The following is a 56,331-nucleotide window of genomic DNA, read 5'->3' on the forward strand; positions in this document are numbered from 1 at the left end:
CCCTGAACCAGGTGGGCCGTCTGCGTGAGCGGTGACCACGGCGGAGCGGACGGGGGGAGTACGCGGTGCTCGACCGGACATGTACACCGGACACGATGACCGAGGAGGAGGCGGCGCGGGCCGCCGGACTCCCCGACCTGCCGCCGCTCGCGGTCGCCGAGATCGATCTCGACGGCCCCGACGGGGAGGTGCTGTCGCTGCGCCCTGCGCCCGGCGGCCCGCCCCTCGGCGAGGGCGGGGTGTACGCGCTCGTACGACTTCGGGGCCACCCGGCCGCGACCGTCCTCGCCCACGTGCGCGCCGGTGAGGACCCGGCGGAGGTGCTCGCGGAGGCGTTCCGCGCCGAGTGGGCCGTACGGAAGCGGCACCACGCGCAGGGCAGGTCCGCCGAACACCGGGCGCGCGCCCAGCCCGTGCCCCCGCCGTCCGCCGAGCGCCCCACCCCGCCGCTTCCCCGCGCCACCGTCGTCGTCGCCACCCGCGAGCGCGCCGGGCAGCTCGCCCGCGCGCTGGACTCCCTCCTCGCCCAGGACCACCCGGACTTCCAGGTCCTCGTCGTCGACAACGCGCCCGTCACCACCGCCACCCGCGACCTCGTCCAGGGCCGTTACGCGGGCCGCGTCGACTACGTCCTGGAACCGGTCCCCGGCCTGGCCACCGCCCACAACCGGGGCGTCGCCGCCGCGCGGGGGGAGGTGCTCGCCTTCACCGACGACGACGTCGTCGCCGATCCGCACTGGCTCACCGCCCTCGCCGAGCCGTTCGCCGCCGACCCCCGCCTCGGCTGCGTCACCGGCCTGATCCTCCCGGCCCGGCTCACCACCCCCGCCCAGATCCTGCTGGAGAGCCACGGCGGCTTCGCCAAGGGCTTCACACCCCGGCTGTACGACCCGGCCGCGCCGCCCGCCGACGAACCGCTCTTCCCGTTCACGGCGGGCAGCTTCGGCTCCGGCGCCAACATGGCCTTCCGCGCCCAAGTCCTCGCGTCCGTCGGCGGGTTCGACCCCGCCACCGGCACCGGGACACCCGCCAGGGGCGGCGACGACCTCTACGCCTTCGTCCGGGTCCTGAGCGCGGGACACCGCCTGCGCTACACGCCCGAGGCGCTCGTCTGGCACCACCACCGGGAAACGTGGCAGGACTTGAGAAACCAGGCGTACGGATACGGCGCCGGCCTCACCGCGTACCTCACCGCGATCCTGGTCCGCCGCCCGGCCCTCCTCCCGTCGCTCCTGCGGAAGTTGCCGCGCGGCCTCGCCCACGCCCGGGCGATCACGGCGCACCGGGACGGACCGGCCGGGGGAGCGGTGCCCGGCGCCGGTCCGGCCGGGAGAGCGACGCCCGGCGGCGCATCGGCGGGCAGCGCACGGGACGGCGCCGGAGCCCCCGGAGCCTTCGGAGTCCCCGGCGTCCACGGCGCCCAGTCCCACCCCTGGCCGCGCAGCCTCTCACGGCTGGAGCGCCGGGGGATGCTCCACGGCCCCCTCGGCTACCTCAAGGCGCGGCTGCGGCAGCGCGGGAGCAGCAGGCCATGAGCGGGCGCGGTGCACCCACGAGCCCCCCGATCCCCGTCCTCCTCTACCACGCCGTGACGGACCACCCACCCGCCTGGATCGCCGAATTCACCGTCGCGCCCCAGGACTTCGCGGCGCAGCTGGACGCCGTGGTGGCCAGCGGCCGTACGCCCGTGCCGATCAGCGTGCTCGTCCGCCACCTCGTGGATCGCCGCCCGCTGCCGCCCCGGCCCGTCGTCCTCACCTTCGACGACGGCTTCGCCGACCTGCCGGGCCCCACGGCCGAGGCGCTTGCCGCCCGCCACCTGCCCGCGACCGCCTACCTGACCACCGGAGCCATCACGCCGGGCCGCGTCAGCCTCCTCCCGCCGGCCCCGATGATGCGGCTGACGCAGGCGCCGCGACTGGAGTCGTACGGGATCGAGGTGGGGGCGCACACCGTCACCCACCCCCAGCTGGACACGCTCCCCGCGCGCGAGCTGCACCGCGAACTGCGCCAGTCCAAGGCGGAGTTGGAGGACGTCCTCGGCCACGAGGTGGCGCATCTGGCCTACCCGCACGGCTACAACAGTCCCGCTGTACGTCGCGCCTCCGCCGACGCCGGGTACGCGTCGGCCGTCGCCGTACGGCACGCGCTCTCCTCGTCCCGCGACGAGTCGTACCGCATCGCCCGGCTCATCCTGCGCCGCCGGCACACCGTGCGGGACGTCGAGCGCTGGATGGACGGCAGACCGGCGGAGGGGGAGAGGGCGCGGGTCGCGCCGTTCGGCGATGCGTTGCCCACGGTGGGGTGGCGGGTGTACCGCAGGGCGCGGGCCCGTCTGCGCGGACCCCGGTTCGCGGGGTAGTACGGGCCGCGCGCACCCCAACTCCCTTGTGCAACAGGGGCGTACGAGAACAACACAAACACGATGACCGTTCTTATACTTCGCTTCAGGGACAGCGGCGTGACGGCCGCGACCACATCTGTGGGGGGAGTCGCACTGTGCAGCACCGTGTGTCCACACCGGTCTCGGGGGGCGGCGCGCCTCCCTCCGTACAGGAGCCCGTTCCCGAGGCGGCGGACTCCCCGCGGATAGTGGACGAGCCACTTCCCGGGCGCACGGCACGCGCCCCCTTTCGCCCCCAACTCCTCTTCTCCTGGCTCCCGTTGGTCGTCGGCGGTGGGCTGTGGGCCTGGTCGTTACCCCGGATCGGGTTCCGCGACATCGGGGAGTTCGGGCTCCTCGACCGCTTCCCGGTCGTCTTCTACGTCTCGCTGGCCGTCCTCTCGGCCGGCTTCCTGGTCAGCCTGCGCCGGGCCGCTGCCGCGCCCTGGTGGCCGCCTGCCTACTGCGCCGCCATGCTGGTCGCGCTCAAGGCGCCGCCGGCCCTGCTGTACGACTCGGTGCGCTACGCCTGGGCGTCGAAGCACGACGCCGTGATCGCCCGGCTGCTGGCCGAGGGCACCTTCCATCCGTACACCGAACTGTCCGGCGGGATGTCGGCGTACGACCAGTGGCCCGGCTTCTTCTCCCTCAACGCGGCGCTGGTCAGGACCTTCGGGGTGGCGGGCGCCGCCGCGTACACCAACTGGGCGCCGGTCGCCTTCGGGTTGCTGATGATGCCGGTGCTGGTGCTCATCTACCGCACGTTCACCGACGACCGGCGTCTGGTGTGGACGGCGGTCTGGATCTTCCAGCTGGCGAACTGGGTGGGCCAGGACTACCTCGCTCCGCAGGCCTTCGCGTATCTGCTCTTCCTGACCGTGTTCGCCGTGGTCGTACGGCACTTCGTGCGGCCGGGCTCCGCCGGACGGCTGCGCGAACGCGCCCGCCTCGACCCGGCGGCGGCGCCCGTGCCGCCGTCCACCACGCGCCGCCAGCGGGCGATCGGGGTGGCGGTGCTCGTCCCGCTGATCGCCGCCGTCAACGCCTCGCACCAACTGACGCCCGTCATGCTGTGCATGACCCTGATGGCGCTCTGCCTCACCCGCCGCTACCGCAACCTCGGGCTGCTGGTGGTGTCCGGGGTGGTCATGCTCATCTGGGACCTGACGATGGGCCGCCCGCTGTTCCTGGACACGCTCGGCACGCTGCGGGACTCGGCGGGCCAGCTGCTCCAGAACTCCCGCCCCGGGTTCGCGGGTGAACCGACCGGTCCCGGGCCGGAGTTGGTGGGCACGGCCAACATCCTGATGGTCGCCGCGCTCGCCGTACTGGCCGGGGCGGCCGTCCTGCTGCGGCGCGGGCTGACGCGCGGCGCGCTGCCGCTGCTGCTGGCGGCGGCGGCGCCGGTGCCGCTGTTCGCGGTCAACGACTACGGCGGCGAAATGCTGTTCCGCGTCTACCTGTTCGGGCTGCCGGGCACGGCGTTCTTCGCGGCCGCCGCGCTGGTGCCGGCGGCCGCCGGGGCGGGGCGGGCGCGGCGCGTCGCGCGCCGGGCGGCGGGGGTGGCGCTGCCGGTGGCGCTGGTCGTCCTGCTGGCCGGGTTCCTGCCCTCGTACTACGGCAAGGAAGGAATGCAGTACGCGCCGCCGGCGGAGACCGCGCTGGTCGAACGCGCCTACGACCGGGCGCCGGAGGGGTCGCTGATCCTCGCGACGACCGGGTCCTTCCCGGGCGCGTACCACCGCTACGACCGGTACGAGCGCTGGTTCTTCACGGAGCAGGAGGTGCCGGAGAACCTGAAGATGCTCAAGGACCCGGCGGCGTACCTGGACGCGGGCATCCCGGCCGGCCGGACCGCGTACGTGATCCTCACCCCGACGCAGGAGGAGGCGACCATCGGCGAGGGCTATCTGCCGGCCGGCGGCTTCGCGCGCATGACCGAGGCGCTGAAGCGCTCACCGCACTTCCGCGTGGTGGAGGAGAGCCGGTACGGCCTGGTCCTGGAACACGTCGAGCCCACCGCACCCACCCCCTGACGTGGAGGCCGCCGAGATGCGACCAGAAAACCCCGAGAACGACGGCGCCCCGCCCGAAGGGACCCCGACCCCCGACCGGCCCAGCGTGGCCGAGGCCGCCACGGCCACCGCCCCCGAACCCGGACCGACCACGCCCACCACCCCCACAGACCCACGCCCGGAGCCCACCGCCCCCTCCGCCCCACGCCCGGAGCCCACCGACCCCGCCGCTCCGCGCCGCACCCCCCGCATCCTCCCGCCGCGCGACCACCTCGTTCTCCGGGGCGGTCTCGCTCTCTCCGGCTGGGTGGCCCTCGCCGTCACCGCGCTGCCCGGTGGGGCGGCGGGGCGGTGGGTGCCGGTGCTTCTCTTCGTCGGGCTCGGGCCCGGTCTCGCGCTGCTGCTTCCGCGGCGGCCACGTCCCGGTGCGCGGCTGGAGGTGCTGGCGCTTGCCGCGCCCCTGAGCCTGTCGCTCGCGGCGCTCGACGCCACGGCGCTGTTCCTGGTGTCCGGCTTCTCGGTGACGCTCTTCCTCGGCTCGCTCGCCACCGTCACCACCCTCGCGAGCCTCCTGCCCGCCCTGCCGCTCCCCGCAGCGGCACGCACCGCCTCCGGGAGCGCCGCACACCAACCGCCGGACTCCGACCCGGCACCCGCGCCCGACCCGGCACCCGCGCCGGACCCCGAGGCGTCTCGATGACCGAGCGGGCGCACCGGGACCCCCGTGGAGCCGCCCTCCTCGCCCTCGCCCTCACCGTCGTCGGCGCGCTGCTCACCGGTGCCGGCCTCTGGATCGACCGGCAGGAGAACGCACCCGCCCCACCGGCGAGTTGCGCCCCCACCGCCCTGCTGGAACCGCCGTGCGGAGCCTGGTGGGGCGCGTACGTCCCGTACGCGGAGAACGGGTCGCTCACCGACGCCGTCCACAGCCTGGAGAAGAAGATCGGCCGCAGGCTCGACCTCGTCTACAACTACCACGACATGTCCGGCACCGACCGCGACGGAACCCTCCTCACCCCCGACGAGAGGGAGTTGGGCGAGGACCGCATGCTGATGCTTGCCTGGGAGTCCACCGTGTGGACGGAGCCGCACCACCGCGACTGGACCGAGACGCAGCTCGGTTGGGACAGGGTCGCCGCCGGTGACCTCGACGAGGAGATCATCGATCCGCAGGCCCGCCGCCTCAAGGCGTACGGCAAGCGCGTCTTCTTCTCCTTCGACCAGGAGACCGACTTCCGCACCCCCGACGCCGGCACCCCCGAGGAGTTCGTCGCCGCCTATCGCCACCTCCACGACCGGTTCCGGCAGCTCGGCGTGGACAACGTGGTGTGGGTGTGGACGGTGTCCGGCTACCTCGGGAACGCCGAGCTGATGAAGCGGCTCTACCCGGGGGACGCGTACGTCGACTGGATCGGCATGGACCAGTACAACTACTTCCGGTGCCACGACTCCCCGGACTGGCTCGACTTCGACCGCAGCCAGCGCCCGTCGTACGACTGGCTCCGCGCGAACATCTCCGACTCCAAGCCGGTGATGCTCGCGGAGTTCAGTACGGCACCCGACCCGGCCAGGCCCGACCGGCAGCGCGAGTGGTACGAGGACATCCCGCACACCGCACCCACCCTGCCGAGGGTGAAGGCACTCGTGCACTGGAACCGGCCGGTGCCCGGCGCCAACTGCGATCTGACCGTCAACAAGGGCCCGGCGCTGGAGGGTTACCGCGAGGCGGGCCGTGACGGCTACTTCAACCAGCCGCTGCCCCGGGGGTAACGCCGTACGAGGGGAGCGGAACGTACGGTGAGCGCCGCGCCCGCCACCCCCGCCAGCCCCAGGAACACCGGCACGGGCGCGGCCGCGAACGGGTGCTGGGCCGCCCAGCCGGTGATCACCAGCACCCACAACACCCCGGCCGCGACCCGGCCGTCGGCCCGTACCGCCCACAGGGCCACCGCGGCCAGCCCGAGACCCAGCAGTTGCAGCGCCACCGGCAGCGCCCGCAGGACCTCGTCCCGGCCGAACCGCCCCCCGCCCGCCTCCACCAGGACCTCCACGACCGGCCCGTGCCACGGCCCCGACGCCCGGTCGGGCCGTACGCCCAGCAGCGGCGGCGCCGCGTGCAGCGACGCGAAACTGATCAGCAGCCCCGTCCCGAGCAGCACCGGACGCGGCCGGACCAGCGACGCGGCGGCGCACTGGACGACGATCAGCAGCACACCCCCGGCGAGGGTGAGCGGAGGCAGCGCGTCGAACAACTCCCGCCCGGTCAGCGGGTCCTGGCCGAGCGGCACCACGCGCGCCAGCGGCGACCAGAAGAGCCCGGCGGCCAGCCCGAGCAGCAGCCACAGCAGCGTGATCCAGCGCTCCTCACGCTCGCGAGCACGACTCGGCGACACCGGCGGTCGTCCTGCGGGGCGGTCCACGGGGCGGTCCACGGGATGGTGCGCGCGGTGGCGCACGTGGTGGTACGCGCCGCGCGGATACGCCTTCTCCCGCGCCCAGTTGGTGCCGTACCCGTCGTCCGCCCGCCCCGCCCCGCGCCCCGAGCCCTCCCGCCGCACCGGCCCCACCACCCGCGCCGGCGAGGCCGCACGCGCCGCCCGCCCGCCGAGCGCCCCCCGCAGCCCCGGCGCCGCCACCAGCGCGACCAGCGTCATCGACCCCAGCATCGCCAGGCCCGCCCCGGAGATCCCCGTCGGCCCGAGCAGGAAGAGCGCACTGCCCAGCACCAGCAGGCACATCGCGCCCTGGAGGACGGCGAGCATGCCCGTACGGCCCTGGACCCGCAGCACCCCGATGTACAGCTCCACGACCACGCGCGGCAGCGCGGCGGCCGCCAGCAGCCGCAGCACGGTCGTGCCGTGCTCGGCGTAGTCGGGCCCGAACGGCGCGAGCACCTGCGGGGCGAAGAGCACCAGCACCAGGACGACGGGCACCAGCAGGACCGCCATCCGCCGCAGCGCCCCCCGTACCCCCTCCGCCAGCCGCTCCGGGCTGTGCGAGGCGTGCGCGGTGAGCGAGGAGGCCATGTTGATGGCCATGAACTCCATCGTGCCGCCGACCGTGTACGCCGTGTAGAAGAAGGCGTTGTGCGCCGCGTCGAAGCGCACCGCGACCATCACCGGCAGCAGATTGATCATCGCGAGGCTGAACAGCGCCCCCACCGAGTCCCCGGCGAGGAACCGCCCGATGTCCCGGAGGCTCAGCGGCTCGCGGTCGTGGTCGGCCTCGGCCTGCCGGGGGATGAGCCTGCGGAAGATCAGCCAGCCGAGCGGCAGGACGGACAGGGCGATGGCGGCGGCCCACGAGACGAAAACCCCGAGGACGGGCATCGCGGTGGCGAACGCGACGAGCAGCAGCAGCTTCCCGATCGAGAAGACGGCGTTGCCGACCGGCACCCAGACGGCCTTCCGCAGGCCGGTCAGGACCCCGTCCTGGAGGGTGAGCAGCGCCCAGGTCACGCAGGACGCGGTGAAGACGAGCCCGGCGGTGGGCCCGTCGAGGGGCGCGTACGACGGACCCCAGAGGTCGAGGGTCAGCAGGAACACCACACAGGCGACGCACACGACCAGCGAACTGACGGCGTACGCGCGCAGGACCAGCGAGCCGGTGGCGCGCCCGGCCCGGGGCACGTACCGCACCACCGCGCCGATCATCGTGGTGGCGGTGAGCGAGGCGAGCAGCCGCATCGCGGCGATGGCGGCGGAGCCCTGCCCGACGGCCTCCTCCGTGTAGTAGCGGGCGGCGACGAGCCAGAAGCCCAGGCCCAGGGCGGCGGAGACGCCGGTGGAGAGCATGAGCGCGTAGGCGTTACGGAACATCGAGTCGTGCCCGGCCGGCGCGGCGGCCTCCGGCTTCCCCCCGGCCGGGCCGGCGGGACCGCGCAGCCGGGTGGTCTCGGCCACCTCAGCCGCGCCCGTCCCACACGGCCGGCCGGGCGCCGGACGCGGTGAGCACCCGGATGATCTCGTCGGCGCGGCGCGGATCGGCGGGCAGGGCGTGCCGGGCGAACCAGGCGGCCGGCGCGGGGTGCGGGGAGGGATCGGTGAAGAGTTCGCCCGCGTAGGTGTCGAGCGGGGGGTCGTAGAGATAGCCGGTGGTGATACGGCGCCGGGCGAGGGCGGCGACGGCCGCGTCACGGTCCTCGACGAGCAGGGGCACGCGGAACAGGGGCTGGACCCCGGCCCCCTCCCGGCCCTCGCCGCCACCCCAGGGGGTGTCCAACAGCCGCCGCGCACCGGCCCGGTGGGCGTCCAGGCGGGCGTCGAGTCCGGTGAGCAGCCGCTCCGTACGTCTCAGGCGGGTGCGCCCCGGCCGCAGCCGGTAGTCGTGCATGTCGACGCGCACCCAGGAGTGGAATCCGTCCAGCCCCGGCTCCCCGGCCAGCGCCTGCTTGAGGTCACCGGCCCGCAGCGGCATCCGGATCGCCTCGCGCTCCTCCCGGCCGAGCGCCCGTAACGCGGCGCGGGCGGCCCGTACGAGACGCAGCCCGCGCACGCCGGCCTCGGCGTAGGGGCGTACGGCGTAGGCGAGTTCGGCGCGGAGGCGGGTGGGTGTCAGCAACTCGTCCCGGGCCAGGGCCAGTTCCGTACGGAGAGCGGGATCCGCGACGGCGAGGAAGCCGCCGGTCTTGGCCCCCACGTGCTTGGAGAGGCTGAACACGGACGCGTCCCCGAAGCCGCCGACGGGCCGGCCTCCCACCACGCTGCCGATCGCGTGCGCGGCGTCCTCGATCAGTGGAATCCCCAACCTGTCGCAGCGGGCGCGCAGTTCGGGAGCGGGGTCGGGATTCCCGTACAGATGGGTGGTCAGTACGGCGGACAGCCCCCGCCAGTCGGCGTCCGGCACGCGGTCCGGGTCGATCGACCCGTCGTACGGACGCAACGGGGCCTGTACGGGCCGCAGTCCGGCGGCGAGCACGACGAAGAAGATGACGTCGTCGTTGACCGGCGACATGAGGACCCGCCCGCCGGGCGGGCACCAGTGGCGCAGGGCCAGGTACAGCCCGAACCGGCACGACGGCACGTAAAGACATTCCCTGCCGAGGCGACGGCGCATCAGCGACTCCAGACCGGAGTACACCGTGCGCGCACTGAACTCCGCCGGGCAGCTCTCCCCAAGAGCCATACCGATTCCCCCCTGCCCCGGGCTCAATGTGGCCCATACCGGACGGCCCCGTCAATAAGGCGGCAGGACCGGGCCCCCGGACCGCTGTCGGTACGATCCACGGATGCGGCGCGTTCTGGTGGTGGGTATCAGCGGGGCGGGCAAGTCCACGCTCGCGCGGACCCTGGCCGGCGAACTCGACCTGCCCTACTACGAGATGGACGCCCTGCACTTCACCGGCCCCGGCTGGGCGGTGGACGAGGACTTCGCGTCGAGGGTCGCCGGTATCGCGGCCTCCCCGGCCTGGATCTTCGACTCGTTCGGCTACCCCGAGGTCCGCGACCTGCTGTGGGAACACGCCGACACGGTGATCTGGCTGGACTACCCGAGGCGGGTGGTGATGCCCAGGGTGCTGCGGAGATCGCTGAGCCGGACCGTACGCCGGGAACGCATCTTCGGCGGCAACAGGGAGACGCTGGCGGGGTGGTTCCGCCGGGACCACCCGGCGTGGTGGGCATGGTCCCAGCACGGCGCCCGGCGCGAGGACATAGGCGGGCGGACGACTGATCCCCGATTCACCCCGCTGCGGGTGGTGCGGTTCGGCACGCCGGGCGAGGCGGCCAGGTGGCTGAAGGCGCCGGGCCGGGGCGAGGAGTGAGAAGCGGCCCCACCCCGCACCCCCGGCCGGCTGGGCCGGTGCCCCTCACTCCTCCGCCGTCAGGTCACTCCTCCACCATCAGGCCCTTCCGCAGCTTCTCCAGCGTCCGGGTGAGCAGGCGCGACACGTGCATCTGCGAGATGCCCAGTTCCTCGCCGATCTCCGACTGCGTCATGTTGGCCACGAACCGCAGGGAGAGGATGTGGCGGTCCCGCTGGGGGAGTTCCGCGATCATCGGCTTGAGGGACTCGACGTACTCGATGCCCTCCAGGCCGTGGTCGTCGTATCCGATCCGGTCCGACAGCGCGGCCTCGGAGTCGTCCTCCGTCGGCTGGGCGTCCAGCGAGCTCGCGGTGTACGCGTTGCTCGCCGTCATTCCCTCCACCACCTCGTCGTGGGTGAGGCCGAGCCGTTCGGCCAGCTCGCCGACGGTCGGGGCCCGGTCGAGGCGCTGCGCCAGTTCGTCACTCGCCTTGGCGAGGTCGAGGCGCAGTTCCTGGAGCCTGCGCGGCACCCGTACCGACCACGACGTGTCGCGGAAGAAACGCTTGATCTCGCCGACGATCGTCGGCATCGCGAACGTGGGGAACTCCACGCCCCGGCTCAACTCGAAGCGGTCGATGGACTTGATCAGGCCGATCGTGCCGACCTGGACGATGTCCTCCATCGGCTCGCTGCGGGAGCGGAAGCGGGAGGCCGCGAACTTCACCAGGGCGAGATTCAGCTCGACCAGGGTGTTGCGGACGTACGCGTGTTCGTACGTGCCCTCCTCGAGCGACTCGAGACGGGCGAAGAGCGTCTTGGACAGGGCCCGGGCGTCGACCGCCCCCACCTCGTCGAAGGGCGGGATCTCGGGCAGGTTCTCCAGACCCTCGGCGGGTGGGTTTCCCCACGCCTCGTCGGGTAGGTTTCCCGGATCCCCGGTGGGCAGGTGCTCCGGATCCCCGGTGCGGGGTTCACCCTTGGTACGCGGTTCGGAAAGCGGTTCGTCGAGCCGGGGTGCCATGGTCTCCTCCATCATTCTCGGCATGTGGCCGCCGATGCCCCTACACGTTGCTGCGGTTTGCGGCGCCTCCGAAGCCGGTCGTGTGGAATGTGTTCCTCCTAGCCCTACCCGGTCGGTACGGGCAGTTGCAAGTGTTAATTGTTCTGTTTGCCCTTATTGTGGGGGACTTCGGCTACCGGTCGGCCGGTGAAAGGCGTAATGTTCGACCGGCGTCAACGGCAGTCATAGGCATGCGACGCGCGCGAACTTCCGACGATGGCTACCAGACACGAAGAGGGACGGGAATGGACCGGCAGACGGTCGGCAGCGCGAACCGGGGCCGGCTTCGGGTCGAGGTTCGGACCGAGGGTCGGAGCGAGGTCGTCACAGCGGCCGGCGAGTTGGACCACCACACGGCGGACGTCCTTCGCGTGCCGCTGGAGGCAGCGCTGGAGCAGGGCCGGGTACGCCTGGTCATCGACTGCTCACAGCTCGAATTCTGCGATTCCACCGGGCTCAACGTCCTGCTCGGTGCCCGTCTGACGGCGGACGCCGCCGGCGGCGGGGTTCATCTGGCGGGCATGCTGCCCGTCGTGGCCAGGGTCTTCGAGATCACGGGGGCGGACGCGGTCTTCACCCTTCATGATTCCGTCGAAGACGCCCTGGCGGACTGAGGCGGACGCGGGTACGTGGCCCCTCACTCTCCCCGCCCCGCCACCGTCCGCGCCGGGCGTGCCGTCCGCCGGACGGGTCCTGCTGACTTTCGCACCCGTGATGTGGGTGTTGTCACGATACGCAGGGGCAGGAGTCTCCCCGCAGGCCCACCGACCCCGCTCTCCCCTAACCGGTCTGTGATGTGTAGTGATGTGCAGTGATCTTTCGTGACGAACTGGAATTCGGTGAATCGGTGAGGTGAAGCGCTGATGAGCACCACCCGGCAGCCTCCGCCGGGCGACCTCGGCCCCGAGCCGGACGACGCGGGAACCACCCCCGCCCCGTCCGACCGGCGGGTACGCGCGCTCGCGCTGTCCGACGCGAGCGGGGTCGTCCCGCTCGCGCGCGACTTCACCCGCCAGGCGCTGTACGACTGGGGCTGGCTCCCCGCGGCGACCCCCGACCGGCGGGCGGCCGCGGAAGACGTCCTGCTCGTGGTCTCCGAGCTGGTCACCAACGCGTGCCTGCACGCCGACGGGCCGGAGGAACTGCGCGTCTCGACCCACGCGAAGGTCCTGCGCCTGGAGGTCATGGACCACGGCGAAGGCCAGCCCGAACCCCGTACCCCGCACCGCGCGGGCCGTCCCGGCGGCCACGGCATGTTCATCGTCCAGCGGCTCAGCCTCGACTGGGGTGTCGTACGGAACCCCGGCGAGACCGGGAAGACGGTCTGGGCGGAGCTGGCGGCACCGCCGTCGTGAGGGGCCGCACCGCCGTCGTCGGTGGTCCGCCCGCCCCCCTCTCTCCGGAGCCGCCGGCTGAGAGATGGACCACAGGCGGGAGCGGAACCATCCCTTCGCATTCCAAGGCGCTTCACAGGATCGGCTCCCTGACCCGCAGGCGCCGCCGATCGCTACCCAAGGCCCGCCCGGCGCGGACTACCATCACCCCATGACCCGTGTACTGCTCGCCGAGGACGACGCATCCATCTCGGAGCCGCTGGCCCGCGCCCTGCGTCGGGAGGGTTACGAGGTCGAGGTCCGCGAAGACGGTCCGACCGCCCTGGACGCCGGCCTCCAGGGTGGGGTCGACCTGGTCGTCCTCGACCTCGGCCTGCCCGGAATGGACGGCCTGGAAGTCGCCCGCCGGCTCCGCGCCGAGGGCCACACCGTGCCGATCCTGGTGCTCACCGCCCGCGCCGACGAGGTGGACACCGTGGTCGGGCTGGACGCCGGCGCCGACGACTACGTGACCAAGCCCTTCCGCCTGGCCGAACTGCTCGCCCGGGTGCGTGCCCTGCTCCGGCGCGGCGCCAGCGACCCCGCCCCGGCGCCCGCCACCCACGGCGTGCGGATCGACGTCGAGTCGCACCGCGCCTGGATGGGCGAGGAGGAGCTCCAGCTCACGGCGAAGGAGTTCGACCTGCTGCGGGTCCTGGTCCGCGACGCCGGCCGGGTCGTCACCCGCGACCAGCTGATGCGCGAGGTCTGGGACACGACGTGGTGGTCGTCCACCAAGACCCTCGACATGCACATCTCCTGGCTCCGCAAGAAGCTCGGCGACGACGCGGCGAACCCCCGCTACATCGCGACGGTACGGGGCGTCGGCTTCCGCTTCGAGAAGAGCTAGCCGGAAGGGCACCTTGCGCCGTCGTCTCATCAATTCCACGCTCGCGGTGGTGCTGGTCGTCATCGCGGTGTTCGGCGTGTCCCTCGTCATCGTCGAGACCCGCACCATCACCAGCAGCGCCCAGGAGAGCGTGGACAACGAGGCCGTCCGGATCGGCAGCATCGTGGACAGCCGCCTGCTCGGCGGCGAGAACATCACCCCCGGCATGCTGGCCGACCAGATCAGCAAGGACCGCTACGCCCGCGTCGACCTCCCCGGCCACCCGCCCGTCCAGTTCGGCGAGCACCCCACCGGCAGCGTCATCCGGGGCAACGCCACCGGCGAGCAGGGCGAGAAGGTCGTGGTCGAGGAGCGCCGCTCCTCCGTCAACCGTGAGGTCGGCCGCACCCTCCTGATCATCGGCGGGGTGGCGCTCCTCGCCGTCGTCGCCGCCGTCCTGCTCGCCGTACGGCAGGCCAACAAGCTCGCCTCGCCGCTCACCGACCTCGCCGAGACCGCGGAACGCCTCGGCTCCGGCGACCCGCGCCCCCGCCACAAGCGGTACGCGGTGCCCGAGCTGGACCGGGTGGCCGACGTCCTCGACTCCAGCGCCGAGCGGATCGCCCGCATGCTCACCGCCGAGCGGCGCCTCGCCGCGGACGCGTCGCACCAGCTCCGCACCCCCCTCACCGCCCTGTCCATGCGGCTGGAGGAGATCTCCGCCACCGACGACCTGGACACCGTCAAGGAAGAGGCCACGATCGCGCTCACGCAGGTCGAGCGGCTGACGGACGTGGTGGAGCGGCTGCTGACGAACGCGCGCGACCCCCGTACCGGCTCCGCCGTCGCCTTCGACATCGACGAGGTCGTCAAGCAGCAGCTGGAGGAGTGGCGCTCGGCCTACCGCAGCGCGGGACGGGCCATCGTCTGCTCGGGCCGCAACGGCATGCGGGCCGTCGGCACCCCCGGCGCGGTCGCGCAGGTCCTCGCCGCCCTGATCGAGAACTCACTGATGCACGGCGGCGGTACGGTCGCGCTGCGCACGCGCGTCACGGGCAACCAGTCGGTCATCGAGGTGACCGACGAGGGCCCCGGCGTGCCCGCCGACCTCGGGGCGCGGATCTTCGAGCGGTCCATCAGCGGCCGCAACTCCACCGGCATCGGCCTGGCCGTCGCGCGCGACCTGGCGGAGGCGGACGGCGGCCGGCTCGAACTGCTCCAGCAGCACCCGCCGGTCTTCGCGCTCTTCCTCAGCCGGGAGGCCCGTACCCGCAAGGCGCCGCACGCCCCGCGGGGCGAGGAGGGCGGCGACCGGCCGGTCCGCTGACCGGCTCGTCCGCTGATCAGCTGGTACGGATCAGCTCACCGGTCAGCTCTGTATCCGGTCCCGGTCCCGACCGCGCTCCAGGAACGATTCGCCCGCCTCCGCCGGGAGCGGCACGGCCCGGAACACCCAGCTGCGGTACGACCAGAAGCGGAACAGCGTCGCGACCCCGATGCCCAGGAACTTGAACACGTTGCTCTGGAGCGGGGTGTCCCAGCCGAACCCGTACGTCGCGGCGTAGAGAACCCCGTTCTCGATCACCAGGCCGACCACGCTGAACAGCAGGAACAGCGACAGTTCCTTCGTACGGCGGGTCTTGTCGCGCTCCCGGTACGTGAAGTACCGGAAGCCGACGTAGTTGAAGACGATCGCCACGACCGTGGCCAGGATGCCGGCCCGTACCACCGGTAGGTCCGTAGCGTGCCGTACGAGGTTGAAGACCACCAGGTTCACCAGCAGCCCCACGGCGCCCACCGCACCGAACTTGGCCGCCTCGCGCACGAGCCGGTCCAGTCGCGCGCGGAGTGCGCCCCGTTCGCCCATGTGCCCGCTCAGCCCCGTCCGGTCGATGTCCTGTGCGGCCATGCTAACCAGCGACCCCGGCGGCCGACCCGGGGCCGGGTCCGTGGCCCAGGACACACCTGGGGCGGTTGTGACGCGCTGTAGGCCCCGCCGGGGCCCGTCCCGACGCCCTCCGACTCCTCCGGGACGGCTCGCGGACTCCGTCCCTTCGCGCGCCGGATACCCTGGGGGCGTGACGTTCCCGGTAGTCGGCATGGTCGGCGGCGGTCAGCTCGCCCGTATGACCCACGAGGCGGGCATCCCCCTCGGCCTCAGGTTCAAGCTCCTCAGTGACACCCCCCAGGACTCCGCGGCCCAGGTGGTCGGCGAGGTGGTCATCGGCGACTACCACGACCTGGACACGCTGCGTGACTTCGCGCGCGGATGTGACGTGATCACGTTCGACCACGAGCACGTGCCGATCGAGCACCTGCGCGCGCTGGAGGCGGACGGCATCCCGGTACGCCCCGGTCCCGACGCGCTCGTCCACGCCCAGGACAAGGGCGTGATGCGCGCCAGGCTGACCGAGCTGGGCGCGCCCTGCCCGCGCCACCGCGTCGTGACCGACCCCGCCGACGCGGCGGCCTTCGCGGCCGAGGTGGGCGGCTTCCCGGTCGTCCTCAAGACCGTGCGCGGCGGCTACGACGGCAAGGGCGTGTGGGTCGTACGGTCCGAGCGCGACGCCGAGCAGCCCTTCCGGGCCGGCGTCCCCGTCCTCGCCGAGGAGAAGGTCGACTTCGTACGGGAACTGGCGGCGAACATCGTCCGCTCCCCGCACGGCCAGGCCGTCGCCTACCCCGTCGTCGAGTCGCAGCAGGTCGACGGGGTCTGCGACACCGTCATCGCGCCCGCGCCCGGCCTCTCCGACGAGCTGGCGGGCGAGGCCCAGCAGCTCGCCCTGCGCCTCGCCAAGGAACTGGGCGTCGTCGGCCACCTCGCGGTCGAGCTGTTCGAGACGCCCGACGGCCGGATTCTCGTCAACGAGCTGGCCATGCGCCCGCACAACTCCGGGCACTGGACGCAGGACGGCGCGATCACCTCGCAGTTCGCCAACCACGTCCGGGCGGTGCTCGACCTGCCGCTGGGCGACCCCCGGCCGCGCGCGCCCTGGACCGTCATGTGCAATGTCCTCGGCGGCGACTACCCCGACATGTACCAGGCGTACCTGCACTGCATGGCCAGGGACCCGCAGCTCAAGATCCACATGTACGGCAAGGACGTGAAGCCGGGCCGCAAGGTCGGGCATGTCAACACCTACGGCGAGGACCTGGAGGACGTGCTGGAGCGCGCCCGCCATGCCGCCGGCTACCTGCGAGGAACGATCACAGAATGAGCACCCCTCTCGTCGGCGTGGTCATGGGCTCGGACTCCGACTGGCCCGTCATGGAGGCCGCGGCGAAGGCCCTCGACGAGTTCGAGATCCCGTACGAGGCCGACGTCGTCTCGGCGCACCGGATGCCGCGCGAGATGATCGCGTACGGCGAGCGGGCGGCCGGCCGGGGCCTGCGCGTGATCATCGCGGGCGCGGGGGGCGCGGCCCACCTGCCGGGCATGCTCGCCTCGGTGACCCCGCTGCCGGTGATCGGCGTCCCCGTACCGCTCAAGTACCTGGACGGCATGGACTCGCTGCTGTCCATCGTCCAGATGCCCGCGGGCATCCCGGTGGCGACGGTGTCGGTCGGCGGGGCGCGCAACGCGGGGCTGCTGGCGGTACGGATCCTCGCGGCGCACGACCCGGAGCTCCAGGCCCGGATGCGGGACTTCCTCCAGGACCTCAACGAGCAGGCGACGGACAAGGGCAAGCGGCTGCGCGCCAAGGTGCAGGGTGTGGACAGCTTCGGTTTCGGGAAATAACCGCCATGGACTCCACGCACTTCCTCGAAGAGGCGCACGACCTGCTGGCCGAGTTCCCCGTGGTCGACGGCCACAACGACCTGCCGTGGGCGCTGCGTGAACAGGTCCGCTACGACCTGGACCGCCTGGACATCGCCGACGACCAGTCGGCCCATCTGCACACCGACATCCCCCGGCTCAGGAAGGGCGGGGTCGGCGCGCAGTTCTGGTCCGTGTACGTCAGGTCCGACATGGCCGGGGACGACGCGGTCAGCGCGACGCTGGAACAGATCGACGCCGTCGGCCGGCTCCTCGCGTGCTATCCGCAGGACCTGGTCCGCGCGCTGACCGCCGACGACATGGAGACGGCCCGCCGGCAGGGCCGTATCGCCTCCCTGATGGGCGCGGAGGGCGGGCACTCGATCAACGACTCGCTGGCCACGCTGCGGGCGCTGTACACGCTGGGCGTGCGCTACATGACGCTGACCCACAACGACAACCTCGGATGGGCCGACTCTGCTACGGACACGCCGTCGGTGGGCGGCCTCTCCGCCTTCGGCCGCGAGGTCGTCCGCGAGATGAACCGCGTCGGCATGCTGGTCGACCTCTCGCACGTCGCGGCGACGACGATGCGGGACGCGCTCGCGGTGACCGAGGCGCCGGTCATCTTCTCGCACTCGTCGTCCCGGGCGGTCTGCGACCATCCGCGCAACATCCCCGACGACGTCCTCTCCCTCCTCCCCGCGAACGGGGGCGTCGCGATGGTCACCTTCGTCCCGCAGTTCGTCCTGCCGGAGGCGGTGGCGTGGGCGGCGGCGGCCGCGGAGAACATGACCGCGCACGGGCTGCACGCGCTGGACAGGACGCCGGAGGCGATGAAGGTCCACGAGGCGTTCGAGGCGGCGAATCCGCGGCCGCGGGCGCTGGTCTCGACGGTGGCGGACCATCTGGACCACATGCGGGAGGTCGCGGGCGTCGACCACGTCGGCATCGGCGGCGACTTCGACGGCACGCCGTTCACCCCGGTGGGCCTGGACGACGTGTCGGGCTACCCGAACCTGATCGCGGAGCTGCTGTCGCGGGGGTGGTCGCGGTCGGACCTGTCGAAGCTGACGTGGCTCAACGCGGTGCGGGTGCTTCGGGGGGCGGAGGACGTGGCTCGCACGTTGTCCGCGGAACGCCCGCCGTCGCGGGCGACGAGGGCGTCGCTGGACGGCTAGCGTCTGCGCGTCTGCGCGTCTGCGCGTCTGCGCGGGGCCTTGCGTGTCCTCGCGCCGGACGGGCGTCTGCGCCCCGGTGGTGGGTGCGACTACCTGCCTGTCCTCAAACGCCGGACGGGCTTGGGTGTGCCGTGGTGCCGGGGGCCGGGGCCTCCGGAGGCACGTATGTCCGGACTGCATGTTTTACGGCGCGTGCGAGCCCTTGTTTTGCGTAACGGTAGCCATGCGCCACAAAACACGCTTTACGTCCGGCCACACGCACCTCCTCCGACCCCACCCCCCTCACGCCGGGGGTGAACTGAACGACCCCGCCCGCCCCGGGGTCCCTGCCGCCCGGTGCGCGGGTGCGGCTTAGGGATGTCCTCAAGCGCCGGACGGGCTGGAGGGTGCCCCCGCGCGCCGAGCGCCGGTGCGGGTCAGGGTCGTCCTCAAGCGTGGGACGGGCTTGGGGGGCGTCCGGGCGGGCCTGGGTTGCCGACAGCGCGGGTCACCGACGTCCTCAAGCGCCGGACGGGCTTGAAATGCCCCGGTGCGGGTCCGGGCTGCCTGCCGCCCCGCGCCGGGGTGGGCCGGGTAGTGACGCGGGCCTGGAAGGGGGACGGGCAGGGGTCGTGTCCGGAACGTAAAGCGTGTTTTGTGTCGCATGGCTACCGTTACGCAAAACAAGAGCCCGCACGCGACGTAAAACATGCAGTGCAGGACACGACCCCTGACCGGCCCCCGGCGACAACCCGCACCCCGCCCACCGGCCCGCAGCGGGCACAATCAAGCCCGTCCGGCGATTGAGGACATCAGTAGCCCGCACCCGGCACCGGGCGCGCGGGCACCACCAAGCCCGTCCGGCGCTTGAGGACATCAGTGAGCCGCGCCCGCGCCCTGGGCAGAGGCCAAAACCAAGCCCGTCCGGCGTTTGAGGACATCAGTAACGCGCACCCGGCCCCGGGCAGACGCACAAACCAGCCCGTCCGGCGCTTGAGGACAAGCAGTGGGCCGCGCCCACCACCGCGCCGCAGAAGCCCGTCCGGCGATTGAGGACAAAAGCCTGGCCGCCAGGCCCAACCGCTACGCCCTTTCCACCGGCAGCGTCAACGTGAAAACGCTTCCCACCCCCACCTCACTACTCACCCCCACCCCACCCCCATGCGCCTCCACCAACTTCCGCACGATCGACAGCCCCAACCCACTCCCACCCGTCTGACGACTCCGTGACTTCTCCGCCCGCCAGAAACGGTCGAACACGCGAGGAAGCTCGTCCGCAGCGATCCCACCCCCCGTGTCCGCGACCTCGATCAGGACGTGGGCACCCTCCGCACGGGCCCGTAGCGTGACCACGCCCCCGCGCGGGGTATGCCGGATCGCGTTCGAGACCAGGTTGCCCACCGCCTGCCGCAGCCGTACGGGATCCGCCTCCAGAAGCAGCCCCGGCAAGGGGGAAGGGAAGGACCCGGAAACGGAGAGCCCCACCCCCGCCCCCTCCGCGTTCACGCGATGCGCGACCGCCGTCTGCGCCAGCAGTTCCCCCACGTCGACCCACTCCTTCCGCAGCCGCAACTCCCCCGCGTCCGCCGCCGACAGGTCCCGCAGGTCGTCGATGACGTGCTGGAGCAGCAGCGCCTCCTCCAGGAGGGACGTCAGGAGGATCTGGTCGTGCGCGACGACCCCGTCCTCCGCCGCCTCCAGCCACCCCCGGATGTTGCTCAGCGGCGTCCGCAGCTCGTGCGCGACATCGCTGACCATCGCCTTCCGTACGGACTCCAACTGCTCGCGCCGCTCCGACATGGAGTTGAACGCCACCGCGAGACGCCCCAGTTCGTCACCCCCGGTCACGCGCACGCGCGCGGAGGTGTCGCCGTCCTCCATGCGCCGGGCCGCGTGGGTCAGGGCCCGGAGGGGCCGTACGAGCCGGATGCCCGCGAGGGTCGTGACCGTGACGGTCAGCAGGAGGACCAGCGCCGAACCCCCGGCGATCCGGGCCCGGTTGCCCCGTGACAGGTCGAAGAACGTGGTGGCCGCGCGAGCCGGACTGCTGACGTACAGCAGCGCGACGGGCGCCACGTACGGCGCGAGCTGCTCCGCGCGGCTGGTGCTGATGCAGGTGTTGACGAGCGAGGTGTTGTCCTCGGAGGGCGCCTTGGTGGGACCACCATCACCCGCGGCGGCCGGAACGCTCGCACTCGGCGTGGCACGAGGCCCCTGTCCCACGGTCCGCCGATCGACGGCCCCGAAACCCAAGCCGGCGCCGCGGATCACCGTGGGACCCGCCCCCAGGTCGCCGGCGCCCAACGCGGTCGCCCCCACCGCGCTGCCCGCCCCCACCCTCGGGCTCGACCCAGGAACCGCGCCCGGGGCGGAGGTCGCGCCCCCGTCGGGAACGGCCCCCGTCGGCAGCACCGTCAGCGGCGGTACCGCCACGCCCCGCCCCTCGCGAGGCTCCTGGGTCGGCATCGGCACCGGAACCGGCGCCGAGTACGGCGGCGTCCACGTGAAGTCCCTCGCCAGGACCACCGGCGGCGCGTGGACCCGGTCCAGGCACTTGTCGACCAGGGTGCTCAGCGCCCCCAGCGCCCTGCTCTCCGTACGGGTCGGCGCGTCCAGGGCCGTCTCCGTGCAGCGCTGCCCCGCCGCGAGGTCGCCGTTCGGGACGACCACGCGCGGTCGGCCGTTCGGCTCGTCCGTGACCTGGGCCGTGATGCCCAGGGTGTCGCTCAGACAGGCCGCACTCCGCGACGCGGCCCGGCGCAAGGTCTCGCGTTCCTTCGCTGGCAGCAGGAACGGGCCCACCGCGCGCGGGTCGATCCGGTCGGCCGAGCCGGTCCGCGACAGGTCGGGGGTGACCGCGAGCGGGTTGACGATGGCGGTCGGCTTCGACGGAGGCCGGTACGGATGCTCCGGCGCCGGTACGGAGTCGGCGACCGCCACCTCGCCCTGCCGCAGCACGATCCGGTGTTTCGTCTCCTCGGCGAGGGACGCGACCGTGGGGCCGACCCCGTCCCAGCTCGGATGCGTCGCCGCGTACCCCAGCAGCCGGTCGTAGATCTTCGCGTCGTCGGCGAGGGCCTGGCCCTGCTCCTTCTGGATCGCGACGGCCGTCGTCCTGACGACGACCCACGCGGTCGCCGCGACCGAGCAGACGGAGACCAGCACGGTCACCGCCAGCAGCCGCAGCAGCAGGCTCCGGCGCAGAGGGACGTCCCCGCCGGCGTTGCTGGCGGCCGCCCCGCCCCTACGACGCATGGGCGGCCCTCCCCGGACGCCCGGGCCCGCCGCCCTCGCCGGGCCCGGCGACCGCAGCGGGCCCGCCGCCCGCACCCGGCCCGGCGCCCGCCCCGGACCCGTCGCCCTCACCGAGCCCCGGACCCGGCCCCGTACCCCTGTCGTCCGCGAGCTTGTACCCCACCCCGTACACCGTCACCAGCGTCCGCGCCGCCCGCGGTCGCGGCTCGATCTTCTTGCGGAGGTTCATCACGTGCACATCCACCGTCCGCGAGGTGATGTACCGGTCGAAGCCGTGCAGCTGCTCCAGGATCTGGGCCCGCGTGAAGACCTGCCCCGGCCGCTCCGCCAGCACCTCCAGCAGCCGGAACTCGCCCGGTGTGCACTCGATCCGCCGCCCGTGCGCCCACACCTCGTGCCGCCCGGGGTCGACCCGCAGCGCCCCGACCGTCAGGACGGGGTCGGAGGGCGGTACGGCGGCGGCCGTACGCGCGCTCCTGCGCAGCAGCGAACGGATCCGCGCCATCAGCTCGCGCGGGCTGAACGGCTTGGTCATGTAGTCGTCCGCCCCCAGGTCCAGCCCGAGCAGCAGGTCGTCCTCGGTGGAGCGCGCGGTGAGCATCAGCACCGGCAGGTCGGACTCGGCGCGCAGGATCCGGCACACGTCGAGACCGTCGACCTTCGGCATCATCACGTCCAGTACGAGGAGGTCCGGCGGCCTGCGCCGTACCTGCTCCAGCGCGGCCCTGCCGTCGTGCACGACCACGACATCGTGGCCCTCCCGCTCCAGGTAGCGGCGGACCAGTTCGGCCTGCTTCGTGTCGTCCTCGGCGACCACCACGTGCGCGCACATGCGTGCGAGTCTAGGAACGGCGGCGGGTCAGGAGGGGCGGGAGGGGCCCGAGGGGGCCGGGACCATCGACGCACCATGGGTTCCTGACAGGTTTCTGACATTTCCCGCCGGGCCGGACGGACATGCTGGGCTCCGCCCGCCGGAAGCCGTACGCCCGAACGCCCCGTCCGCCGCGACCCCCGTCCGCTCCCATGACACGGTGGCAGAACTGCCGTCACCGACGACCCCGGAGCCTCGTAATGGCAGATCTGGACGATCCGTACACCCCGACCACGAGCACGAGCACGTCCTCTTCCCCCGCCCCTCCCTCGGCCGCCCCGTCCGCAACGACGGACACGGCCCCCACCGAGCCCGGCTCGGACGAGCGGGCCCGGGCGCTGCTCGCCGCCCACCCCGTCATCGACGGTCACAACAGCCTGGCCCGGACGCTCCGGCACACCGGCCCGCACGACCTGGAGCTGGGCGAGGCGGCGCTCGACACCGATCTCCCGCGGATCCGCGCGGGAGGGATCGGGGGGCAGTTCTGGTCCCTGGTCGTGCCCGGACAGGCCGTCGACCAGAACCGCGCGATCAGTTCCACCCTGGAGCTGATCGATCGCGTACGGTCCCTGATCTCGGACTGCCCGGAAGGCCTGCGCCTCGCGCTGAACACCGCTGACCTGGCCGACGCCCGCAACCGCGGCCGGGTGGCCTCGCTGCTCGGCCCGGTCGCGGGGGCCGCCCTGGGCGACTCGATCGGCACCCTGCGCGGCTATCACACGCTGGGCGTACGGTGTGTCGCGCTCGCCGGGGCCGGCTGGGCGGCCGACGGACTGACGCGCTTCGGCCAGGAGATGGTCAGGGAGATGAACCGCCTCGGCGTGCTCATCGACCTGTCCGGCACCACCTCCGCCACGGCGCGCGCCACGCTCGCGGTCGCGAAGGCGCCGGTCCTGCTGTCCCACTCGGCGGCCCGCGCCCTGACCGACCACCCGGCCAACGCCGCCGACGACGTCCTGGAACTGCTCCCCGCCAACCGCGGCGTCTGCATGGTGAGTTTCGCCCCGGAACAGGTCACCCGCCCCGCGGGCCGGCCGTCCGTCCGGGACGTCGCCGACCATGTCGAGCATGTACGGGAGGTGGCGGGCCCGGAGTCCGTGGGCCTGTCGGGGACGTACGGCCTGGAGGCCGGAGGCCCCCGTACCACCGGCCTGGAGGACACCTCCCGCTACCCCCGGCTGATCGCGGAACTCCTGGACCGGGGCTGGGACGAGACCGATCTGGCGGCCCTGACCTGGGGCAATGCGGCACGGGTGGTACGAGACACGGAGTTCGCGGCCCGGGCGGCGCAACAGCGCCGCGGTCCGTCGACCGCGACGATCGAGGACCTGGACACCAGATGAGCCCGCGCGCGCCCGCCGAACCGTAACGCACACCTCACCCCTTGCCGGGCGGGCGGTCTGGCGCGGGCCCCCCAGGCACGGCCCTCAGGCGCGAGGCCGCCCCATCGCCCGGTACGTCCACCCCGCCGCGCGCCACACCTCGGGGTCCAGGGCGTTGCGCCCGTCCAGGATCAGCCGGCGCGACGCCGCCGCCCCCAGGACCGCCGGGTCCAGCTCGCGGAACTCCCGCCACTCCGTGAGGTGCAGGACGACGTCGGCGCCCCGTACCGCCTCCAGCGCGGAGTCCGCGTACCCGAGCGTCGGGAACAACTGCTTGGCGTTCTCCATGCCCTTGGGGTCGTACACCGTCACCTGGCCGCCCTGGAGGTGGATCTGCCCGGCGACGTTGAGCGCGGGGGAGTCCCGTACGTCGTCCGAGTCCGGCTTGAAGGTCGCGCCCAGCACCGCGACCCGCTTCCCGAGGAACGACGAGTCACCGCCGACCGCCTCCCGCGCCAGCTCCACCATGTCGCGGCGGCGGCGCATGTTGATCGAGTCGACCTCGCGCAGGAACGTCAGCGCCTGGTCGGCGCCCAGCTCCCCGGCGCGCGCCATGAACGCGCGGATGTCCTTCGGGAGGCACCCGCCGCCGAAGCCGATCCCGGCCCGCAGGAACTTCTTGCCGATGCGCTCGTCGTAGCCGAGCGCCTCGGCCAGCTTCTGTACGTCCCCGCCCGCCGCCTCGCAGACCTCGGCCATCGCGTTGATGAAGGAGATCTTCGTGGCGAGGAACGAGTTCGCGGCGGTCTTCACCAGTTCGGCGGTCGGGAAGTCCGTCACCACGAACGGCGACCCCTCGGCGATCGGCGTCGCGTACACCTCGCGCAGGATCCGCTCCGCGTGCTCGCTGCGCACCCCGGCCACCAACCGGTCCGGGTGCAGGGTGTCCTGGAGGGCGAAGCCCTCGCGCAGGAACTCGGGGTTCCAGGCCAGCTCCACCCCACCGCCCGCGGGTGCCAGCTCGGCGATACGGGCCGCGATCCGCTCGGCGCTGCCGACCGGCACGGTGGACTTGCCGACCACCAGCGCGGGCCGGTGCAGGTGCTTGGCCAGGCTCTCCATCGCGGAGTCGACGTAACTCATGTCGCACGCGTAGTCGCCGTGCTTCTGCGGGGTGTTGACGCAGACGAAGTGCACGTCGCCGAACTCGGCGACCTCCGCCCAGTCCATCGTGAAGCGCAGCCGTCCGCTCGATCCCTCGATGCCGGCGACGTGCTGGGCGAGCATCTCTTCGAGCCCGGGCTCGTACATCGGGACACGCCCCGCCGAGAGCATCTCGATCTTCTCGGGCACCACGTCGAGCGCCAGCACCTCGAAGCCCAGTTCCGCCATGGCCGCGGCGTGCGTGGCGCCGAGGTATCCGGTGCCGATCACGGTGATCTTGAGGGCCATGCGGAGCTCCTGGGGGTGCGGGCGGAGTGCGGTGCCTGAGCATAGCCGCGTGTCACGGGCGTTCCGCAGGGGCATTCCAGATGTGTGGGGCGGCCGTGGGACAGCTGTCACCAAACTCACGTAGGCCCCTTCCGCACCGGCCCCCTAAAATCGAGTTACTTAACGGTAGTTAGCATCCCTGGGGAGTGAATGACCGTGGCCGGATCGGCTGATTTCGACCTGTACCGCCCGTCCGAAGAGCACGACATGCTCCGCGAGACCGTCCGCGCGCTCGCCGAGGCGAAGATCGGCCCGTTCGCCGCCGCCGTCGACGAGGAGGCCCGCTTCCCGCAGGAGGCGCTGGACGCGCTGGTCGCCTCCGACCTGCACGCCGTCCACGTCCCCGAGGAGTACGGCGGCGCGGGCGCCGACGCGCTCGCCACCGTGATCGTCATCGAGGAGGTCGCGCGCGTGTGCGCCTCGTCCTCCCTGATCCCCGCCGTGAACAAGCTGGGCTCGCTGCCGGTGATCCTCTCCGGCTCCCCGGAGCTGAAGAAGAAGTACCTCGGCCCGCTGGCGAAGGGCGACGCGATGTTCTCGTACGCCCTCTCCGAACCGGACGCGGGCTCGGACGCGGGCGGCATGAGGACGAAGGCGGTACGGGACGGCGACCACTACGTCCTCGACGGCGTGAAGCGCTGGATCACCAACGCCGGCGTGTCCGACTACTACACGGTGATGGCCGTCACCGACCCCGAGAAGCGCACCAAGGGCATCAGCGCGTTCGTGGTCGAGAAGTCCGACCCGGGCGTGTCCTTCGGCGCCCCGGAGAAGAAGCTCGGCATCAAGGGCTCCCCGACCCGCGAGGTCTACCTGGACCACGTCCGCATCCCCGCGGACCGCCTGATCGGCGCGGAGGGTACGGGCTTCGCCACCGCGATGAAGACCCTGGACCACACCCGCATCACGATCGCGGCCCAGGCCCTCGGCATCGCGCAGGGCGCCCTGGACTACGCGAAGGGCTACGTCCAGGAGCGCAAGCAGTTCGGCAAGCCGGTCGCGGACTTCCAGGGCGTGCAGTTCATGCTCGCCGACATGGCGATGAAACTGGAGGCGGCCCGCCAGCTCACCTACGCGGCGGCGGCCCGCTCGGAACGCGTCACGGCGGGCGCCACGAAGGAGGACCTGACCTTCTTCGGCGCGGCGGCGAAGTGCTTCGCCTCGGACGCGGCGATGGAGATCACCACGGACGCGGTCCAGCTCCTCGGGGGTTACGGCTACACCCGCGACTACCCGGTGGAACGCATGATGCGCGACGCGAAGATCACGCAGATCTACGAGGGCACGAACCAGATCCAGCGCATCGTCATGGCGAGGAACCTGCCGTAACTACGGCCTTGGGCGAGCGGGCGGTGTGCGTACCGCCGCCCGCTTGCGCTCCACTACAGCCGCGACGGCCGGCCGACGGGTTGACGGGGGTCGTCCAGCCACACCCGTTGACTCACCCCGTCCCCGTCCCCGTCCACCGACAGCCCGAAGCGAGAGCGCTCCGGCTTCCCCAGGTCGTGCCACCGAAGGAAGACCTCACGTACGTCGTCCCACAGCATTCGGGGTCCGTACTGCTCGACCTCGTACGTCTCCGCGTCCGGGACGTACTCCACCGTCGCCCATGACGAGCCGTCGTCGGCGAAGAACCACAGGGTGGCCTCCCCGCTGCCGTCGTCCGCGTCGCACCACCGGAACCACGTGTCGGTGACGGTCAGGCCGATGAAGAACGCGGGATCGTCCTGGACGACGTGCTGCGGCGGGATGTCGGTCGTCCCCTTCACCCCTTGCTGCTCCTCGCGGTACAGATCCGCGACACGCCCGGCCCCGCCCCGGTGGGTGCGGTCCCACATGAAGGCCGGAGACCCGGAGAACGTGCCCCGGGCCTTCCCGTCCACCACGTCCAGGGTGGCGAACGAGCCGCTGAAGAAGCTGCTGCCCCAGGGCGTGACGATCCGCCCGTCCGGACACTGCTCCAGCCACGCGGCCGGCACGTCACGCATGGTGCAGGTACAGATGATCCGGTGGTACGGCGCTCCTTCGCGATGACCGTCGCGACCGTCGCCGAGAACCGTCGCCGGCCGGAACCCGGCCCGTTTCAGGTTCTCCTCGGCGACGGACAGCACCTTCTCGTCCAGCTCCACACTGGTCACCCGGGTTTCGCCCAAGCGATACGACAGCCACGCGGCGTTGTAGCCGGTACCGGTGCCGATCTCCAGAACGCGATGCCCGTCCCGTACGTCCAGCAGGTCGAGCATTTCGAGCATGATCGACGGCATGGACGAGGACGAGGTAGCCAACCGGAAGGCATCGTCGGCCGTGGCCTTCCCGTCGTTGACCTGGGTCACGACGGGCCGGTCCGCGTAGACGATCCGCAACCACTCCTCGGGGTCTTGACGGAAATCACCGCCGACGATCACCTCGGGAATGAACAGCGCCCGATCCACCGACCCCACGGCGTCCCGCCACTCGGGCGCCAGCGCGCCCATTTCCACCAGGCTTTGAACGAGCTGCCGCTGGGTCGTCATCCGGCCTCACTTCTTCTTCGGCGGGGGCTCGTAGGGCCGGGTCGGACCCGGCGGCTTGTCCCGGTGGCCGTCACTGCTGGAGGTGTCCGGTGTGCCGGAGTGGCTTCCGCCCTTTTTGCCCATCTCAGCCTCGCTTCCGGTTGATCGCGTGATTCGTCACGACAACGACGCTACGAAACAGTCGAGTTGCCGGTCCACGATGTTGCAGGCTGTTGCAGAGCAATTAGCCGAGGGCGTCGATCGCCCCGCTGATCAGGGTCCGGGCTCGGGGGCCGTACACGGCCATCGTGGTCAGCCGGGCGAAAGCCCTCTGGTACACCTCCACTTCCGTCGGCGTGGTCACCGTGACCTTCGCGGCCAGCAACTCGACGTGGACCCGCTGGTCGTCAAACATGGTGAACGTCTCAGAGCCCCACATGACGCGGTGTGCGGACCGGGGGATGATGCCGATCGAGACGGCTGGACAGGCCATCGTCGTCAGCAGGTGTGCAAGCTGGTCCGCCATCACACTGTTGCCGCCGATGCGGTGGGTGAGGACGTCCTCCTCGATGAGTACGACCACGCGGTGAAGGCCGTCACGGATGATGTGCGACCGGTCCACCCGGGCCGCGGCGGCCTCGCCGACATCGTTCGGGAGGCTGCGGAAATCCGCGATGAGCGACAGGAGCGCGTGGGCGTAGCCCTGGGTCTGGAGAAGTCCGGGCACGACCCGGGCGCAGTACACGCGGAAGAGCCGCGTGCGCTCGTACAGCGGGACGTTGGCCTGTTGGAGCCTGCGCAGGCCGGTGCGCTGTACGCGGCGCCATTCGACGTACATCGAGTCCGCGGAGCGCGAGGAAGCGATGAGGTCGGCCGCCTGCTCCCGGGCACCGCAGGCGGCACACCAGGCTCGGATGTCGGCGTCGGAGGGGGCCGTCCTGGCGGCCTCGATACGCGACGTCTTCGCTTTGTTCCAGGCGCACCGATCAGCCAGCTCCTGCATCGTCAGATCGGCGTCCAGGCGTAGTTCCTTGAGCCGCGCGGCCAAGGACGCGCGGGCCGCCTGGGCACTGGAGAAGGGAGACGAAGGCATCAGTCGACTACGGCGTGAGGGAGACGATCACAACCGGTATTCGTCATGGGGGATCCCAAGGTCCCACGCGGATTCGAACGAAGTGGCAAACAGCTTCAGAGCGTCCGGCTCCGAGGTGAATTCGTCTGCGACGAGCGAACCGTCCCCGGCGAAGTGGTGCACCCTCGCCAGTCTGTCGTCGAAGAGCCAGTAGTCGTTGCACGGAAGCACGAGGGTCGAAGCGAGACGCCGGGGCACCCATCGGACCTGCTCGCCGGCGGCGAGATTGGCCCGGGTCATCTCGTGTTCCCAACGAATGTATTCCGACACCGGCTCGCTGACGATTCTGGCCCGGCGGACGGATACGCCGCGCGCGACCGCCTCGGCGATCCGGTCGTGGAACCCACGCCACCAGGACGACCGGTTGTCCCAGTCGATACGGTCACCACGTCGCCATGCCGCGAACCGCTCGTTGTCGCCGTAGTCGTCTCGCATCTCCAGATGGACCGCCGAGCTGTGCGTGTCCCGGACGCACTCAGCGAAGCTCGGCTGCCGAGCGTTCCGCGGCATCGCAAGCCTTCCTGATCTGCGCCACCATCCGGGCCGGAATCCTGATGACGGCTTCGGTGCCGGGAATCGGACCGACTTCCAGGCACTTCTTCTCGGTCACGGCGTCCGCTCTCCACCCCTGAAAGACGAAGTCACCGTTCTCGTCATCCACCCACACGGTGGGGCAATGGTCTTCGTCCGTATCGGGGTCTTTGCCGAAGAACAGTAAAGCCATGGCTGCCTCTCCCGGGTCGAGCAAATTGCTTGTGCACGAGCTTCGTCGGGGTGGGGCGCCTGCGTCAAGGCGACGCGAACGCACCCATTTGACGACGGCAGGGGCACCCGATCCGGGTGCCCCTGCCGTCGTGCACGCCCTGCGGCGCCGTGTCAGTTGCCCTTGACCGTGACCTTTTCGTCGTTGTTCAGCTGCGTCACCAATTGCTTGACCTTCGCCGTGTCCCACAGGAGGTTGCCGCCCGAGCTGCCCGCCAGGGGGATGTTCATCGACGTGCCCTCGCCGCCCGTGACGCCCTTCATCGCGAAGAACATCTTGCCCAGCGAGTACAGGGACATGTCCTTGTCCACGATCAGCGTGTCCAGGCCCGAGCCCATGGTCGGGTAGAACTTGAACGGGTTGAGGATCGTCCCCGGGGTCGCCGTCTGGGAGGCCAGGGCCGCGAGGAACTTCTGCTGGTTCTTCGTACGGTCGAGGTCACTGCCCGCGAACGCGTACCGCGTCCGGACGAACGCCAGGGACTGCTCGCCGTCCAGCGTCTGCTTGCCCGCCTTGAAGTCGGCGCCCGACTTCTTGTCCTTGAAGGCCTTCGGGATGTCGAGCTCCACCCCGCCGATCGAGTCCACGATGTTCGCGAAGCCGGCGAAGCCGATCTCGACGTAGTGGTCTATCCGCAGCCCCGTCTTCGCCTCGATCGTGCGGACGAGCAGGGTGGGGCCGTCCTCCGCATACGCCGCGTTCAGCTTCTTGTGCGTGTTCGGCTGCGCCGGGAACACCTTGCCCGACTCCGAGCCCTTGAACGACGGGATCGTCACGTCCGAGTCACGCGGCAGCGAGATCAGCGTCGGACCGTTCGACCCCGTGTGCAGGATCATCATCGAGTCGGTGCGCTTGCCCTCCGCCGAGCCCGTGTGGAGGTCCTTCTTCTCCTCCGAGGACATGCCCTCCCGGCTGTCCGAACCGACGATCAGATAGTTCGTACCGTCGCCCTCCGCCGGGCGGTCGATGACCTTCGAGAGGTCCACCTCGCGCTTGAGCTTGCCGTCGGCCCAGAAGTACGTCCCGATGGAGACGGCGAGGACCGCGACGACCAGGACCAGCGAACCGATCTTGAGCCGGCGCCGCCAGTCCGGCGCCTGCCGGGGCGCCGAGCCCTGCGGAGGCGGCGGGTAACCGCCCCGGCCGCCGCCACCGCCGGCGGGCGCGCCGTAGACCTGGCCCGTGTTGTAGCCGCTGTCGTACCCCTGCTGCTGGGGCACGCCCTGCGGCGCCTGCACATGGGGCATCGCGCGGGCGCCCTCGGGCTGTGCGCCCGTGCTGCCGCGCCCGTAACGCCCGCCGCTTCCGCCGTTCCGCCCCTCGGGCCAATCGTTCATGTCAGCCAGTGTGCCGGGGAGCGCCCGGCCGCTGACAGGGCGGGTGAGGAATCGGGTCGGCCCTGTTGCCAAGCTGATGCAATGCGACCCGTATCGGAACGCCACAGACCCCCCACATAGGGTGGACGCATGACAGCCCAGCCGGATCTTCCGGGGAAACCGACCTCCGCGTCCCGGACCACGCTCAGCCACATCATGACCGGCAGCGACACGAATCTGCTGGGTACGGTGCACGGCGGCGTGATCATGAAGCTGGTGGACGACGCGGCGGGCGCCGTCGCGGGCCGGCACTCCGGCGGCCCCGCCGTCACCGCCTCCATGGACGAGATGGTCTTCCTGGAGCCGGTCAGGGTCGGCGACCTCGTGCACGTACGCGCCCAGGTGAACTGGACGGGACGCTCCAGCATGGAGGTCGGCGTACGGGTCATGGCCGAGCGCTGGAACGAGTCCACCCCCGCGACCCAGGTCGGCACCGCCTACCTCGTCTTCGCCGCCGTCGACGCGGACGGCAGGCCCCGCCCCGTACCGCCGGTGGTCCCCGAGACCGAACGGGACCGGCGGCGCTACCAGGAGGCGCAGATCCGGCGTACGCACCGGCTCGCCCGGCGCCGCGCCATCAAGGAGCTGCGGGCGAAGCGCGCCGCCGAGGGCTTCGACGACTCGCGGGACGCACGGGAGAACTGACCCGGCCGGCCCCCCGGGTGCCCGGACCTCAGGGGCACACCACCTGGTCCCCCGTCAGCGCCTTGAACTGCCCCGCCGGCTTCGCCTCCACCCGTACCGGCACCACCGCCCGGTTCTCCGACCCCGCCATCACCTTGAGCGTCCCGCCCTGCCCCTTCACCGCCCGCAGCTCGCTGCCGGGCAGCGCGGTCGCCAGGGACCGCGCCGAGCGGTCCCACCGGGGGTCGTACAGCACCTGCGTGCGCCGGACGTCCCGTACGTCCGCCGTGAGCGGCGCGCCGGTCGTACGGAAGCCGACGGCGCGCAGCGCCTGGTCGACCTGCTTGCCGAGGCCGTCCGTCCGGGTCGCGTTGTAGACCTGCACCCGGATCCCCTCCGGCTTCACGTCGACGAGCGGGGCCTTGGGCGACCCGGCCGGTGCCGGCCGCTTCGAGGCCGGTACGGGGGAGGGGGATACGGGGGGTACGGAGGACGGGGGCGCGGACGACGAGGGCGCGGCGGACCGCCGTACCGACGACGACGCGGTGGCGGGACCCGCCGCCGGGTCCCTCGGCACCTGCGGCCCCGGCAGCGCCAGCGGCCTGTCCTCGCGCAGCGCCCGGAACAACTTCTCCGACTTCTCCGGGTCCCACTTCACCGTCGCGCCGATGCCCGGCAGCGACACCCCCTTGGCCAGCAGCGGTACGGAGGTGAACTCCGACGCCGACGGCGAGAAGCCGCGCATCGCCTTGTTCAGGCTCAGCAACTGCTGGGCGCCGAAGTCCGCGTCCGCCCGTACCGAACCCAGCAGCGCCCGGGTCACATCGCGGAACCTCACCGGGTTCAGCAGCACCCCGCTGCTCGTGGCCCGGCTGATCAGCGCCGCGACGAAGCGCTGCTGGCGCTGCATCCTGCCGAGGTCGGCGTTGCCGTCGATGTGCCGGGACCGTACGTACTGGAGCGCCTTGCCGCCGTCCAGCCGGTGGGTGCCGGGGGTCAGGTCGAGTCCGGTGTACGAGTCCCTCAGCGCCCGGGGCGTGCAGATCTCGACCCCGCCGACCGCGTCCACCGTCTTCATGAAGCTGGTGAAGTCGACCTCCAGGTAGTGGCTGATCTTCACCCCCGTCATGTGCTCGACGGTCCTGACGGTCAGGTGGGGGCCGCCCTCCGCGTACGCCGCGTTGATCTTCACCGGGTGCGTCTTGTGCTTCTTGCCGGTGGTGGTGTCGGTGTGCGCGGGGATCTCGGCGTAACTGTCGCGCGGCAGGCTCACGACGCTGGCGCGCTTTCCGTCCTCCGAGAGGTGGACCAGCATCATCGTGTCGGTGCAGTGGCAGGGCGCGCCGCCGAGCCGGTACTTCTGCCGCTCCGCCTCGGTGATCCGGTCCCGGCCGTCGGTGCCGACGAGGAGGAGGTTGAGGCCGTGGCCGGGGTCGGGCCGGTTCTTCATGTCCTTGAACGCGTCGACCCGGTCGATCCCCGTGTCGAGGCCGGTCACCACCGCGTGGCCGATCCCGCCCGCGCCCAGGACGAGCACGGACAGGGTGGTCGCCGCCCGCATGCCCCAGCGGGGCCGCCCGTCGCGCCGTACCGGCCGCCGTCCGGCTCCTCTCCGGGCGGGCGGCCGCGGGCGGGCGGCGGCCGGGCGGCGGGCGGGACGGGGGGAGCGGGGCGGCGTGGGCACGGGGGACACCTCCGCGGTGACAGCGGGGACGGTACGACGAAGCCGGGGGCGGGCGGGTGAGGGGTGAGGGATCGTGAGCACCGTAGGCCCATACGATCAGCGGCAGCGGATACGACCGGGCGGCGCGCGTCGCTGTCCCCCGTTCGCGGTAACGTGGCGGCCATACCGCCGTCTCCCGAAGGACCCCGAACCTCCATGCCTGTCGTGCCGCCCGCGGTGTCCGTGATCATGCCGGTGCTCAACGAGGAACGTCATCTGAGGAACTCCGTCCGGCACATCCTGGAGCAGGAGTACGCCGGCGAGATGGAGGTGGTCATCGCGCTCGGCCCCTCCGCGGACCGTACGGACGAGATCGCCGCCGAGCTGGTACGGGAGGACCCCCGCGTCCACACCGTGCCCAACCCGACCGGCCGCACCCCGGCGGCGCTGAACGCCGCGATCGCCGCCTCGACGCACCCCGTCGTCGTACGGGTCGACGGTCACGGCATGCTGTCGCCGAACTACATCGCCACCGCCGTCAGGCTGTTGGAGGAGACGGGCGCGCAGAACGTCGGCGGTGTGATGCACGCCGAGGGCGAGACCAACTGGGAGCACGCGGTCGCCGCCGCCATGACCTCGAAGATCGGCGTCGGCAACGCGGCCTTCCACACCGGTGGTGAGGCGGGCCCCGCCGAGACCGTCTACCTCGGTGTCTTCCGCCGCGAGGCGCTGGAACGGGCGGGCGGCTACAACGTGGAGTTCATCCGCGCCCAGGACTGGGAGCTGAACTTCCGCATCCGCGAGGCCGGCGGCGCGATCTGGTTCTCCCCGGAGCTGCGGGTCCAGTACCGCCCGCGGCCCTCGGTCGGGGCGCTCGCCAAGCAGTACAAGGACTACGGCCGCTGGCGCCATGTCGTCGCCCGCTACCACGCGGGCTCGATCAACCTCCGCTACCTCGCCCCGCCGACGGCGGTGTGCGCCATCGCCGCGGGCATCGTGGCCGGCGCGCTGCTCACCCCGTGGGCCTTCGTCGTACCGGCCGGATACCTTGCCGCGATCACGGCGGGCTCGGTTCCGGCGGGCAAGGGCCTGCCGCTCGCGGCCCGGCTGCGGATCCCGGTGGCGCTGGCGACGATGCACATGTCGTGGGGGTACGGCTTCCTCACCAGCCCGCGCTCCCTGGCGAAGAAGGTCATCGCGAGCCGCCGCCCGCCGGTGCGGACGGGCTCGGCCGGGGCCACGGACACGAACGACGTCACGACGGCCTGATCGCGGCTGTCGGCTGCCGACCGCCGGCTGCCGTACAACAAAAGCCACGCCGAAGCGCCGCCGGAGGATCCTCTCCGGCGGCGCTTCGGCGTGTGTACGGGCTGTGTACGGGTCCTCAGAAGCGGTACGGCGCGTACACGTCCATGCAGGCATTCTTGTCCGACCCGCTGATGGCGTCCGCCGTGTCGGGGATGCCGCCCGCCTCGGGCTTGGCCTTGACCGGGTACGACGACCCCTCGCGCCAGTCGGCGCCCACGACCAGGGTGATCCCCGACACCTGCGTGGACTTCGTGACCGACGTCAGCGGGATCTTGAGGGCCTTGGCGACCGCCTGCGCGTCCCCCTCCAGGTCCGCGCTCGGGTACGTGATCCCGGTGGCCTCCTGCGGGCTCTGCTCGCCGCCCGCCCGCGCCAGGGAGTACCCCTTGCCGCCGAGCACCTCCGCGATCGCCCGCGCGCGGCCCGACACCGGGGCCTGTTCCCCGCCGGTGCCGTTGAGCACGGTCACCCCCGTGTCGGCGGGCGCGTCGGACGGCTCCTTCGACGCGGGCCCGGACGGCTTCTTCGCCGCCTCGGCCTTGTCGCCGTTGGCGTCGAACGCCACGTCGTCGCGGATCATCGTCCACATGCGGTCGGCGTCCGCCTTGTTGGGGACCACGTGGTTGCGGTTCTGCGGGTCCTCGATCCACGGCATGGTCGTCATCGTGAGGCGGTTGGTCGGCACGGCCTTGAGCTGCATGCCGAGGTCGAACAGCTTCTTGACCGTACCGATCTCCTCGGACACCTCCAGCGACTTCGTGGCCGCCTCGGCGAGGCCCGTCAGGCGGACGGAGTCGGTGAAGACGTTCTGCGACTTGAGCTCGCGGATCATCGAGTTCATGTACATGTGCTGGGCCCTGGCGCGGCCGATGTCGCTGGAGAAGGCGTGCCGCGTCCGCAGCCACTGCAAGGCATGTTCGCCCTTGATACGGGTCGTGCCCGCTTCGAGCTTGAGGCCGGAGCCGCCGGGCACACCGGGCAGCGGCCGGTCCCAGACGTTGTCCTTGACGCAGACGTCGACCCCGCCGATCGCGTCGGCCATCTTCACCACACCGGAGAAGTCGATCGTCATCCAGTGGTCGATGTAGACGCCGGTCAGGTTCTCCCACGTGCTGAGCGTGCAGCCGGGACCGCCGCGCCCCAGCGTCTCGTTGATGATGCCGTTGGTCTTCGGGTAGACCTTGCCGGTCGTGCTGTCCTTGCACTCGGGGATGTCGACCCGGGTGTCGCGGGGGATGCTGACGACCGAGGCGTTCTTGCGGTCGGCGGAGACGTGGAAGAGCATCTGGACGTCCCCGAGCGGGGGGTTGCCCGCGGTGTCCTTGCTGCCGCCGAGCTTGACGTTCTCCGGGTCGGCGCGGCTGTCCGAGCCGATCAGCAGGATGTTGAGGGGGGTCTGTCCCGCCTCGTTGGCGGCGGGCTTCTTGAGGCCGGTGTCGCCGTTGGTGCGGTCGTCGGTGCGTATGTTGCCGTTGAGGTGGCGGTAGTACAGATAACCGGCGCCCGCCGCCCCGAGTATCAGCAGGGCGAGTACGCCGGCGATCCAGCGGACTATGCGCCATCTCCGGCGGCCGGGGCGCCGGCCGGCTCCGCCGGCCTTCCGGTCCGGGGTGTCGCCGCTCCCGGCGCCGTCCGCCGGGCCCTGTTCCGTACGAGCCTCACGCGCGCCGCCCCCGCCGCCCGTACCCCCGTCGCTCGTATCCCCGCCGTCCGTACCCGCGCCGTCGTCGCTCTCCGCGTCGTACAGGCTGTCGTCCCAGCCCAGTTCGCGGGCGTGCGGCGAGGGCCGCCGCGACCGCTCCCTGTGCGTGCTGCTGTGACCCACGCGGGCCCCCCTTGCTCAGGCCGTCGTGCGCGCGAGCCGGGATTCCGGCGTCACTCTGCGCAGACCTGTTTGTCGGCTTTCAATGTCGGCACGGCATCCGGCGCCTTTGCCGGGCCGGTGATGGGCACCCCCGCGCCCTTGAAGTCCTTGCCCAGCGTCAGCTCCATCGCCTGGAGACCCACCGCGTCCTCGGTCCCCGGCTTCATCGCCGTGCCCGGCAGCCCCATCATCGCCGCGAGCGCGCGGGCCTGATCGGCCTGGTTGGGCGCGTACACGAGGGTGGTCTTGGCCACGTTCGCGGGCGCGTTGCCCTTGTTCGTGGACTTGAGCACGCCCTCCTCGTTCTGGAGCCAGTTGAGCGTCGTCTGCGCCGAGCCCTGCGGGCCGCCGCCGTTGTAGACGTCGACCCGTACGTCCGCCGCGTCCGCCTTCGATCCCTTGAGGAGCTTGTTCTTGGCCGACTTGGCCGCGCTCTCCTTCTTCTTCACCTCGGACAGCGACGTGTCGCTCTGGATCATCGAGAACAGCTGCTGGGCAGGCGCCTCGTTGACGACCACGGTGGCCCTCCTGGTCGGGGGCTCGGCGGGGTTGTCCAGCACCGGAATGGTGGCGAAGGTGATGTTCTTGGGATTGACCTTGGCGAGTTCCTTCGCCAGCGACACGAGCTTGGTGATGGAGCCGATGCCGGAGTCGACCGTCAGCGACTTCGTCGCCGCCTCGGCCAGGTCCGTCACCTTGGAGACGTTGGTGAGGGTGTCCTTGGACGCCATCTGCCGCAGCAGCGAACTCAGGAACTGCTGCTGCGTCTTGATACGGGTCAGGTCGCTTCCGTCACCGAAGGCGTGGCGCGTACGGACGAAGGCGAGGGCCTGCTCGCCCGAAATGGTGCTCTTGCCCGCGGGCAGGTCGAGCTTCGAGTCCTTGTCCTTCACGGCCTGGTCCACACACACCTCGACCCCGCCCACCGCCGTGCTCATCGTCTTCACGGCGTTGAAGTCGGCCATCATGAAGTGGTCCGGGGTGATGCCGGTCAGTTCCTTGACCGTGGCCATCGTGCAGCCGGGGTCACGGCCGTCCTGGCCGAGGCTGGTGTTGAACCGCGGGGTCGACACACCGCGCGGCGTCGGCGGGATGACCTTGTCGGAGCCGTCCGCGGTCTTGGTGGTGCACTCCGGGATGTCGGTGACGAGGTCGCGCGGGATGGAGAGCGCGGTCGCGTTCGTCCGGTCCTTGGACACGTGGAAGAGGAGGGTCGTGTCGGCGTGGCCGACGCTGCCCGAGTCGCCGTAGCTCTCGTTGCCGGCGCCGGTGCGCTTGTCCGTACCGATCACGAGGATGTTGATGGGCTTGTCCTTCTCGAAGCCCTTGTCGCTCGCGCCCGCCACGTCGATGGTCGAGATGTTGCCGTTCAGGTGCTGGTAGTACAGGTATCCGCCGACGGACGCGGCGAGGACCACCACGGCCATCGAGCCGCCGGTCCACAACAGGACCTTCTTCGCGCGGGACTTCTTCTGCTTGCGCTTGCGCCGGCCGGCCGCCGCCTGCGTCTCGTGGGCGGAACCCCGGCCGCCGGCCGGACCCTTGGCCGCCCGGCGGCTGCCGCGCTGGCCCGGTACGTCGGGGCGCGCCGGGGCCGTGTCGGTGTCCGGATCGGAGCCCTTCTGCCGGGCGCCGCCCCGCCGGGGCCCGCCGGTTCCCGGCCGGCCCTCCCTCGATGCGCCCGCCGCCGGTGTGCCCGCCGCCGAACCGCGCCTTCCGGAAGACCTCCCCGGGGACGGCGGCGCCGGGGGTGACTGCCCTCCGGAGTGGTCCAGTCGCAATTCGTAATTACCGGTTCGCGGGTTGAGGACCCACTGGTCGGCGGGGTCGATTTCGTCCGCCTGTCCTCGGTTCTGCGCATCCACGGTTGCTTGAATCCTCCGTCGGTGCCACGCGAGGCGCCTCCCCCCGAAGGCGCTCGGTCATTCGATCCAGCAGTGCGCGACCTGACGGCCGGACGCACCGGATCGCGTCACACTATCCGCCCCGTTCGGCGTCCAGTGACGCCAGTGACACATTGCACGCTCCTTATAAGCGGGCAATACGCCTATTCCTCATCGAGTTCTCACCGGGCGCCCTTCACTTTGGCGCCGGCTTTACCCGCACATCCCCACCGCGGCATTCGTGCCCGAGAACGTCGGGCTCTCGTCCGGGCTCTCCGCGGGGCGTTCGGAGGGCTTCGCCGTTGACGCCGCCCCCTCGCTGTCCGCCACCACCCCGGTGTCCCCGTCGTCCTTCGCCTCGACGGAGATCGGGGAATCGTCGCGCAGCGCCTCGAAGAGCTTGTCGGCCTGAGGCTGTACCAGTTCGTCCCGGTTGCGGTTGCCCGAGTACGGTTGCCGCGGAGCCGTGAGGAACTGCACCTTTTCCGTCGGTACGTCCCGCATGGAACGCGCCAGGTCGTAAAGGTCCTTGAGGGTGTTCAGCCCGGGGTCAGTGGTGACGGACTTGGTCGCCGCGTCCAGCACCGGGTAGAGCCGCGTCGGGTTGAGCAGGACGCCGTTGCTCTGCACCTTCTTGAACAGCGCGCCCAGGAACCGCTGCTGCCGGTCCATGCGCTGCGTGTCGCTGCCGTCGCCGATGCCGTGGCGGCTGCGCACGAACCCGAGGGCCTGCTCGCCGTTGAGCTTCTGGCGGCCCTTGGGGAGCTTGAGATGGGCGTCCACGTCGTCGACGGGCTCCGCGAGGCAGACCTCGACGCCGTCCACCGCGTCCACCATGTCCTTGAAGCCACTGAAGTCGATCACCATGTGGTGGTCGATCCTGATGCCAGTGAGCTTCTCGACGGTACGGATGGTGCAGGCGGCGCCGCCCAGCTCGAACGCCGAGTTGAACTGCCCGAACTGCGCCCGGCTGCGGGAGCCGTCCGCCTCGCGGCAGCTCGGGATGTCCGCCATCAGGTCACGCGGTATGGAGACGGCGGTCGCGCTCTCCCGGTTCGCGGCGAGGTGCAGCAGGATCACGGTGTCGGAACGCTGCGAGCCGCCGTCGTCCCTGCCGTACTCGTCGTTCTCACCGGCCCGGCTGTCGGAGCCGATCATCAGGATGTTCGTCGCGTCGGTGGCGACGGGGACGGGACGTTCCTTCTCGTACGTGCGCAACTCGGAGGCGGCGGTGGTGTCCGTGGTGATGTTGCCGTCGAGCTTGCGGTAGAACCACCAGCCGGCCGCGGAGACGCCGAGCAGGACGACCGAGGTGCCGATGGCGGTCCACCGCAGCCAGTGCCGCCGCCGGGGGCGGGGGTGGCCGGGCTCGCTCGCGGCATCGTTGTCGGCGGAGAGTGTGTCGGCGGGCGCGACGGGCGCGATGGGCAGCGCGGAGGCGCCGGAGAGTGGCAGCTTCTCGCTGTCGGTGCTGTCGGTGCTGTCGTTCGTGTCGCCGTCGCCGTCGCCGTCGTCGGCAACCGGTGCCGCTCCCGCGCCGGCTTCCGCCTCGGGTGGCGGGGACGCCGTCGCACTCTCGTCAAGCCCAGGCGTCCCGCCCTGCGGCTCGTCCTCGGCCGGGTTGTCCGGTTCGGCCGGGGTGCCGGCACTGTCGGTCACGTCTGCGTCCATCCTTCAAGGCGTCGGCGGCGCGCTGAGCCGCCGGTTGCAGGGGTAGACGGGCGAACCCCGCGCTTGGTTGTGCGATGTGCCGCACGTTTCGCCGATCATGTCGTGCGATACACGTTCCCTGCCGAGGGCTCGGCACGCAGTGCACCGCACGGGTTATCGGCGGAAGGGATTGTCCTACCGATATGTGAAAGGCCGGTTAACGCGGCACACGCGGCTCGGGGTCACACCGCCCGGTCGGTCACCCGCTCGCTCTCGACCCGCTTTTCGAGGCTCTCCGCCGGCAGCTCCCCGAGATTCCGGCAGAGCACGACCGACCCGCCCGCCGCGAGCGGCGCGAACAGCCCGGCCGAGAGGCCTTCCCAGGTGTCGTACGCGAGCCCCGACAGCACCCGCGACCCGGGCCCCAGGCCCCGTACCCCGGCGTCCGCGCGGGCGCGCGCGACCAGACCGGCCCACGTCAGCTCCGTACCCGCGGAGCCACCGCCACCGATCACCAGCGCGGGCGCGTCCGGATCCACCGGGGCGTACGGCGCGAACCGGTCGCCCTGCCCCGGCACCTCCACGGCGTAGTCGGCGAAGCCCGCCGGGGCCGCCGGGAACCGGCCGCCCAGCGGGCGCAGCGCGAGCGCCACCCGCTCGCCGCCGCACGCGCGTGCGGCGTCCAGCGTGTCGGGCCCGCTGACCACCAGGTCCGCCGCGCCCGGGTCGCCGCCGATCTCCACGGTCACCCCGACCGACGCGCAGGCGAGCAGCCACACCGCGCTCTGCCAGTGCGCGGGCAGCAGCAGCGCGAGCCGGTCGCCCGGCTCCGCGCCGAGGTCGCCCTGGAGCAGATTGGCCGTCTTGGACACCCAATTGGCGAAGGTCGCGACGGACAATTCGACGCGCTCTCCGGTGGCATCGTCGTAGAAAGTGACCAAGGGGCGGGCGGGATCCGTGGCGAGCGCGGATCGCAGCAGGTCGGCGGGGGTGCGGTCGGTGGCGTTCACCCGGGAAAGGGTACGTGGCCCGGCGAGCGGCCCGCCGCCGTACCGGTGACGGGGTCCACCGGTCGGCCCGATGGCCCGTCAGTTTTCCGCGGGTTTCTGGACGGGCGGCGGCGACAGGACACGCCGACGATCTTCACATGCGTGCCTACCTTGCTTCTTCGATCGGCGTCGCGTGTACCGCCGCGCTGGTCCTGCCCCTGTCCCTCCCGTCCGGCGCGGTCGCCTCCCCCCAGGCCCCCGTGCCCCCCGCGGCCGTCGCCCAGGCCGCTCCCCGTACCGTCCCCTCCGCCGGCGCCACCCCCGCCGTGGCGGGCTCGACCCAGTCGCTCCCGCTGACCGCGCTCGCGACGGACCGCGCGTCCGGCGCCGCCTCGGTCCAGGGCGTGGCCCGGCGGGACGTACGGCCCTTCTCGCTCCTCGGCGTCGTCTGGGACAGCGCCGACGACGAACTGAACGGCACCGTCCAGGTCCGCACCCGCGCGGCCGGGACGCGGGTGTGGTCCGGCTGGCTGGACCTGGAGACGCACAACCAGGAGCACGGCGCCGACCTCGGTACGGAGGAGCGCTCGGCGGCCACCGTCCACGGTTCCACGGCCCCGCTGTGGGTCGGCAACTCGGACGGCGTCGAGCTGCGCGTACGCGCCGTGGAGGAGGCGGGCCCCAAGGGCCCGGCCCGTCCGCTGCTGCCGCAGGGGCTGCGGCTGGAGCTGGTCGACCCGGGCGCGGAGCCCCCGGCGGCGATGGAGCCGGCGAGCGGCCCGCAGGCCGGCCGCCCCGACGGCCCGTCGGGCACCCCCGGCATCCCGGCGGTGCCCGGCACCGTACCGGGCACGGCGGGCACGCCCTCCGAGGAGGAGCGCATGCCGGTCGCCATGACGGCGGGGGACGCGGCCAGTTCGGCGGTCAACGCGGATCTGGCGGAGCTGGGCGCGACCGAGATCGCCGCCGAGTCCAAGGCGCAGACCGAGGCCGACCTCGCCGACCAGGTCGGCTTCGCGCAGCCGTACATCGGCGCCCGTCCGCGCATCATCACCCGCAAGGGGTGGGGCGCGGACGAGAACCTGCGCGAGCGGAAGTTCGGCTACACCAAGTCGGTCAGGGCCGCGTTCGTGCACCACAGCGCGACAGGGAACAACTACACCTGCGGGCAGGCGCCCTCCGTCCTGCGCGGTATCTACCGGTACCACGTGCTGAGCAGCGGATGGCGCGACATCGGCTACAACTTCGCCATCGACAAGTGCGGAAACATCTACGAGGGACGCGCCGGTGGCGTGGCCAAGCCGGTCATGGGCGCGCACACGCTCGGTTTCAACACCAACAGCGTGGGCATCGCCGTTCTCGGCACGTACAGCACCACCAAGCCGCCGGCGGCCGCCACGACCGCCATCGCCAAACTGACCGCGTGGAAGCTGGGGCTCTACGGGGTCAACCCGCGCGGCAAGTCCACGCTGACGTCCGGGGGGAGCAACAAATACAAAAAGGGCACGAAGGTCGCGCTGAACTCCATCTCGGGTCACCGGGACGGCTTCGTCACCGAGTGCCCGGGCAGCCGGCTCTACGAGAAGCTCGGCACGACGCGTACGACTTCGGCCAAGTACCAGGGCCGCTGAGGAACGTACCGAACAGGCCGCGTGCGGCTGCCTAGACTGGCCGGTCATATGTATGACGTCGCGTATGCGGGGCCGGCCCCAGCAGGAAGCAGAGACGACACGGTGACAGAAGCGATCCTCCTGGTCGGCGGCAAGGGCACCCGGCTGCGGCCGCTCACGGTGCACACACCCAAGCCGATGGTGCCGGCGGCGGGCGTCCCGTTTCTCACGCATCAGCTGGCCCGCGCGCGGGCGGCGGGGGTCGAGCACGTCGTCCTCGCGACCTCGTACCTCGCGGAGGTCTTCGAGCCGTACTTCGGCGACGGCTCGTCGCTCGGGCTGCACCTGGAGTACGTGACGGAGCGCGAGCCGCTCGGCACGGGCGGAGCCATCCGCAACGTCGCCGGCCGGCTCCGCTCGGGCCCTGACGAGCCGGTCCTCATCTTCAACGGCGACATCCTGACGGGCCTCGACATCAAGGCGCTCGTCCGGACGCACGAGGTGTCGGGGGCGGACGTCTCGCTGCACCTGACCCGGGTCGAGGACCCGAGGGCGTTCGGGCTGGTGCCGACGGACGCGGGCGGGCGGGTGACGGCGTTCCTGGAGAAGCCGCAGACGCCGGAGGAGATCGTCACCGACCAGATCAACGCGGGGGCGTACGTCTTCCGGCGCTCGGTCATCGACTCCATCCCGGCGGGGCGGCCGGTCTCGGTCGAACGGGAGACGTTCCCGGACCTGCTGGCGTCCGGCGCGCACCTCCAGGGGATGGTCGACTCCACGTACTGGCTGGACCTGGGGACCCCGCAGGCGTTCGTACGGGGCTCCGCGGACCTGGTCCTGGGCCGCGCCCCGTCCCCGGCGGTCCCGGGCCGCCGGGGCGACCGCCTGATCCTCCCGACCGCCTCGGTCGCCGCCGACGCGAAGCTGACGGGCGGCACGGTGGTGGGCGAGGCGGCGGTGATCGGCGAGGGCGCCCGCGTCTCGGGCAGCGTGGTGCTGGCGGGGGCGGTGATCGAGGCGGGCGCGGTGATCACGGACTCGCTGGTGGGCGCGGGGGCGCGGGTGGGGGCCCGCACGATCCTGTCCGGCGCGGTGATCGGCGACGGCGCGGTGGTGGGCCCTGACAACGAGCTGCGCGAGGGCGTAAGAATCTGGTGCGACGCGATCCTCCCGGCGTCCTCGATCCGCTTCTCGTCGGACACGTAGCGACTGCCGCCGCGCCTGGCGGCCGGGTGGTTGTCCTCAATCGCCGGACGGGCTGGGGGGCGTCGCGTGCGTGGCGGCCGGTTGGTTGTCCTCAGCCGCCGGACGGGCTCGGGGCGGCTGCGTACCCGGCGGTCCGGTGGTGTCCTCAATCGCCGGACGGCTTGAGACCGCCGCGCGCCGGGCGGTCCCGTGGTGTCCTCAATCGCCGGACGGGCTGGATCACGCCCGTCCGGCGATTGAGGACATTGGTTTCCGCCCGTGGGCGGCGCAGGTTCGACGGGTGTCGACCGGGGGGCCGCGCCCGCCCAGCGCTTTCCCGCCCGCGGGACGGCGCCGAGTGCCCCATCAAGCCCGTCCGGCGTTTGAGGACAACAGTTCCGCCCACGGGCGGGGCGGGTACTGCGGGTGTGCACCGGGGCCACACACATCCCGCGTTTTCCCGCCTACGGGCCGCTGCCGAGGACCCCTATCAAGCCCGTCCGGCGTTTGAGGACGTCGGCTTCCTCCGGTGGGCGGGGCGGGTTCGAAGGGCGTGGACCGGGGCGTTGCCCGCCCAGCGTTCTCCCGCCTGCGGGACGGCGCCGAGGGCCCCATCAAGCCCGTCCGGCGATTGAGGACAACGGTTCCGCCCGACGGGCGGGGCCCCGCCCAAGGCGCCGCGCAGCCGGCGCAGACCGGGGCCCGGGGGCCTGCCCCCGGTTTCGGGAAGGGGCGGGGTGGGGGAGAAGCCACGCCGCCCACGGCCACCGCCCACCCCCATCAGTGACCCGGCCCCCCGTGGCAGGCCGCGTACCCCGGCCCAACGCACTGAGCCCCGCCCGTCCCTCAAAAGGAACGGCGGGGCTCAGCGGGTGAGTTACGCCCCCGCGCGACCGTTGCGGGCAAGGTCGATCAGCCCGGCGAAGGCGGCGGGGGTGAGGTTCAGCTGCCCGGCGCGGCGGTCTTTGGAGTCGCGCACGGGGACGATGCCGTGTGTGGCGGCCAGATTGGTGGCGACCTCGACGCAGGCGCCGCCGTTGGAGCTGTAGGAGGATGTGAACCAGCGGGGGGTTTCGTTCATCACGAAGTGCCCTTTCACGCGTCGCTGTTGCGGGCGAGGTCGATGAGCCCCGCGAAGGCGGCAGGAGTCAGTGTGATTTGCCCGGCGCGGTGGTCTTTGGAGTCGCGCACCGGGACGATGCCGTGCGTGGCAACGAGGTTGGTGGCGACCTCGACGCAGGCACCGCCGTTGTCGCTGTAGGAGGATGTGAACCAACGGGGAGACTCGGTCGTCACGGGGTGCCCTTTCGTAACTGGTTGATCATGGCTACAGATGCCGCCTGCGACAACGCTTCGGCCTGTAGTTGATGGTAGGCCGTAAGCATTGGCACGACGGAGGTGCCGTCGCGTTCAAGATGCCCTCTCTGGGCCGACTCGGCGTACGACATGAGCGACCGATCTGACATCGTCAGGATGTAGAGCGGCAGATTGAACGTGCGGCGAGCGCCCATCTCGTACGGAGCGACTTGAAGCACCGTGTTCGGCAGATCGGCGAACTCGACCAGTCGCGCCAACTGCGCTTCCATCACTGCTGGTTCGCCGATGGGCCGGCGGATGCAGCTTTCGTCCAGCACCACGAAGACCAGTGGCGAGCGTGGCCGAACGAGCGCGGCTTGTCGCTCCGCGACGAGCATCAACCGCTCGCGCGCCTGGTCCGGAGTGATCGCTCCCCGTTTCAAGGCGCTGTCGGTCAATACGGATGCGTACTCCGGAGTCTGCAACAACCCGGGAATGATCCCGATCTCGAACAGCCGTACTTCCGCAGCCCGGCCTTCGTACCCGATGTACTCCGGGAAGCCCTCCAGCAGCGAGCCGTTCCGGATCTCCCGCCACTGACGTTCGAACGTGTCAGCAGTGTCGGCAGTCCCGAAGGCAAGATCAACGCTGCGCGAGAAGCGAAGAGTTGGCATCTTGCGACCAGTTTCCACGGCTGAAATGTGTGTGCTGGAATACTCCGTCCGCTCCGCGAGCTCCTCCTGTTTCCAGCCGCGAGCCTCGCGGTAACTGCGGACCCGCGCCCCAAAGGCGGCTGCCGGGCTGCTGTCCGGGTTCAACTCCTTGATGTTCAACGCCCCGACACCGACCTTTCGCTCGTTCCTCACAGGTTGAAGGCATATCAACTCTAGGCCACGCTGAACTCGCTTGGTAGCGGAATGGCTACGGAGAGGAGTCGGCTGTGCTGAACAACCCCCCTGCCCCCGAGCCCGACGACGGGCCGGGCAACGACCGGGACCACGATCCGGACCACGAGCTGGCCGCCCTGATAGACGCCGGCGGATTCTGGCGGCTGGCGCCCGAGTGGGTGCCGCGTACCGGCTACGCCGAGCCAACGCCCGCCCTGCTGCGGGACGTTGAGGCCGGACTGCGAAGGCGGTTGGCGGGTGAGTGACACCGACACTCATGCCGACACCCCCGCCGACGTACACCACGACGCGAACGACGACCGGTCGTTCAGCCCGACCATGCGGCGGATCCGCCCTCTCGTGGCGGCGGCGAACCGGCGGAGCCGGGGATGGGATCCGGTCGCCGACCGGGAGCGGTGGGAGCCGGCCGCCGAAGAGGAACCCGACGAGATGCGGCGGAAAGGCACGCCATGAGAGGCACGGACGCTCGGACGACGCAGTACGTAGCGGGCACGGTAGGAGACGACCTCCTCACCGTGCACGAACTCAAGGTCGTCACGGACGGCGACGACCACACCACGCTGGAGCCCGTCTGCCCCGTGGCCAACGTCGACCCCACGCAATGGCTGCGAGCCGTGAACTGCCCGCATTGCCTCGCGGCCCGCTGAACGGGGGGAAAGGGGTGACCGGGGGAGAAGGGGACGTCCCGTGGTGGGTGGAGTACGGCGGGGTGCAGGACGAGAACACGGGCGTCGTCGCGTTCCCCACCGTCATCACCACCTTCACGGCGGACGGCGCGATGCTCCAGCGTCTCCAGTGTCTCCGGCGACCCGGCCCGGAGGCACGGCGGAGAGACGGGGCGGCGGAGCACACTCCGGGGGCCACCGCCTACCCTCATCAGTGACCCCGCCCCCGACGAACCCGGACACACCCCGTGGCAGGCCGCTTCGCCCCCCGCCCCCGCACCGCCCCGGCGCTTCCCGCCGCGCCGGCGACGCTGGCCGCCCCGGCGACCCCGATCGCCCCGGCGACCCAGAAGATCGCGCCCACCCCGACCGCCCCGGCGCCCCACACCGCCCCAGCACCCCACACCACCCCAGCGCCCCCACCCGCCGACGGCCTCCGCCGACGCTGGACCCCGCCGGACAACGCCCCGTACGACCTGGCCCTCGCCCTCGGCCCGCTCCGCAGAGGCTCCGGCGACCCCACGTTCCTCGCCGCCACCGACGGCACGATCTGGCGCGCCACCAAGACACCCGCCGGCCCCGCCACCCTCCGTGCCGCACACCACCACGGCGGAGCCGTAGACGCACAGGCCTGGGGCCCCGGCGCCGAGTGGCTGCTCGACCACCTCCCCGACCTGCTCGGCGCCTCGGACGACCCCGCCACCTTCACCCCCCGCCACCGCGCGGTCCTCGCGGCCCACCGCAACCGCCCGGGACTGCGCCTCTGCCGTACGAACCTGGTCCTGGAATCCCTGATCCCGTCCGTCCTGGAACAGAAGGTCACCACCGTCGAGGCGTACCGCGCCTGGCGCCTCCTGGTACGGAAGTACGGAGACCCCGCCCCGGGCCCCGCGGCCACCCGCCTCCACGTCATGCCCGACCCCCGCACCTGGGCGATGATCCCGTCGTGGGAGTGGCACAAGGCGGGTGTGGACGCCAAACGCTCGTCCACGATCCTGCGGGCGGTCCGCGTGGCCCGCCGCCTGGAGGAGGCCGTGGCGATGGAACCCGAACAGGCCACCGCCCGCCTCCAGTTGATTCCCGGCATCGGCCCCTGGACGGCCGCCGAGGTGATCCAGCGCACCAACGGCGCCCCCGACGCCGTCACCGTCGGCGACCTCCACCTCCCCGGCATCGTCGGCCACGCCCTCGCGGGCAACCGCCACGCCGACGACGAGGAGATGCTGGAACTCCTCGCCCCCTACGCCGGCCACCGCCACCGAGCGGTCCGCCTGATCCTCCTCAGCGGCCACACCCCCGCCCGCCGAGCCCCCCGCATGCCCCTGCGAAACTTCGCCGGCATGTGAGGCCCGGAAGCCCCCGGAAGCAAAGCGGAGCCACCGGAGCCACGGAAGTCACAAGCTGACGGTCGGCGCGGGGAGGGGAGCGATCTCGCGGGCGAAGAAGTCGCCGTACTCCTCCGCCTGCTCGTAGAGCGCGTCGAAACCCGCCGAGGTCTCCTCGATCAGTGCCCGGTCGGTGAACCGGTTCGCGCCCGCCGCGTTCCCGTCGTCGTCGTACCGCACCTCGAACATGACCACGTCGCCGAGGATCACCACCTCGGGCACGGGCCGGTGCTTCTCGATGTCGGCGATCGTACGGGCGTCGAGCAGCCGGATCCGGTCCCCCACCTCGACCCGCAGACGCAGGACGTGCAGTTCCCACTGCACATAAGGGGTCACGGGGAATTCCACCACCCTGAGGCGGCGCTGGAGCATCCCGGCGCGCTCCGCCTCCTCGACCTGCTGGACGTAGGCGTCACGCCTCTCCTCGATCAGGGAGAGGGACGTGTCCCACTGTCCGGCCGCGAAAGCCTCCCAGCTCGCGAAACCGCGTTCCTTGAAATTCTGCCCGCGCTCCAGCTTGTTGAGATGCCGAATTCCGCTTTCGAGGGCGCGGTAGTACTCCTCGTGGTAGCGCGGACGGTCGAGGCGCGTCGAGACTCCCTCCGGGAACGAATCAAACATGGGGAATGTCCGGCTTCGCCGCGATGAGCATGCTCCTGGGGATCACCACGAGCCGTTCGTCGGGACCGATCGAGACGCCGGCGGGCAGCTTCGTACCGAGCGAACCCGACAGATCCCTGCCGATGACGGCGACATCGCCGTTCTCCAGCTCCCACATGTCGGGGCAGTCGGGAGTGTCGGACGTGACCCCCAGTTCCTGCGGGGACTTACCGATCCTCCTGAGGAATGTCGTCTCCGGATCCGCTTCCCATGATCTCGCCACAACCCACTCCTCGGTTCGGTCCGGTACACCAAATGACGTCATTTCGATGTACGTTGAGTGTGCCGTACCGGCTGACACGGGGAGAGTTGTGGACCCGGAAATCACCTCACTCGCACAGGCCGGCGGAGCCGCACTCGTGGCCTTGATGGCGTCCGACGCCTGGCAGGCGACCCGCGAGGGAGTCGTGGGGCTGTGGCGGCGTGCGCAGCCGCACCGGGCCGACGCGGTCGCCGCCGAACTGGACGCGGGTCAGGCGGAGGCCGTGGCGGCCACGGGCGCCGGCGGCGAAGAGGTGCTGCGCGAGCTGCGCGCCGAATGGCAGGGCAGGTTACGGCGGTTGCTCGTCGCCCGGCCCGACGCCGCGGCGGAGCTGCGCGGGCTGCTCGACGAGATCGCCCCGCAGGCACCGGTGGACCCTCCTGTCGTCACCCAGCGCGCGACCGCTTCCGGGCAGGCCCGGGTCTACCAGGCGGGACGAGACCAGCACATCACCGAGCGATGAGCGGCTCCATGGACGGCCGCGCCGAGGACGACGGCCGCGTCTATCAGACGACAGGTGACCAGCACATCACGGAACACCACCACCACTACGCGGGAAGCGGCCCGGCCCCCGGGGGAGGACCGGACTCCGTCCGCCGTCCGGCAGTGGGCCGCACACCTCTGGCGCTGCGTGACCGTGGCGAGGTGCTGGCGCGGTTACGGGAGGGCCTGGCGCCGGGCCGTGGCGCCCGGACGTACGTTCTGCACGGCATGGGAGGCTGCGGCAAGACCGCCGTCGCGCAGGCGTTCTTCGACATCGCCACCACTGAGTACGGCCGGGTGGGGCTGTGGGTCAACGCCGCCGACCGGGCCGCTCTCCGAGCGGGGATGCTCGCCGCCGCGGCCGATCGGGGCGCTCTTGACGGGGAACTGCTCGCCGCTCACCAGGGACACCGCCCCGCGGCGGATCTGGTCTGGCACTACCTCGACAGGTCCGCGGTGCCCTGGCTTCTGGTGCTCGACAACGCCGACGACCCGGCGATCCTCCGCGATGGTGGCTGGCTGCGCGGCAGCACGCGCGGCACCGTTCTGGTCACCACCCGTCGCGCCGCCGCCCGCTGGTGGCCGGGTGCGGAGTTGCAGCACATCGGTGTGCTCCCGCGGGAGGACGCCGCCCGCGTGCTCTGTGACCTGGCCCCGCACAGCGGCACGATGGCACAGGCGGCCGAGGTCGCCGACCGGCTGGGACGGCTGCCCCTCGCGCTCACTTTGGCGGGCGGTTTCCTGGCCCACCAGGTGATCGACCCCTGGACGATGGACCACTACGGAGGCCGGCTCGAAGGCGACGGAGCCGTCGGACTCATCGACCGGGGGGCGGACGTCCTGAGCGCCGAGGATCCACGGCATCTGGTCGGCCGGACGTGGCAGTTGACGCTCGACTCGTTCGAGGCACGTGGACTGCCCGAAGCGGTCGCGCTGTTGAGACTGCTCGCCCGGCTGGCTCCCGAGCCGTTGCCGCTGTCCGTGCTGAACCGTCAGGACATCGGCGCTGTCCTTCCCCTGACCCGCGCCGACGCCGCACTGACGGCGCTGCTCGACCATTCGCTGACCCAGCTGGTGGATCTCGACGGCCTGCGGTGCGCGCACAGCCATGGAGTGCTCCTCGACAGTGTCGCCGCCGCCACGCCTCCGGCGGACCTCGCCGTGCTCCATGCCACAGCCGTCCGGCTGCTGGACGCCGCCGTACCGTCGGTCCCCGACGCCGGACCGTACGACCCACGACTGCGACTGCTCGCGCCGCATTGTCTCGTTCTGCTGCGCAGGACCACCGAGCCGGCCGGCACCGAGGACGCGTTGCGCGTGGCCACCCGGCTGGCCGTGGCACTGCACCGTACCGGTGACTACCTGTCCGCCTGGGAAACGGCCGGCGCGGCCGCCGGCCTCGCGGCAAGGACGCTCGGCGAAGAACACCGGCTCGTCCTCGCGGCTCGGGCGAGGACCGGCCGTTCGCTCTTCCGGCTGGGACGGTACGAGGAAGCGGAACGGTTGCTTCGCCGGGTCCGGGACACCCAACTCCGCCTGCTCGGCGCCGACGACCCGGACGCCCTCGACAGCGGTCAAGGGCTGCAACTCGTGCTCGGCAACAACGGAAGACGCGAAGAGGCCGTTACCCTCCTCCGGTCGGTCGTGGCAGGCCGGCAGGCGGTGCTGGGAGCCCGGCACCCGGCGACCCTGCGCTCACGTGTGAGCCTGCTGGCCATGCTGTCGGCGGCCGAAATCGCGGCGGAGGCCGATGCGGAAGGCGAGGACGTGGGCGACAACGCCCTGCTGGCCGTGCCCCAGGTGTGCACCCTGCACCTGGGCCCCGATCACGCCGTCACCCTGAGCGCCAGGCACAATCACGCCCGCGCCCAGTTCGTGCTCGGCCGGTACAGGGCCGCCGATGACGAGGTCCGACAGGTCGTGGAGGACTACCGACGCGTCCTCGGGCCTGACTACCCCGCCGTCCTGGCCGCGAGACAGTTGCACGCCCAGACCCGGGCCGCACTGGGGTACGTGGACACCGGCATCGAGCTCATGGCCGAGGTTGTCGTCGGACGCGAGCGCAGCCTGGGTCCGGCTCACCACTTCACGGTGGTGAGCCGGGGCCTGCTGGAGGAGCTCAGGTCCGGGCGGTGGCGGCCGCCTTCCCCGCCGGAATGAGGCCGGGGAAAGGTGACGTGAATGATGCCGTCCGGTATGACAAGCAGACAGAAGTCGAGTCCGTGGCGCGGATGACCGGATTGTTCAGGGCAGGAACGTCATTCATTCCTCTTCGTCCGAGCGGGACAGGGCCTCCGCGACCATGCGGGTCGCGAAGTCGGGGTCCTCGGTGATGCGGTTGATGTGTTCCGCGAGGAGGAAGGTGGTGACCTCCAGGGGGGTCATCTCCTGCTCCGTCCAGTCCCCGTACTGCTTGCGCCACAGGTTGGGGCTCAGGCCCGTGCCCGCCGCGATGACCAGGCCCGCCATGATGGGGATGGCCTCCGGGCGGACGCTCCTCGGCATCCGGCGCATCGAGGCGACGAGGGTCGGCACCACGTACTCGATGACGTCCTTGTCCACGTCCTCGTGGGCCTTCCGCAGCCACGTCATGAACATGTAGATGAGCGTGCACGCGCCGTCCAGGACGTCGTTGGCCCCCTCGGGGCCCAGGGACGCGGTGAACTGGTCGATCAGGGCCTGCTGTTCGGGGTCGGTCCCGGTTCTGCCGTTGTGGACCGCCTTGAGCTGGGAGTCGATCAGCATGAGCGCCGCCCCCACATCGCCGACCGGGGCGTGCTGGGGGCTGAGGGGCGACGACACAGGGTTCCTCCCGGAGCGGCTGCGAGGGTGGCGCGTTGTCGCGCGGAGTCGCGCGGCGTGTACGTACAGCAAACCGTAGAGGCGGCGGGGTACGGCTGTTTCACGCCTTTACGCCGTACGTCGCCCCCGCCGCGCCTACCATGCGTCAGCGCACCTCGATGAACGCCCCCGCCTCCCGCGCCGGACGGGCCTTCGGCGGCGCCGCCGCGTGGCCCACCGCGACCGCGCCCATCGGGTCCCAGCCCGGCGGCAGGCCGAGGACGTCCCGGACCACCTCACGGCAGAACATCGTCGACGAGACCCACGCCGAGCCCAGGCGTTCGCCCGCCAGGGCCACCAGGAAGTTCTGGACCCCCGCGCCCGCCGCGACCACGAACATCTCGCGCTCCGCCGCGTCCCGCCGCGCGTCGCCGTAGGTGTGGGCGCCGTCCATCACCAGGCACGGCACGACCAGGTACGGCGCGGTACGGAGGAAGTCGCCGCGCCGCACGCGCTTCGCGATGGACTCCGGGGACTTGGCGTCGCCGCGCAGGTCCGCGATCCACGCGTTCCGCATCGCGTCCAGCAGCCGCAGCCGCGACTCGGCGGACTCCAGGAGGACGAAGCGCCACGGTGTCGTGTGGTGCGGCGCGGGCGCCGTGACCGCCGCCGCCACCGCGCGGCGCACCGCGCCCGGGTCGACGGGCTCGTCCGTGAACTCCCGTACCGTACGGCGCTGCGTCACCGCTTCCCGTACGGCCTCCGACGTGCCCAGCCGGAACATGTCGTCCGCCGCCACCCGCACCATCGCCCGCGCGCCCTCCGCCGAGGACGGGTCCGTGTCGCCCACCAGGTGCGGCAGACCGCTCACCACCGCCACCGGCAGCCCCTCGGCCTTGCCCTTCACCAGGTCGCCGGCCGCGGCCAGTTCGTCCGCCAGCGCCACCACCGTCGCGCTCAGCGGGTTGCCGTGCGCGTCCGTCCCCCCGCGCAGGTCGTCCAGGACCCGCACCCCCGCCGCGCCGATCGCCACATCCGTCAGCCCGTTGCGCCAGGGCCGCCCGAACGTGTCCGTGACGAGCACCCCGACGTCCACCCCGAGCGTGTCCCGCAGCCCGGCCCTGAGCGTCCGCGCCGACGCGTCCGGGTCCTCCGGCAGCAGCAGGACCGTGCCGGGCGCGGTGTTCGAGGCGTCGACGCCGGCCGCCGCCATCACCAGGCCCTGCCGGTTCTCGACGATGCGCAGCGGGCCGCGCCGCGCCACCACCCGTACCGTCTCCGCGTCTATCGCCGCCTCGCGGTCCGCCGCCTCCAGGATCCGGCCCTCGGCCTTGGAGACGATCTTCGAGGTGACCAGGAGGATGTCCCCGTCGGCCAGCTCCGGTTCGGCGGACGCGATCAGCTTCGCGAGGTCGTCGCCCGGCCGGACCTCCGGCAGCCCCGGCAGGGCCCGTACGCGGAACGACGTCATGCCCGCACCTCTTCGGCCAGCGCCAGCGCCTCGCGCGCCATCGCGGCGGTCGCGTCCACGTCCGTCATCATCAGCGGGATCGCGCGCGCCCGGATGCCCGCGCCCTCGATGCCTGCCACCGCCGCCGCGTCCACGGTGTCGACCAGCCAGCCGTCGAGCAGCCCCGAGCCGTAGTGCTCGGCGACCGCCGTGGCCGTCGACTCGACACCGATCGCCGCGAGCACCTTGTCGGCCATGCCACGCACCGGCGCGTCCCCGACGATGGGGGAGAGGCCGACCACCGGCACCCCCGCGTCGGCGATGGCCTCCCGGATGCCGGGCACGGCCAGGATCGTGCCGATGCTGACCACGGGGTTGGACGGCGGGAAGAGGATGACGTCGGCGGCGGCGATCGCCTCCAGGACCCCCGGCGCCGGCTTGGCCTGCTCCGCGCCGACCGGCACGACCGCGAGCGCGTCCACGGAGGCGCGCATCTTCACCCAGTACTCCTGGAAGTGCACGGCCTTGCGCTCGCCGTCGACCTCGACGGCCACATGCGTCTCGACCCGGTCGTCCGACATCGGCAGCAGCCGCACGCCGGGCTGCCAGCGGGCACAGAGCGCCTCGGTGACGGCGCTGAGCGGATAGCCCGCGCCCAGCATCTGCGTACGGACGATGTGGGTGGCGAAGTCGCGGTCGCCGAGGCCGAACCACCCGGGTCCCACTCCGTACGCCGCCAGTTCCGCCTTGACCTGGAAGGACTCGTCCGTACGCCCCCAGCCCTGCTCCTCATTGATGCCACCGCCGAGGGTGTACATCACCGTGTCGAGGTCGGGACAGACCTTCAGCCCGAACAGATGGATGTCGTCACCGGTGTTGCCGATCACCGTCACGTCCGCGTCGGGCGCGGCCTGCCTGAGGCCGCGAAGGAAACGGGCGCCGCCGATGCCGCCGGCCAGAACCACAATGCGCATGCACCCATCGTGTCAGGCCGGTCGGACATTCCCGTCCCGGAGGGGTCGCCTCACCCCTTCCGCCCCCCGCCGGACTTTCCTACGCGTGTACGGCCTTCTCAGCCTGCGGCGCGCAGCTCGCCGCGTGCATCGGCATCTCCGTCAGCCCGGGGAAGTAGATGTGCAGGCTCACGGCGGGGCCGATCGTGTCGTTGACGACGTCGTGGACGTACCCCGGCGCGAAGACCCGTTGCGCGCCGGGCGCGAGGGTACGGGCGCCGCTCTTCGTACGCTCGGTCAGCTCGCCCTCCAGGACGGTCAGGACGCCGGAGGACCGGCCGTGGTCGTGCGGGCCGCTGCCCTGTCCGGGCACCCAGGAGAGCAGCCACACCTCGTACCCGGGGCCGGTGCGCAGCCGGTGGTACCAGCGGGTGGTGGTGTCGTACCGGACGAGCGGGGCCCACTGCGCGCGGTCGGCCGCGAGCGTACGGGCGAGGCCGGCGAACTCCGCCACCGTGGCGGGGTGCTCACGCGGGGGGCGGAGCAGGTGCAGGACCTCGAGGAGGTCGCCGGCGATCTGGAGGTCGCTGTCGCTGTTCATGGGTGCGGTGGTTCCTCGGCAGGAAGAGCGGAGAGCCGTCGGACGCCCGGACACGCGGGAGTGACGGCCGAAGTGGCAACTGCGGCAACCGGGAGTGCGGTGCGGCAGAGGGGAAAAGCCGGAGCGCTGCGGCGTCAACGACGCCGGGGCATCAACAGCAGGGCATCAACAGCGGGAGAAAGACGGACAGCAACAGCCGGCCTGGGCAACGCTGCGGAATCCACGGACGTGGGTCGCGGTGTGCACGGCGATCGCTGGCATGTCACTAAAGGTGGCGAATCTGGTTGCCACTGTCAACTCAATGCCCGATTTGGCGGTAATGTTTCACCACATCCGGTTACTCCGAGCGGAGAAAGGTTTGTGCGCCCGCACGCGCGGAGACATGGCGCAGCAACCGCCTACGCAAACACCGTCGCACCCTCGTGATCGGACTGTGATCCGGATCGCTTCCGCAGCCGGATCGGCACCAACCTCGGGGCCCGTGACGTCTCTCCCGGAGAGGGGAGGGGGTGGGCGCGGGCAGGCCAGTGGCATGTGTCAGGTTTTTGGTGATTTGAACACTTTCCGCATAGCCTTGGTTCCGCAGAGTGAATACCGGGCCCAATAGCAGATCTCCGCTTGACTGCCCCGGAGCCACCCACTTGTAATTTCACTCGTGTCGTTCGGCCGGATTCGGTAGCGGCCACCGCACGGGGACGCAAAAGACAGACGAGGGGCGCACATGACCGAGCTGTTCCAGCAACTGCTGGTCGAGGACGCGGACGAGGAACTCGGCTGGCAGGAGCGCGCCTTGTGCGCCCAGACCGACCCCGAGTCCTTCTTCCCGGAGAAGGGCGGTTCCACCCGCGAGGCCAAGAAGGTCTGCCTCGCCTGTGAAGTCCGTTCAGAATGCCTTGAATACGCCCTGGCCAACGACGAGAGATTCGGTATCTGGGGCGGCCTGTCGGAACGTGAGCGTCGGCGATTGAAGAAAGCCGCCATCTGATCGCGATCCGATCGCGATCGGATCGATTTCTTTCGTTGTTGGGCTTAGCGGCTTACCGGCTTCCTGTCCGATCAGCGTCCGATCAACGCGCGGCGCACCAC

The 56,331-nt window shown here is 71.6% G+C and carries 54 protein-coding genes (1 of these 54 cut by a window edge); 28 read left to right on the forward strand and 26 right to left on the reverse strand.

Going from position 1 to position 56,331, the window contains the following annotated elements:
• From ACIODU_RS28840 to ACIODU_RS28865, 6 genes are all read left to right on the forward strand, one after another.
• On the forward strand, nt 1–35 hold the 3' portion of the coding sequence (locus tag ACIODU_RS28840) for a GNAT family N-acetyltransferase (RefSeq protein ID WP_401771179.1). Its footprint begins 1,132 nt before the window's first position; only the last 35 of its 1,167 coding nucleotides appear in the window; its start codon lies beyond the left edge, outside the window; it ends in the stop codon at nt 33–35.
• Nucleotides 36–95: 60 nt separating this feature from the next.
• A complete protein-coding gene (locus ACIODU_RS28845) occupies nt 96–1,535 on the forward strand; it encodes a glycosyltransferase (protein WP_401771182.1) in 1,440 nt (479 codons plus the stop codon).
• Complete coding sequence (locus ACIODU_RS28850) at nt 1,532–2,362, forward strand: polysaccharide deacetylase family protein (RefSeq protein WP_401771184.1); 831 nt, start codon at nt 1,532–1,534, stop codon at nt 2,360–2,362. The genes ACIODU_RS28845 and ACIODU_RS28850 overlap by 4 nt, the downstream gene beginning before the upstream one ends.
• 137 nt (nt 2,363–2,499) lie before the next feature.
• Entirely contained in the window at nt 2,500–4,419 is a 1,920-nt protein-coding gene (locus tag ACIODU_RS28855) for a hypothetical protein (protein ID WP_401771186.1), read from the forward strand.
• A 16-nt stretch (nt 4,420–4,435) separates the two neighbouring features.
• Nucleotides 4,436–5,098 carry a hypothetical protein gene (locus tag ACIODU_RS28860; protein WP_401771187.1) on the forward strand — a complete coding sequence of 221 codons (663 nt, stop codon included), beginning with the start codon at nt 4,436–4,438 and terminating at the stop codon, nt 5,096–5,098.
• Nucleotides 5,095–6,168: a glycoside hydrolase family 26 protein gene (locus tag ACIODU_RS28865; protein WP_401771190.1), complete on the forward strand. Its 1,074-nt coding sequence runs from the start codon at nt 5,095–5,097 to the stop codon at nt 6,166–6,168. Before ACIODU_RS28860 ends, ACIODU_RS28865 begins: the two co-directional genes overlap by 4 nt.
• On the opposite strand, the gene ACIODU_RS28870 is transcribed toward ACIODU_RS28865, so the two are convergent.
• Both ACIODU_RS28870 and ACIODU_RS28875 read right to left on the reverse strand, forming a co-directional pair.
• Entirely contained in the window at nt 6,138–8,300 is a 2,163-nt protein-coding gene (locus ACIODU_RS28870) for a lipopolysaccharide biosynthesis protein (RefSeq protein ID WP_401771193.1), read from the reverse strand. The two genes, ACIODU_RS28865 and ACIODU_RS28870, sit on opposite strands and share 31 nt — an antisense overlap.
• Nucleotide 8,301: 1 nt before the next feature.
• Nucleotides 8,302–9,453 carry a DegT/DnrJ/EryC1/StrS family aminotransferase gene (locus tag ACIODU_RS28875; RefSeq protein WP_401771300.1) on the reverse strand — a complete coding sequence of 384 codons (1,152 nt, stop codon included), beginning with the start codon at nt 9,451–9,453 and terminating at the stop codon, nt 8,302–8,304.
• A gap of 172 nt (nt 9,454–9,625) precedes the next feature.
• Between ACIODU_RS28875 and ACIODU_RS28880 the strand changes: the two genes are divergently transcribed.
• A complete protein-coding gene (locus tag ACIODU_RS28880; protein WP_401771195.1) occupies nt 9,626–10,159 on the forward strand; it encodes an AAA family ATPase in 534 nt (177 codons plus the stop codon).
• A 64-nt stretch (nt 10,160–10,223) separates the two neighbouring features.
• On the opposite strand, the gene ACIODU_RS28885 is transcribed toward ACIODU_RS28880, so the two are convergent.
• Nucleotides 10,224–11,165, reverse strand: a complete 942-nt coding sequence (locus ACIODU_RS28885) for an RNA polymerase sigma factor SigF (protein ID WP_401771198.1) — start codon at nt 11,163–11,165, stop codon at nt 10,224–10,226.
• Nucleotides 11,166–11,449: 284 nt separating this feature from the next.
• Here ACIODU_RS28885 and ACIODU_RS28890 point away from each other — a divergent pair, with 284 nt between their 5' ends.
• The 4 genes from ACIODU_RS28890 (at nt 11,450) to ACIODU_RS28905 (ending at nt 14,733) form a co-directional block, all read left to right on the forward strand.
• Complete coding sequence (locus ACIODU_RS28890; RefSeq protein WP_161312594.1) at nt 11,450–11,818, forward strand: STAS domain-containing protein; 369 nt, start codon at nt 11,450–11,452, stop codon at nt 11,816–11,818.
• Nucleotides 11,819–12,067: 249 nt separating this feature from the next.
• Nucleotides 12,068–12,559 (forward strand): ATP-binding protein, encoded by a 492-nt coding sequence (locus ACIODU_RS28895; protein WP_356429440.1) that lies wholly within the window; start codon nt 12,068–12,070, stop codon nt 12,557–12,559.
• A 190-nt stretch (nt 12,560–12,749) separates the two neighbouring features.
• Nucleotides 12,750–13,427 carry a response regulator transcription factor gene (locus ACIODU_RS28900; protein ID WP_356429437.1) on the forward strand — a complete coding sequence of 226 codons (678 nt, stop codon included), beginning with the start codon at nt 12,750–12,752 and terminating at the stop codon, nt 13,425–13,427.
• A gap of 13 nt (nt 13,428–13,440) precedes the next feature.
• Entirely contained in the window at nt 13,441–14,733 is a 1,293-nt protein-coding gene (locus tag ACIODU_RS28905; RefSeq protein ID WP_356429434.1) for an ATP-binding protein, read from the forward strand.
• A gap of 42 nt (nt 14,734–14,775) precedes the next feature.
• On the opposite strand, the gene ACIODU_RS28910 is transcribed toward ACIODU_RS28905, so the two are convergent.
• Complete coding sequence (locus tag ACIODU_RS28910; RefSeq protein ID WP_356429570.1) at nt 14,776–15,273, reverse strand: GtrA family protein; 498 nt, start codon at nt 15,271–15,273, stop codon at nt 14,776–14,778.
• 211 nt (nt 15,274–15,484) lie between these two features.
• Here ACIODU_RS28910 and ACIODU_RS28915 point away from each other — a divergent pair, with 211 nt between their 5' ends.
• The 3 genes from ACIODU_RS28915 to ACIODU_RS28925 are packed head-to-tail and all read left to right on the forward strand — an operon-like array spanning nt 15,485 to nt 18,344.
• Nucleotides 15,485–16,624 (forward strand): 5-(carboxyamino)imidazole ribonucleotide synthase, encoded by a 1,140-nt coding sequence (locus ACIODU_RS28915; RefSeq protein WP_401771203.1) that lies wholly within the window; start codon nt 15,485–15,487, stop codon nt 16,622–16,624.
• A complete protein-coding gene (gene purE, locus ACIODU_RS28920) occupies nt 16,621–17,145 on the forward strand; it encodes a 5-(carboxyamino)imidazole ribonucleotide mutase (protein WP_356429428.1) in 525 nt (174 codons plus the stop codon). The genes ACIODU_RS28915 and purE overlap by 4 nt, the downstream gene beginning before the upstream one ends.
• Nucleotides 17,146–17,150: 5 nt before the next feature.
• Nucleotides 17,151–18,344 (forward strand): dipeptidase, encoded by a 1,194-nt coding sequence (locus tag ACIODU_RS28925; RefSeq protein ID WP_401771206.1) that lies wholly within the window; start codon nt 17,151–17,153, stop codon nt 18,342–18,344.
• A gap of 1,062 nt (nt 18,345–19,406) precedes the next feature.
• On the opposite strand, the gene ACIODU_RS28930 is transcribed toward ACIODU_RS28925, so the two are convergent.
• Both ACIODU_RS28930 and ACIODU_RS28935 read right to left on the reverse strand, forming a co-directional pair.
• Entirely contained in the window at nt 19,407–21,578 is a 2,172-nt protein-coding gene (locus ACIODU_RS28930; protein ID WP_401771209.1) for a sensor histidine kinase, read from the reverse strand.
• Nucleotides 21,568–22,410, reverse strand: a complete 843-nt coding sequence (locus tag ACIODU_RS28935) for a response regulator transcription factor (protein WP_401771211.1) — start codon at nt 22,408–22,410, stop codon at nt 21,568–21,570. The genes ACIODU_RS28930 and ACIODU_RS28935 overlap by 11 nt, the downstream gene beginning before the upstream one ends.
• Nucleotides 22,411–22,649: 239 nt before the next feature.
• Here ACIODU_RS28935 and ACIODU_RS28940 point away from each other — a divergent pair, with 239 nt between their 5' ends.
• Nucleotides 22,650–23,792 carry a dipeptidase gene (locus ACIODU_RS28940; RefSeq protein ID WP_401771214.1) on the forward strand — a complete coding sequence of 381 codons (1,143 nt, stop codon included), beginning with the start codon at nt 22,650–22,652 and terminating at the stop codon, nt 23,790–23,792.
• 84 nt (nt 23,793–23,876) lie between these two features.
• Here ACIODU_RS28940 and ACIODU_RS28945 read toward each other — a convergent pair whose 3' ends face one another.
• Complete coding sequence (locus tag ACIODU_RS28945; RefSeq protein ID WP_401771216.1) at nt 23,877–25,223, reverse strand: UDP-glucose dehydrogenase family protein; 1,347 nt, start codon at nt 25,221–25,223, stop codon at nt 23,877–23,879.
• 189 nt (nt 25,224–25,412) lie between these two features.
• Here ACIODU_RS28945 and ACIODU_RS28950 point away from each other — a divergent pair, with 189 nt between their 5' ends.
• Nucleotides 25,413–26,591, forward strand: a complete 1,179-nt coding sequence (locus ACIODU_RS28950; RefSeq protein WP_356430610.1) for an acyl-CoA dehydrogenase family protein — start codon at nt 25,413–25,415, stop codon at nt 26,589–26,591.
• Between the two features lie 53 nt (nt 26,592–26,644).
• Here the strand turns inward: ACIODU_RS28950 and ACIODU_RS28955 are convergent, their stop codons facing one another.
• The 5 genes from ACIODU_RS28955 to ACIODU_RS28975 form a co-directional block, all read right to left on the reverse strand.
• Entirely contained in the window at nt 26,645–27,775 is a 1,131-nt protein-coding gene (locus ACIODU_RS28955) for a methyltransferase domain-containing protein (protein ID WP_401771219.1), read from the reverse strand.
• A gap of 223 nt (nt 27,776–27,998) precedes the next feature.
• Nucleotides 27,999–28,847, reverse strand: coding sequence for a helix-turn-helix domain-containing protein (locus ACIODU_RS28960; protein ID WP_401771221.1), 849 nt, complete (start codon nt 28,845–28,847; stop codon nt 27,999–28,001).
• 27 nt (nt 28,848–28,874) lie between these two features.
• Nucleotides 28,875–29,396, reverse strand: coding sequence for a DUF6879 family protein (locus ACIODU_RS28965; RefSeq protein WP_401771224.1), 522 nt, complete (start codon nt 29,394–29,396; stop codon nt 28,875–28,877).
• Nucleotides 29,362–29,610: a hypothetical protein gene (locus ACIODU_RS28970; RefSeq protein WP_356430616.1), complete on the reverse strand. Its 249-nt coding sequence runs from the start codon at nt 29,608–29,610 to the stop codon at nt 29,362–29,364. The genes ACIODU_RS28965 and ACIODU_RS28970 overlap by 35 nt, the downstream gene beginning before the upstream one ends.
• A 152-nt stretch (nt 29,611–29,762) precedes the next feature.
• Nucleotides 29,763–30,986: an LCP family protein gene (locus ACIODU_RS28975; protein WP_356430618.1), complete on the reverse strand. Its 1,224-nt coding sequence runs from the start codon at nt 30,984–30,986 to the stop codon at nt 29,763–29,765.
• Nucleotides 30,987–31,115: 129 nt separating this feature from the next.
• Between ACIODU_RS28975 and ACIODU_RS28980 the strand changes: the two genes are divergently transcribed.
• Nucleotides 31,116–31,670, forward strand: a complete 555-nt coding sequence (locus tag ACIODU_RS28980; RefSeq protein WP_356430620.1) for an acyl-CoA thioesterase — start codon at nt 31,116–31,118, stop codon at nt 31,668–31,670.
• 28 nt (nt 31,671–31,698) lie between these two features.
• On the opposite strand, the gene ACIODU_RS28985 is transcribed toward ACIODU_RS28980, so the two are convergent.
• Nucleotides 31,699–33,210 (reverse strand): LCP family protein, encoded by a 1,512-nt coding sequence (locus tag ACIODU_RS28985; RefSeq protein WP_401771303.1) that lies wholly within the window; start codon nt 33,208–33,210, stop codon nt 31,699–31,701.
• Nucleotides 33,211–33,528: 318 nt separating this feature from the next.
• Between ACIODU_RS28985 and ACIODU_RS28990 the strand changes: the two genes are divergently transcribed.
• Nucleotides 33,529–34,581 (forward strand): glycosyltransferase family 2 protein, encoded by a 1,053-nt coding sequence (locus ACIODU_RS28990; protein WP_356430622.1) that lies wholly within the window; start codon nt 33,529–33,531, stop codon nt 34,579–34,581.
• Between the two features lie 115 nt (nt 34,582–34,696).
• Here ACIODU_RS28990 and ACIODU_RS28995 read toward each other — a convergent pair whose 3' ends face one another.
• From ACIODU_RS28995 to ACIODU_RS29010, 4 genes are all read right to left on the reverse strand, one after another.
• On the reverse strand, nt 34,697–36,445 hold the full coding sequence (locus ACIODU_RS28995) for an LCP family protein (RefSeq protein WP_401771227.1): 1,749 nt from the start codon (nt 36,443–36,445) through the stop codon (nt 34,697–34,699).
• Nucleotides 36,446–36,495: 50 nt separating this feature from the next.
• On the reverse strand, nt 36,496–38,349 hold the full coding sequence (locus ACIODU_RS29000) for an LCP family protein (protein ID WP_401771230.1): 1,854 nt from the start codon (nt 38,347–38,349) through the stop codon (nt 36,496–36,498).
• A gap of 231 nt (nt 38,350–38,580) precedes the next feature.
• A complete protein-coding gene (locus tag ACIODU_RS29005; protein WP_401771232.1) occupies nt 38,581–40,038 on the reverse strand; it encodes an LCP family protein in 1,458 nt (485 codons plus the stop codon).
• A gap of 221 nt (nt 40,039–40,259) precedes the next feature.
• Nucleotides 40,260–41,027 (reverse strand): TIGR03089 family protein, encoded by a 768-nt coding sequence (locus ACIODU_RS29010; protein WP_401771234.1) that lies wholly within the window; start codon nt 41,025–41,027, stop codon nt 40,260–40,262.
• Nucleotides 41,028–41,164: 137 nt separating this feature from the next.
• On the opposite strand from ACIODU_RS29010, the gene ACIODU_RS29015 reads away from it, so the two are divergent.
• Together ACIODU_RS29015 and ACIODU_RS29020 are read left to right on the forward strand one after the other, a co-directional pair.
• On the forward strand, nt 41,165–42,637 hold the full coding sequence (locus ACIODU_RS29015) for an N-acetylmuramoyl-L-alanine amidase (protein WP_401771237.1): 1,473 nt from the start codon (nt 41,165–41,167) through the stop codon (nt 42,635–42,637).
• 102 nt (nt 42,638–42,739) lie between these two features.
• Complete coding sequence (locus ACIODU_RS29020; RefSeq protein WP_401771240.1) at nt 42,740–43,822, forward strand: sugar phosphate nucleotidyltransferase; 1,083 nt, start codon at nt 42,740–42,742, stop codon at nt 43,820–43,822.
• 856 nt (nt 43,823–44,678) lie between these two features.
• Here the strand turns inward: ACIODU_RS29020 and ACIODU_RS29025 are convergent.
• From ACIODU_RS29025 to ACIODU_RS29035, 3 genes are read right to left on the reverse strand one after another with little or no spacing between them, the layout of a single operon-like run.
• On the reverse strand, nt 44,679–44,882 hold the full coding sequence (locus tag ACIODU_RS29025) for a DUF397 domain-containing protein (protein WP_401771241.1): 204 nt from the start codon (nt 44,880–44,882) through the stop codon (nt 44,679–44,681).
• A gap of 14 nt (nt 44,883–44,896) precedes the next feature.
• A complete protein-coding gene (locus ACIODU_RS29030; protein WP_356430637.1) occupies nt 44,897–45,097 on the reverse strand; it encodes a DUF397 domain-containing protein in 201 nt (66 codons plus the stop codon).
• Nucleotides 45,094–45,930 (reverse strand): helix-turn-helix transcriptional regulator, encoded by an 837-nt coding sequence (locus ACIODU_RS29035; protein WP_356430638.1) that lies wholly within the window; start codon nt 45,928–45,930, stop codon nt 45,094–45,096. Before ACIODU_RS29035 ends, ACIODU_RS29030 begins: the two co-directional genes overlap by 4 nt.
• 107 nt (nt 45,931–46,037) lie before the next feature.
• On the opposite strand from ACIODU_RS29035, the gene ACIODU_RS29040 reads away from it, so the two are divergent.
• The 5 genes from ACIODU_RS29040 to ACIODU_RS29060 are packed head-to-tail and all read left to right on the forward strand — an operon-like array spanning nt 46,038 to nt 48,016.
• Entirely contained in the window at nt 46,038–46,250 is a 213-nt protein-coding gene (locus tag ACIODU_RS29040) for a hypothetical protein (RefSeq protein ID WP_401771245.1), read from the forward strand.
• A complete protein-coding gene (locus tag ACIODU_RS29045; protein ID WP_401771248.1) occupies nt 46,243–46,458 on the forward strand; it encodes a hypothetical protein in 216 nt (71 codons plus the stop codon). The genes ACIODU_RS29040 and ACIODU_RS29045 overlap by 8 nt, the downstream gene beginning before the upstream one ends.
• Complete coding sequence (locus ACIODU_RS29050; protein ID WP_161313059.1) at nt 46,455–46,652, forward strand: hypothetical protein; 198 nt, start codon at nt 46,455–46,457, stop codon at nt 46,650–46,652. Before ACIODU_RS29045 ends, ACIODU_RS29050 begins: the two co-directional genes overlap by 4 nt.
• 14 nt (nt 46,653–46,666) lie before the next feature.
• A complete protein-coding gene (locus ACIODU_RS29055; protein WP_401771250.1) occupies nt 46,667–46,888 on the forward strand; it encodes a hypothetical protein in 222 nt (73 codons plus the stop codon).
• Nucleotides 46,889–46,918: 30 nt separating this feature from the next.
• A complete protein-coding gene (locus tag ACIODU_RS29060; RefSeq protein WP_401771252.1) occupies nt 46,919–48,016 on the forward strand; it encodes a DNA-3-methyladenine glycosylase family protein in 1,098 nt (365 codons plus the stop codon).
• Between the two features lie 48 nt (nt 48,017–48,064).
• On the opposite strand, the gene ACIODU_RS29065 is transcribed toward ACIODU_RS29060, so the two are convergent.
• On the reverse strand, nt 48,065–48,676 hold the full coding sequence (locus tag ACIODU_RS29065) for a DUF6879 family protein (protein WP_401771254.1): 612 nt from the start codon (nt 48,674–48,676) through the stop codon (nt 48,065–48,067).
• Nucleotides 48,669–48,938: a hypothetical protein gene (locus ACIODU_RS29070; RefSeq protein WP_161313062.1), complete on the reverse strand. Its 270-nt coding sequence runs from the start codon at nt 48,936–48,938 to the stop codon at nt 48,669–48,671. The genes ACIODU_RS29065 and ACIODU_RS29070 overlap by 8 nt, the downstream gene beginning before the upstream one ends.
• Before the next feature lie 88 nt (nt 48,939–49,026).
• Between ACIODU_RS29070 and ACIODU_RS29075 the strand changes: the two genes are divergently transcribed.
• Both ACIODU_RS29075 and ACIODU_RS29080 read left to right on the forward strand, forming a co-directional pair.
• A complete protein-coding gene (locus ACIODU_RS29075; protein WP_401771257.1) occupies nt 49,027–49,440 on the forward strand; it encodes a hypothetical protein in 414 nt (137 codons plus the stop codon).
• Nucleotides 49,437–51,620: a tetratricopeptide repeat protein gene (locus tag ACIODU_RS29080; protein ID WP_401771259.1), complete on the forward strand. Its 2,184-nt coding sequence runs from the start codon at nt 49,437–49,439 to the stop codon at nt 51,618–51,620. The genes ACIODU_RS29075 and ACIODU_RS29080 overlap by 4 nt, the downstream gene beginning before the upstream one ends.
• A gap of 102 nt (nt 51,621–51,722) precedes the next feature.
• Here the strand turns inward: ACIODU_RS29080 and ACIODU_RS29085 are convergent, their stop codons facing one another.
• The 4 genes from ACIODU_RS29085 to ACIODU_RS29100 all read right to left on the reverse strand — a co-directional run bounded on the left by ACIODU_RS29085 (nt 51,723) and on the right by ACIODU_RS29100 (nt 55,245).
• Complete coding sequence (locus ACIODU_RS29085; protein WP_356430656.1) at nt 51,723–52,262, reverse strand: hypothetical protein; 540 nt, start codon at nt 52,260–52,262, stop codon at nt 51,723–51,725.
• Nucleotides 52,263–52,407: 145 nt separating this feature from the next.
• On the reverse strand, nt 52,408–53,712 hold the full coding sequence (locus ACIODU_RS29090) for a coenzyme F420-0:L-glutamate ligase (RefSeq protein ID WP_401771262.1): 1,305 nt from the start codon (nt 53,710–53,712) through the stop codon (nt 52,408–52,410).
• Nucleotides 53,709–54,665 carry a 2-phospho-L-lactate transferase gene (cofD, locus tag ACIODU_RS29095; RefSeq protein ID WP_356430660.1) on the reverse strand — a complete coding sequence of 319 codons (957 nt, stop codon included), beginning with the start codon at nt 54,663–54,665 and terminating at the stop codon, nt 53,709–53,711. Before cofD ends, ACIODU_RS29090 begins: the two co-directional genes overlap by 4 nt.
• A gap of 79 nt (nt 54,666–54,744) precedes the next feature.
• Complete coding sequence (locus tag ACIODU_RS29100; protein WP_401771264.1) at nt 54,745–55,245, reverse strand: cysteine dioxygenase; 501 nt, start codon at nt 55,243–55,245, stop codon at nt 54,745–54,747.
• Between the two features lie 721 nt (nt 55,246–55,966).
• On the opposite strand from ACIODU_RS29100, the gene ACIODU_RS29105 reads away from it, so the two are divergent.
• Nucleotides 55,967–56,230, forward strand: a complete 264-nt coding sequence (locus ACIODU_RS29105; protein WP_014046372.1) for a WhiB family transcriptional regulator — start codon at nt 55,967–55,969, stop codon at nt 56,228–56,230.
• Nucleotides 56,231–56,331 lie beyond the last annotated feature (101 nt).

This window comes from Streptomyces sp. NPDC088261, from assembly GCF_044740805.1.
Classification (GTDB): Bacteria; Actinomycetota; Actinomycetes; order Streptomycetales; family Streptomycetaceae; genus Streptomyces.

Bases quoted from the DNA above. Each gene is read 5' to 3' on its own strand.
- ACIODU_RS28975 (WP_356430618.1), bottom strand. From the start codon at position 30,986: ATGAACGATTGGCCCGAGGGGCGGAACGGCGGAAGCGGCGGGCGTTAC.
- ACIODU_RS28955 (WP_401771219.1), bottom strand. From the start codon at position 27,775: ATGACGACCCAGCGGCAGCTCGTTCAAAGCCTGGTGGAAATGGGCGCG.
- ACIODU_RS29080 (WP_401771259.1), top strand. From the start codon at position 49,437: ATGAGCGGCTCCATGGACGGCCGCGCCGAGGACGACGGCCGCGTCTAT.
- ACIODU_RS28945 (WP_401771216.1), bottom strand. From the start codon at position 25,223: ATGGCCCTCAAGATCACCGTGATCGGCACCGGATACCTCGGCGCCACG.
- ACIODU_RS28950 (WP_356430610.1), top strand. From the start codon at position 25,413: ATGACCGTGGCCGGATCGGCTGATTTCGACCTGTACCGCCCGTCCGAA.
- ACIODU_RS28860 (WP_401771187.1), top strand. From the start codon at position 4,436: ATGCGACCAGAAAACCCCGAGAACGACGGCGCCCCGCCCGAAGGGACC.
- ACIODU_RS29090 (WP_401771262.1), bottom strand. From the start codon at position 53,712: ATGACGTCGTTCCGCGTACGGGCCCTGCCGGGGCTGCCGGAGGTCCGG.
- ACIODU_RS28850 (WP_401771184.1), top strand. From the start codon at position 1,532: ATGAGCGGGCGCGGTGCACCCACGAGCCCCCCGATCCCCGTCCTCCTC.
- ACIODU_RS28990 (WP_356430622.1), top strand. From the start codon at position 33,529: ATGCCTGTCGTGCCGCCCGCGGTGTCCGTGATCATGCCGGTGCTCAAC.
- ACIODU_RS29105 (WP_014046372.1), top strand. From the start codon at position 55,967: ATGACCGAGCTGTTCCAGCAACTGCTGGTCGAGGACGCGGACGAGGAA.
- ACIODU_RS28965 (WP_401771224.1), bottom strand. From the start codon at position 29,396: ATGCCGCGGAACGCTCGGCAGCCGAGCTTCGCTGAGTGCGTCCGGGAC.
- purE (WP_356429428.1), top strand. From the start codon at position 16,621: ATGAGCACCCCTCTCGTCGGCGTGGTCATGGGCTCGGACTCCGACTGG.
- ACIODU_RS28980 (WP_356430620.1), top strand. From the start codon at position 31,116: ATGACAGCCCAGCCGGATCTTCCGGGGAAACCGACCTCCGCGTCCCGG.
- ACIODU_RS28930 (WP_401771209.1), bottom strand. From the start codon at position 21,578: ATGCGTCGTAGGGGCGGGGCGGCCGCCAGCAACGCCGGCGGGGACGTC.
- ACIODU_RS29050 (WP_161313059.1), top strand. From the start codon at position 46,455: ATGAGAGGCACGGACGCTCGGACGACGCAGTACGTAGCGGGCACGGTA.
- ACIODU_RS28910 (WP_356429570.1), bottom strand. From the start codon at position 15,273: ATGGGCGAACGGGGCGCACTCCGCGCGCGACTGGACCGGCTCGTGCGC.
- ACIODU_RS29065 (WP_401771254.1), bottom strand. From the start codon at position 48,676: ATGTTTGATTCGTTCCCGGAGGGAGTCTCGACGCGCCTCGACCGTCCG.
- ACIODU_RS28960 (WP_401771221.1), bottom strand. From the start codon at position 28,847: ATGCCTTCGTCTCCCTTCTCCAGTGCCCAGGCGGCCCGCGCGTCCTTG.
- ACIODU_RS28895 (WP_356429440.1), top strand. From the start codon at position 12,068: ATGAGCACCACCCGGCAGCCTCCGCCGGGCGACCTCGGCCCCGAGCCG.
- ACIODU_RS28940 (WP_401771214.1), top strand. From the start codon at position 22,650: ATGGCAGATCTGGACGATCCGTACACCCCGACCACGAGCACGAGCACG.
- ACIODU_RS28900 (WP_356429437.1), top strand. From the start codon at position 12,750: ATGACCCGTGTACTGCTCGCCGAGGACGACGCATCCATCTCGGAGCCG.
- ACIODU_RS28865 (WP_401771190.1), top strand. From the start codon at position 5,095: ATGACCGAGCGGGCGCACCGGGACCCCCGTGGAGCCGCCCTCCTCGCC.
- ACIODU_RS28925 (WP_401771206.1), top strand. From the start codon at position 17,151: ATGGACTCCACGCACTTCCTCGAAGAGGCGCACGACCTGCTGGCCGAG.
- ACIODU_RS28890 (WP_161312594.1), top strand. From the start codon at position 11,450: ATGGACCGGCAGACGGTCGGCAGCGCGAACCGGGGCCGGCTTCGGGTC.
- cofD (WP_356430660.1), bottom strand. From the start codon at position 54,665: ATGCGCATTGTGGTTCTGGCCGGCGGCATCGGCGGCGCCCGTTTCCTT.
- ACIODU_RS28875 (WP_401771300.1), bottom strand. From the start codon at position 9,453: ATGCGCCGTCGCCTCGGCAGGGAATGTCTTTACGTGCCGTCGTGCCGG.
- ACIODU_RS29025 (WP_401771241.1), bottom strand. From the start codon at position 44,882: ATGAACGAAACCCCCCGCTGGTTCACATCCTCCTACAGCTCCAACGGC.
- ACIODU_RS28935 (WP_401771211.1), bottom strand. From the start codon at position 22,410: ATGTGCGCGCACGTGGTGGTCGCCGAGGACGACACGAAGCAGGCCGAA.
- ACIODU_RS28845 (WP_401771182.1), top strand. From the start codon at position 96: ATGACCGAGGAGGAGGCGGCGCGGGCCGCCGGACTCCCCGACCTGCCG.
- ACIODU_RS29100 (WP_401771264.1), bottom strand. From the start codon at position 55,245: ATGAACAGCGACAGCGACCTCCAGATCGCCGGCGACCTCCTCGAGGTC.
- ACIODU_RS28885 (WP_401771198.1), bottom strand. From the start codon at position 11,165: ATGGCACCCCGGCTCGACGAACCGCTTTCCGAACCGCGTACCAAGGGT.
- ACIODU_RS28880 (WP_401771195.1), top strand. From the start codon at position 9,626: ATGCGGCGCGTTCTGGTGGTGGGTATCAGCGGGGCGGGCAAGTCCACG.
- ACIODU_RS28970 (WP_356430616.1), bottom strand. From the start codon at position 29,610: ATGGCTTTACTGTTCTTCGGCAAAGACCCCGATACGGACGAAGACCAT.
- ACIODU_RS28985 (WP_401771303.1), bottom strand. From the start codon at position 33,210: ATGCGGGCGGCGACCACCCTGTCCGTGCTCGTCCTGGGCGCGGGCGGG.
- ACIODU_RS29015 (WP_401771237.1), top strand. From the start codon at position 41,165: ATGCGTGCCTACCTTGCTTCTTCGATCGGCGTCGCGTGTACCGCCGCG.
- ACIODU_RS29005 (WP_401771232.1), bottom strand. From the start codon at position 40,038: ATGGACGCAGACGTGACCGACAGTGCCGGCACCCCGGCCGAACCGGAC.